Annotated in this window: 44 protein-coding genes and 1 pseudogene (2 of these 45 only partly in view); 23 read left to right on the top strand and 22 right to left on the bottom strand. The window is 62.6% G+C overall.

The annotated features are described in order from the left end of the window. The 3 genes from LMTR21_RS15530 to LMTR21_RS15520 all read left to right on the top strand — a co-directional run. Positions 1-1,051, top strand: the 3' portion of a protein-coding gene (locus LMTR21_RS15530; RefSeq protein ID WP_065750329.1) for a branched-chain amino acid ABC transporter substrate-binding protein. The gene continues 68 nt to the left of window position 1, outside the view; 1,051 of the gene's 1,119 nt are visible here — the last part of the coding sequence; its start codon lies beyond the left edge, outside the window; its stop codon occupies positions 1,049-1,051. 248 nt (positions 1,052-1,299) lie between these two features. After that, positions 1,300-7,590, top strand: coding sequence for a HAMP domain-containing protein (locus tag LMTR21_RS15525; RefSeq protein WP_065750328.1), 6,291 nt, complete (start codon positions 1,300-1,302; stop codon positions 7,588-7,590). 16 nt (positions 7,591-7,606) lie between these two features. After that, entirely contained in the window at positions 7,607-9,088 is a 1,482-nt protein-coding gene (locus LMTR21_RS15520) for an HWE histidine kinase domain-containing protein (protein WP_065750408.1), read from the top strand. Between the two features lie 47 nt (positions 9,089-9,135). Here the strand turns inward: LMTR21_RS15520 and LMTR21_RS15515 are convergent, their stop codons facing one another. After that, complete coding sequence (locus LMTR21_RS15515; RefSeq protein WP_065750327.1) at positions 9,136-9,534, bottom strand: response regulator; 399 nt, start codon at positions 9,532-9,534, stop codon at positions 9,136-9,138. A gap of 328 nt (positions 9,535-9,862) precedes the next feature. Here LMTR21_RS15515 and LMTR21_RS15510 point away from each other — a divergent pair, with 328 nt between their 5' ends. Both LMTR21_RS15510 and LMTR21_RS15505 read left to right on the top strand, forming a co-directional pair. Next, positions 9,863-12,601 carry a PAS domain S-box protein gene (locus tag LMTR21_RS15510; protein WP_084030374.1) on the top strand — a complete coding sequence of 913 codons (2,739 nt, stop codon included), beginning with the start codon at positions 9,863-9,865 and terminating at the stop codon, positions 12,599-12,601. A gap of 69 nt (positions 12,602-12,670) precedes the next feature. Then, the gene (locus LMTR21_RS15505; RefSeq protein WP_065750325.1) at positions 12,671-13,666 is read left to right on the top strand and encodes a P1 family peptidase; all 996 of its coding nucleotides are present in this window, start codon (positions 12,671-12,673) and stop codon (positions 13,664-13,666) included. Between the two features lie 149 nt (positions 13,667-13,815). Here LMTR21_RS15505 and LMTR21_RS15500 read toward each other — a convergent pair whose 3' ends face one another. The 4 genes from LMTR21_RS15500 to LMTR21_RS15485 all read right to left on the bottom strand — a co-directional run bounded on the left by LMTR21_RS15500 (position 13,816) and on the right by LMTR21_RS15485 (position 19,963). Then, a complete protein-coding gene (locus LMTR21_RS15500; RefSeq protein ID WP_065750324.1) occupies positions 13,816-14,559 on the bottom strand; it encodes an EF-hand domain-containing protein in 744 nt (247 codons plus the stop codon). Positions 14,560-14,828: 269 nt separating this feature from the next. Further along, positions 14,829-18,239, bottom strand: a complete 3,411-nt coding sequence (locus LMTR21_RS15495; protein WP_084030365.1) for an adenylate/guanylate cyclase domain-containing protein — start codon at positions 18,237-18,239, stop codon at positions 14,829-14,831. A 274-nt stretch (positions 18,240-18,513) separates the two neighbouring features. Next, positions 18,514-19,413 (bottom strand): hypothetical protein, encoded by a 900-nt coding sequence (locus LMTR21_RS15490; protein ID WP_141688049.1) that lies wholly within the window; start codon positions 19,411-19,413, stop codon positions 18,514-18,516. A 118-nt stretch (positions 19,414-19,531) separates the two neighbouring features. Next, positions 19,532-19,963, bottom strand: a complete 432-nt coding sequence (locus tag LMTR21_RS15485; RefSeq protein WP_141688048.1) for a hypothetical protein — start codon at positions 19,961-19,963, stop codon at positions 19,532-19,534. 511 nt (positions 19,964-20,474) lie between these two features. Here LMTR21_RS15485 and rpe point away from each other — a divergent pair. Both rpe and LMTR21_RS15475 read left to right on the top strand, forming a co-directional pair. After that, a complete protein-coding gene (gene rpe, locus LMTR21_RS15480; protein WP_065750321.1) occupies positions 20,475-21,176 on the top strand; it encodes a ribulose-phosphate 3-epimerase in 702 nt (233 codons plus the stop codon). Between the two features lie 354 nt (positions 21,177-21,530). Beyond that, positions 21,531-21,884, top strand: a complete 354-nt coding sequence (locus LMTR21_RS15475; protein WP_065750406.1) for a hypothetical protein — start codon at positions 21,531-21,533, stop codon at positions 21,882-21,884. Positions 21,885-21,904: 20 nt separating this feature from the next. On the opposite strand, the gene LMTR21_RS15470 is transcribed toward LMTR21_RS15475, so the two are convergent. The 6 genes from LMTR21_RS15470 to LMTR21_RS15445 all read right to left on the bottom strand — a co-directional run bounded on the left by LMTR21_RS15470 (position 21,905) and on the right by LMTR21_RS15445 (position 27,179). Then, the gene (locus LMTR21_RS15470; RefSeq protein ID WP_065750319.1) at positions 21,905-23,326 is read right to left on the bottom strand and encodes a bifunctional serine/threonine-protein kinase/universal stress protein; all 1,422 of its coding nucleotides are present in this window, start codon (positions 23,324-23,326) and stop codon (positions 21,905-21,907) included. 3 nt (positions 23,327-23,329) lie between these two features. Then, the gene (locus LMTR21_RS15465; RefSeq protein WP_065750405.1) at positions 23,330-24,070 is read right to left on the bottom strand and encodes a metallophosphoesterase family protein; all 741 of its coding nucleotides are present in this window, start codon (positions 24,068-24,070) and stop codon (positions 23,330-23,332) included. A 150-nt stretch (positions 24,071-24,220) separates the two neighbouring features. Continuing rightward, positions 24,221-24,817 carry a TetR/AcrR family transcriptional regulator gene (locus LMTR21_RS15460; protein ID WP_065750318.1) on the bottom strand — a complete coding sequence of 199 codons (597 nt, stop codon included), beginning with the start codon at positions 24,815-24,817 and terminating at the stop codon, positions 24,221-24,223. A gap of 344 nt (positions 24,818-25,161) precedes the next feature. Next, complete coding sequence (locus tag LMTR21_RS15455) at positions 25,162-25,770, bottom strand: hypothetical protein (protein ID WP_065750317.1); 609 nt, start codon at positions 25,768-25,770, stop codon at positions 25,162-25,164. After that, complete coding sequence (locus tag LMTR21_RS15450) at positions 25,763-26,434, bottom strand: DUF2135 domain-containing protein (protein WP_065750316.1); 672 nt, start codon at positions 26,432-26,434, stop codon at positions 25,763-25,765. Before LMTR21_RS15450 ends, LMTR21_RS15455 begins: the two co-directional genes overlap by 8 nt. Continuing rightward, positions 26,424-27,179: a MotA/TolQ/ExbB proton channel family protein gene (locus LMTR21_RS15445; protein WP_065750404.1), complete on the bottom strand. Its 756-nt coding sequence runs from the start codon at positions 27,177-27,179 to the stop codon at positions 26,424-26,426. Before LMTR21_RS15445 ends, LMTR21_RS15450 begins: the two co-directional genes overlap by 11 nt. Before the next feature lie 214 nt (positions 27,180-27,393). Here LMTR21_RS15445 and LMTR21_RS15440 point away from each other — a divergent pair, with 214 nt between their 5' ends. The 5 genes from LMTR21_RS15440 to LMTR21_RS15415 all read left to right on the top strand — a co-directional run bounded on the left by LMTR21_RS15440 (position 27,394) and on the right by LMTR21_RS15415 (position 37,200). Beyond that, on the top strand, positions 27,394-28,770 hold the full coding sequence (locus LMTR21_RS15440) for a histidine kinase (protein ID WP_065750315.1): 1,377 nt from the start codon (positions 27,394-27,396) through the stop codon (positions 28,768-28,770). Next, positions 28,770-29,423 carry a response regulator gene (locus LMTR21_RS15435; RefSeq protein WP_065750314.1) on the top strand — a complete coding sequence of 218 codons (654 nt, stop codon included), beginning with the start codon at positions 28,770-28,772 and terminating at the stop codon, positions 29,421-29,423. The genes LMTR21_RS15440 and LMTR21_RS15435 overlap by 1 nt, the downstream gene beginning before the upstream one ends. Before the next feature lie 157 nt (positions 29,424-29,580). Next, positions 29,581-30,888 carry an adenylosuccinate lyase gene (gene purB, locus LMTR21_RS15430; RefSeq protein WP_065750403.1) on the top strand — a complete coding sequence of 436 codons (1,308 nt, stop codon included), beginning with the start codon at positions 29,581-29,583 and terminating at the stop codon, positions 30,886-30,888. Positions 30,889-31,170: 282 nt separating this feature from the next. After that, positions 31,171-31,959 carry a glutamate racemase gene (murI, locus tag LMTR21_RS15425; RefSeq protein WP_065750313.1) on the top strand — a complete coding sequence of 263 codons (789 nt, stop codon included), beginning with the start codon at positions 31,171-31,173 and terminating at the stop codon, positions 31,957-31,959. A gap of 1,503 nt (positions 31,960-33,462) precedes the next feature. Continuing rightward, positions 33,463-37,200: a LuxR C-terminal-related transcriptional regulator gene (locus tag LMTR21_RS15415; RefSeq protein WP_148635970.1), complete on the top strand. Its 3,738-nt coding sequence runs from the start codon at positions 33,463-33,465 to the stop codon at positions 37,198-37,200. A 161-nt stretch (positions 37,201-37,361) separates the two neighbouring features. Here the strand turns inward: LMTR21_RS15415 and LMTR21_RS15410 are convergent, their stop codons facing one another. Then, the gene (locus LMTR21_RS15410) at positions 37,362-37,829 is read right to left on the bottom strand and encodes a GlcG/HbpS family heme-binding protein (RefSeq protein WP_065750311.1); all 468 of its coding nucleotides are present in this window, start codon (positions 37,827-37,829) and stop codon (positions 37,362-37,364) included. Between the two features lie 458 nt (positions 37,830-38,287). Between LMTR21_RS15410 and LMTR21_RS15405 the strand changes: the two genes are divergently transcribed. The 4 genes from LMTR21_RS15405 (at position 38,288) to LMTR21_RS15385 (ending at position 42,430) form a co-directional block, all read left to right on the top strand. Beyond that, positions 38,288-39,067, top strand: a complete 780-nt coding sequence (locus tag LMTR21_RS15405) for an HpcH/HpaI aldolase family protein (RefSeq protein ID WP_246175554.1) — start codon at positions 38,288-38,290, stop codon at positions 39,065-39,067. Between the two features lie 191 nt (positions 39,068-39,258). Continuing rightward, a complete protein-coding gene (locus tag LMTR21_RS15400) occupies positions 39,259-40,038 on the top strand; it encodes an acyltransferase (protein WP_065750310.1) in 780 nt (259 codons plus the stop codon). A 287-nt stretch (positions 40,039-40,325) separates the two neighbouring features. Next, complete coding sequence (gene rpsD / locus LMTR21_RS15395) at positions 40,326-40,943, top strand: 30S ribosomal protein S4 (RefSeq protein ID WP_065750309.1); 618 nt, start codon at positions 40,326-40,328, stop codon at positions 40,941-40,943. 419 nt (positions 40,944-41,362) lie between these two features. Beyond that, positions 41,363-42,430: a threonine aldolase family protein gene (locus LMTR21_RS15385; protein WP_065750308.1), complete on the top strand. Its 1,068-nt coding sequence runs from the start codon at positions 41,363-41,365 to the stop codon at positions 42,428-42,430. Between the two features lie 17 nt (positions 42,431-42,447). On the opposite strand, the gene LMTR21_RS15380 is transcribed toward LMTR21_RS15385, so the two are convergent. Continuing rightward, a complete protein-coding gene (locus LMTR21_RS15380) occupies positions 42,448-44,004 on the bottom strand; it encodes a glycoside hydrolase family 17 protein (RefSeq protein WP_246175542.1) in 1,557 nt (518 codons plus the stop codon). Positions 44,005-44,302: 298 nt separating this feature from the next. Between LMTR21_RS15380 and LMTR21_RS15375 the strand changes: the two genes are divergently transcribed. Continuing rightward, a complete protein-coding gene (locus LMTR21_RS15375) occupies positions 44,303-45,721 on the top strand; it encodes a GH1 family beta-glucosidase (protein WP_430642550.1) in 1,419 nt (472 codons plus the stop codon). A 128-nt stretch (positions 45,722-45,849) separates the two neighbouring features. Here LMTR21_RS15375 and LMTR21_RS15370 read toward each other — a convergent pair whose 3' ends face one another. Then, positions 45,850-47,355 (bottom strand): GH1 family beta-glucosidase, encoded by a 1,506-nt coding sequence (locus LMTR21_RS15370; RefSeq protein WP_065750306.1) that lies wholly within the window; start codon positions 47,353-47,355, stop codon positions 45,850-45,852. A gap of 242 nt (positions 47,356-47,597) precedes the next feature. Here LMTR21_RS15370 and LMTR21_RS15365 point away from each other — a divergent pair. Continuing rightward, positions 47,598-47,750, top strand: a pseudogene (locus LMTR21_RS15365) (IS5/IS1182 family transposase); the annotation flags it as partial. A 12-nt stretch (positions 47,751-47,762) separates the two neighbouring features. On the opposite strand, the gene LMTR21_RS15360 reads toward LMTR21_RS15365, so the two are convergent. Genes LMTR21_RS15360 through grxD form a run of 4 tightly spaced genes read right to left on the bottom strand, consistent with a single transcriptional unit; the run spans position 47,763 to position 51,263 of the window. Beyond that, positions 47,763-49,067 carry a serine hydrolase domain-containing protein gene (locus tag LMTR21_RS15360; RefSeq protein WP_065750305.1) on the bottom strand — a complete coding sequence of 435 codons (1,305 nt, stop codon included), beginning with the start codon at positions 49,065-49,067 and terminating at the stop codon, positions 47,763-47,765. After that, positions 49,048-50,328, bottom strand: coding sequence for a serine hydrolase domain-containing protein (locus LMTR21_RS15355; protein WP_065750304.1), 1,281 nt, complete (start codon positions 50,326-50,328; stop codon positions 49,048-49,050). The genes LMTR21_RS15360 and LMTR21_RS15355 overlap by 20 nt, the downstream gene beginning before the upstream one ends. A gap of 47 nt (positions 50,329-50,375) precedes the next feature. Beyond that, positions 50,376-50,924 carry an O-acetyl-ADP-ribose deacetylase gene (locus LMTR21_RS15350; RefSeq protein ID WP_065750303.1) on the bottom strand — a complete coding sequence of 183 codons (549 nt, stop codon included), beginning with the start codon at positions 50,922-50,924 and terminating at the stop codon, positions 50,376-50,378. Then, on the bottom strand, positions 50,925-51,263 hold the full coding sequence (gene grxD, locus LMTR21_RS15345) for a Grx4 family monothiol glutaredoxin (protein WP_057838874.1): 339 nt from the start codon (positions 51,261-51,263) through the stop codon (positions 50,925-50,927). It abuts the gene before it with no gap. A 300-nt stretch (positions 51,264-51,563) separates the two neighbouring features. Between grxD and egtB the strand changes: the two genes are divergently transcribed. Both egtB and egtD read left to right on the top strand, forming a co-directional pair. Next, a complete protein-coding gene (egtB, locus tag LMTR21_RS15340) occupies positions 51,564-52,814 on the top strand; it encodes an ergothioneine biosynthesis protein EgtB (RefSeq protein WP_065750302.1) in 1,251 nt (416 codons plus the stop codon). Between the two features lie 48 nt (positions 52,815-52,862). After that, positions 52,863-53,834 carry an L-histidine N(alpha)-methyltransferase gene (egtD, locus tag LMTR21_RS15335; RefSeq protein ID WP_065750301.1) on the top strand — a complete coding sequence of 324 codons (972 nt, stop codon included), beginning with the start codon at positions 52,863-52,865 and terminating at the stop codon, positions 53,832-53,834. Positions 53,835-53,856: 22 nt separating this feature from the next. Here egtD and LMTR21_RS15330 read toward each other — a convergent pair whose 3' ends face one another. Further along, entirely contained in the window at positions 53,857-54,156 is a 300-nt protein-coding gene (locus LMTR21_RS15330) for a hypothetical protein (RefSeq protein WP_065750300.1), read from the bottom strand. A gap of 278 nt (positions 54,157-54,434) precedes the next feature. Here LMTR21_RS15330 and LMTR21_RS15325 point away from each other — a divergent pair, with 278 nt between their 5' ends. Continuing rightward, positions 54,435-54,656, top strand: a complete 222-nt coding sequence (locus LMTR21_RS15325) for a hypothetical protein (protein ID WP_065750299.1) — start codon at positions 54,435-54,437, stop codon at positions 54,654-54,656. Between the two features lie 31 nt (positions 54,657-54,687). On the opposite strand, the gene LMTR21_RS15320 is transcribed toward LMTR21_RS15325, so the two are convergent. After that, complete coding sequence (locus tag LMTR21_RS15320) at positions 54,688-55,866, bottom strand: low temperature requirement protein A (RefSeq protein WP_065750298.1); 1,179 nt, start codon at positions 55,864-55,866, stop codon at positions 54,688-54,690. Positions 55,867-55,893: 27 nt separating this feature from the next. Beyond that, positions 55,894-56,148 (bottom strand): BolA family protein, encoded by a 255-nt coding sequence (locus LMTR21_RS15315; RefSeq protein WP_065750297.1) that lies wholly within the window; start codon positions 56,146-56,148, stop codon positions 55,894-55,896. A 185-nt stretch (positions 56,149-56,333) separates the two neighbouring features. Between LMTR21_RS15315 and LMTR21_RS15310 the strand changes: the two genes are divergently transcribed. Then, positions 56,334-56,693, top strand: coding sequence for a DUF427 domain-containing protein (locus LMTR21_RS15310; RefSeq protein ID WP_065750296.1), 360 nt, complete (start codon positions 56,334-56,336; stop codon positions 56,691-56,693). A 63-nt stretch (positions 56,694-56,756) separates the two neighbouring features. Here LMTR21_RS15310 and LMTR21_RS15305 read toward each other — a convergent pair whose 3' ends face one another. Beyond that, positions 56,757-56,930 (bottom strand): DUF1328 domain-containing protein, encoded by a 174-nt coding sequence (locus LMTR21_RS15305; protein ID WP_065750295.1) that lies wholly within the window; start codon positions 56,928-56,930, stop codon positions 56,757-56,759. A gap of 192 nt (positions 56,931-57,122) precedes the next feature. On the opposite strand from LMTR21_RS15305, the gene LMTR21_RS15300 reads away from it, so the two are divergent. Then, positions 57,123-57,671 carry the beginning of an acyltransferase family protein gene (locus LMTR21_RS15300; RefSeq protein ID WP_065750294.1) on the top strand. The gene runs 636 nt beyond the window's last position, so 549 of the gene's 1,185 nt are visible here — the first part of the coding sequence; its start codon is at positions 57,123-57,125; the stop codon falls past the right edge of the window.

The raw sequence follows: 57,671 nt of genomic DNA, 5'->3' as shown, positions 1-57,671 counted from the left end.
GCAGGACATCTCCATCGCAGTGGCGGGCCCGATGACGGGCGGCGAATCGGCGTTCGGCCGGCAGATGAAGAACGGCGCCGAACAGGCGGTGGCCGACATCAACGCCGCCGGCGGCGTGCTCGGCAAGAAGCTGGCGCTGCAAGTCGGCGACGATGCCTGCGATCCCAAGCAAGCGCGTTCGGTGGCGGAAAAGTTTGCCAGCGCCAAGATCCCGTTCGTCGCCGGACACTTCTGCTCGTCGTCGTCGATCCCGGCGTCGGAAGCCTATGCCGACGGCAACGTGCTGCAGATTACGCCGGCCTCGACCAACCCGCTGTTCACCGAGCGCAAGCTCTGGAACGTGGCGCGCGTCTGCGGCCGCGACGACCAGCAGGGCCTGGTTGCCGCCGACTACATCGTCAAGAACTACAAGGGCAAGAACGTCGCCATCCTCAACGACAAGACCACTTACGGCAAAGGCCTCGCCGACGAAACCAAGAAGGCGCTCAACAAGGCCGGCGTCACCGAGAAGATGTTCGAGTCCTACAACAAGGGCGACAAGGATTTTAACTCGATCGTGTCGCGCCTGAAGCGCGACAACGTCGATCTGGTCTTCGTCGGCGGCTATCATCAGGAGGCAGGCTTGATCCTGCGCCAGATGCGCGACCAGGGGCTGAAGACGGTGTTGATGGCCGGCGACGCCCTGAACGACAAGGAATTCGCCTCGATCACGGGTCCGGCCGCCGAAGGCACGCTGTTCACCTTCGGTCCCGATCCGCGCAACAAGGCGACCGCGAAGGCGATCGTCGAGAAGTTCAAGGCCAAGAACATCGATCCCGAAGGCTACACCCTCTACACCTACGCCACGATGCAGGTCTGGTCGCAGGCGGCGGCGAAGGCGAAGACCACCGATCCGAAGAAGGTCATGGAGACCATCAAGGCCGGTGAATGGGATACCGTGCTCGGCAAGCTCGGCTTCGATGCCAAGGGCGACATCAAGGTGATCGACTACGTCGTCTACAAGTGGGACGCCAAGGGCAACTACACCGAGATCAATCCGAAGGGCTCCTGATCCCCTTCTCCGATTTGAGTTCAAACGCCCCGGCTTGCCGGGGCGTTTTTATTTCGGGTTCCAGATAATTTTCCGATCGTGGGAACTATTGGGTTCCCGCCGCATTGAGCCGCGTTGGGCGGAGTTCCATGTCATTGATTTCACGACCTTAACCCTTGTTCCAACTTGATCTGCCGCCGGGGCAGCGGTTCTATTTGTGAAGTTGCGTCTCAGCCAATGAGAGTCGCGCGAACTGCCGAGGAAACACTATGAGTGACCTTTCCCCTGGAGCATCACCCTCGGCTCGCCAGGTCGCCAAATCCAAACCACCTGCCGCCAACGGCGCATCCGATCCGCTTCAGGATCTGCTGCACGCTTTGCAGGCGATGCGCGCCGGCGATTTCTCGGTGCGGATGACCGGCGACCACATCGGCATCGAGGGCAAGATCGCCGACACCTTCAACGAGATCGTCGCCGCCAACCAGCGGATGGCGCAGCAGCTGGAGCGCGTCGGCCAGGTGGTGGGCCGCGAAGGCAAGACGCGCCAGCGCGTCAAGTTCGACCTCGCGAGCGGTTCGTGGGCGGACATGGAAGGCTCCGTCAACACCCTGATCGACGACCTGCTGTGGCCGACCCGCGAAGTGACGCGCGCGGTGGCGGCCGTGGCTCAAGGCGACCTATTGCAGACCGTGCAACTCGATGTCGAGGGCCGCCCACTTGGCGGCGAATTCCTGCAGTCGGCCACCATCGTCAACACGATGATCAAGCAGCTCGGCGTGTTCACCTCGGAAGTGACGCGCGTGGCGCGCGAGGTCGGCACCGAGGGCAAGCTCGGCGGCCAGGCCCAGGTGCCGGAAGTGACCGGCGTCTGGAAGGACCTGACCGAGAGCGTCAACTCGATGGCCAACAACTTGACCGGCCAGGTCCGCAACATCGCCGAGGTCACTATCGCGGTGGCCAATGGCGACCTGTCGAAGAAGATCACGGTCGACGTGCGCGGCGAGATCCTGCAGCTCAAGGAAGCCATCAACACGATGGTGGACCAGCTTCGCTCCTTTGCCTCCGAAGTGACGCGCGTGGCGCGCGAGGTCGGCACCGACGGCAAGCTCGGCGGCCAGGCCATCGTGCCCGGCGTCGCCGGCACCTGGAAGGACCTGACCGACTCCGTCAACGCGATGTGCGGCAACCTCACCGCCCAGGTCCGCAATATCGCCAACGTCACCACCGCGGTCGCCCGCGGCGACCTTTCGCGCAAGATCACGGTCGACGTCCGCGGCGAAATCCTGGAGCTGAAGGATACCATCAACACGATGGTCGACCAGCTCAACTCGTTCGCCTCGGAAGTGACGCGCGTCGCCCGCGAGGTCGGCACCGAAGGCAAGCTCGGCGGCCAGGCGCAGGTGCCGGGCGTTGCCGGCACCTGGAAGGACCTCACCGACAACGTCAACTTCATGGCCTCCAACCTGACGGCGCAGGTCCGCAACATCGCCGACGTCGCCACCGCCATCGCCGGCGGCGACCTCTCCAAGAAGATCACAGTGAACGTTTCGGGCGAGATCCTTCAGTTGAAGGAAACGCTGAACACGATGGTCGACCAGCTCAACGCCTTTGCCGGCGAAGTCACGCGCGTCGCGCGCGAAGTCGGCACCGAGGGACGGCTCGGCGGCCAGGCCAACGTGCTCGGCGTCGCCGGCACTTGGAAGGACCTCACCGAAAGCGTCAACTCGATGGCGAGCAATTTGACGGCGCAGGTCCGCAACATCGCCGAAGTGACGACCGCGGTCGCCAACGGCGACCTGTCGAAGAAGATCACCGTGGACGTGCGCGGCGAAATTCTGGAGCTGAAGGACACCATCAACACGATGGTGGACCAGCTCAACGCGTTTGCCGGCGAAGTGACGCGTGTCGCGCGCGAAGTCGGCACCGAAGGCAAGCTCGGCGGCCAGGCCAACGTGCGCGGCGTCGCCGGCACCTGGAAGGACCTCACCGACAACGTCAATTCGATGGCCGGCAACCTCACCGCCCAGGTCCGCAACATCGCCGACGTCGCAACCGCGGTGGCCAAGGGCGACCTGTCGAAGAAGATCACGGTGAACGTATCAGGCGAAATCCTTCAGCTGAAGGAAACGCTGAACACGATGGTCGACCAGCTCAACGCCTTTGCCGGCGAAGTGACGCGCGTGGCGCGCGAGGTCGGCACCGACGGCAAGCTCGGCGGTCAGGCCGAAGTGCCCGGCGTTGCCGGTACCTGGAAGGATCTCACCGACAGCGTGAACTCGATGGCCGGCAATCTGACGGCGCAGGTCCGTAACATCGCGGAAGTGGCGACCGCGATTGCTGGCGGCGACCTCTCCCGAAAAATCACGGTCGACGTGCGCGGCGAGATCCTGCAGCTCAAGGAAACGCTGAACACGATGGTCGACCAGCTCAACCGCTTCGCGGGCGAAGTCACGCGCGTCGCGCGCGAGGTCGGCACCGAAGGGCGATTGGGTGGTCAGGCCAATGTGCCCGGCGTCGCCGGCACCTGGAAAGACCTCACCGACAACGTCAACTCGATGGCCGGCAACCTGACCGGCCAGGTCCGCAACATCGCCGAAGTGACCACGGCCGTGGCGAAGGGCGACCTGTCGAAGAAGATCACCGTCGACGTCAAGGGCGAGATCCTCGAGCTGAAGAACACCGTCAACACGATGGTGGACCAGCTCAACGCCTTCGCCTCCGAAGTCACGCGCGTGGCGCGCGAAGTCGGCACCGAAGGCAAGCTCGGCGGCCAGGCGCAGGTGCCAGAAGTCGCCGGCACCTGGAAAGACCTCACCGACAACGTCAACTTCATGGCCTCGAACCTGACCGCGCAGGTCCGCAACATCGCCGAGGTCGCAACCGCAATCGCCGGCGGCGACCTGTCGAAGAAGATCACGGTCGACGTGCGCGGCGAGATCCTGCTGCTGAAAGATACCCTCAACACGATGGTCGAGCAGCTACGCTCCTTTGCCGCCGAAGTGACGCGCGTGGCGCGCGAGGTCGGCACCGAGGGACGGCTCGGCGGCCAGGCCGTAGTCCCCGGCGTCGGCGGCACCTGGAAGGACCTCACCGATAACGTCAACCTCTTGGCGGCCAACCTGACCACGCAGGTCCGCAACATCGCCGAAGTCACGACCGCCGTGGCGCGCGGCGACCTGTCGCGCAAGATCACGGTGGACGTGAAGGGCGAAATTCTGGAGCTGAAGAACACCATCAACACGATGGTCGACCAGCTCAACGCCTTCGCCGGCGAAGTGACGCGCGTGGCGCGCGAGGTCGGCACCGAGGGCAAGCTCGGCGGTCAGGCGCAGGTCCCCGGCGTCGCCGGCACCTGGAAGGACCTCACCGACACCGTCAATTTCATGGCGGCCAACCTGACCGAACAGGTCCGCGGCATCGTCAAGGTGGTGACCGCGGTCGCCAACGGCGATCTGAAGCAGAACCTGACGGTGAAATCGAAGGGTGAAGTCGCAGCGCTTGCCGACACCATCAACAACATGACCGAGACGCTGGCGATCTTCGCCGATCAGGTGACCAGCGTGGCGCGCGAAGTCGGCGTCGAGGGGCGCCTCGGCGGCCAGGCCAACGTGCCAGGTGCTGCCGGTACCTGGAAGGACCTCACCGGCAACGTCAATCTGCTGGCCGCCAACCTGACCTCGCAGGTGCGCTCGATCGCGGAAGTGGCGACCGCCGTGACCAAGGGCGACCTCACCCGCTCGATCCAGGTCGATGCCCGCGGCGAAGTCGCCGAACTCAAGGACAACATCAACACCATGATCGGCAACCTGCGTCTCACCACGCAGGTCAACACCGAGCAGGACTGGCTGAAGACCAACCTCGCCCGCTTCACCAACATGCTGCAGGGGCAGCGCGAACTCTCCACCGTCGGCCGGCTGCTGCTGACCGAACTGGCGCCGCTGGTGAATGCGCATATGGGCGTGATCTATCAGGTCGAGAGCGCCGACTATCCGCAATTGCACCTGCTCTCCTCTTACGCCGGCGACAGCGCCATTCCCCATCCAATCGTCGTGCAGTTCGGCGAAGGCCTGATCGGCCAGTGCGCCCTGGACAAGCGACAGCGGCTGATCACCGACATCCCCCACGATACGGCGCCGGTCAATTCGGCGCTACTGCGCGTGATCCCCCGCAACATCGTCGTACTTCCGGTGTTGTTCGAGAACCAGGTGAAAGCCGTGATCGAGCTTTCCTCGATTTCCTCGTTCACGACGTCGCAGATGACCTTCCTCGAACAGCTCACCGACTCCATCGGCATCGTGCTCAACTCCATCGAGGCCACGATGCAGACCGAGGGCCTGTTGAAGCAATCCCAGCAGCTCGCCGGCGAATTGCAGACGCAGCAGAAGGAATTGCAGCAGACCAACGACCAGCTCGAGCAGAAGGCGCAGCAGCTCGCCGAACGCAACGTCGAGGTGGAACGAAAGAACCAGGAAATCGAACAGGCGCGGCGCGCGCTCGAGGAAAAGGCGACCGAACTCGCGCTGACGTCGAAGTACAAGTCCGAATTCCTCGCCAACATGTCGCACGAGCTGCGTACGCCGCTCAACAGCATCCTGATCCTCGGCCAGCAGCTCACCGAAAACCCCGATGGCAATCTGTCGGCGAAGCAGGTCGAGTTCGCCCGCACCATCCACGGCGCCGGCACCGACCTGCTCAACCTGATCAGCGATATCCTCGACCTGTCGAAGATCGAATCCGGCACGGTGACGGTCGATGCGGAGGAGATCCTGACCTCCAATCTGCTCGAGACCGTCGGACGGCCGTTCAGGCACGAGGCTGAAAATCGCCGCCTGTCGTTCAATATCTCGGTCGACGAGAATTTGAGCCGCAGCATGGTGACCGACTCCAAGCGCCTGCAGCAGGTTCTGAAAAATCTGCTGTCGAACGCGTTCAAGTTCACCGCCGAGGGCGGCGTGGAGCTGAAGGTATCGGCCGCCGTCGGCGGCTGGAGCGCCGAGCATCCGATCCTCAATCACGCGCCCGCGGTCGTCGCCTTCGAGGTGACCGACACCGGCATCGGCATTCCCCTGGAGAAGCAGAAACTGATCTTCGAGGCGTTCCAGCAGGCGGACGCCGGCACCAGCCGCAAATACGGCGGCACCGGCCTCGGCCTTGCGATCAGCCGCGAGCTCGCTAGCCTGCTCGGTGGCGAAATCCACCTGCGCAGCGCGCCCGGCAAGGGCAGCACCTTCGTGCTGTATCTGCCGCTGAAATATTCCGGCCCCACGATCGCGCCGCGCACCCCTGCCCCCTCGTCATTCACGCCCGCGCCGGCGCTGCAGGTCGCTTCGACGCAGGAGCGGGCCATCGAGCAATTGCCGGATGACCGCCTCAACCTCGAGCCGGGAGATACCATACTGTTGATCGTCGAGGACGATCCGCATTATGCGCGGGTGCTGATCGATCTCGCCCGCGACAAGAACTTCAAGGTGCTGGTCGCCAGTCGCGGCGCCGAGGCGCTCGAACTCGCCAAGCAGTTCCAGCCGGCCGCGGTCTCGCTCGACGTATTCCTGCCTGACATGCTGGGCTGGACCGTGCTGAGCCAGCTCAAGCACAATCCGCTGACGCGGCACATTCCGGTGCAGATCATCACGCTCGACGAAGACCGCCAGCATGCGCTGGCGCGCGGCGCGTTTTCCTTCGTCAACAAGCCGACGACGACGGAAGGCGTCAGCGCGGCGCTGTCGCAGATCAAGGAATATGCGAAGCCGCGCCGCAAACGCCTTCTGATCGTGGAGGATAACGCCGCCGAGCAGATGAGCATCACCGAACTGCTCGGGCACGACGACATCGAGATCCTCACCGCCGACACGGGCGCCGATGCGTTGTCGACGTTGCGGAACCAGCCCTGCGACTGCGTCGTGCTGGATCTGCGATTGCCCGACATGAGCGGCTTCGAGGTGCTCGACCGTCTCCGCAACGACGAAACGCTGTCGAACGTGCCGGTCGTGGTGTTCACGGGGCGGGAACTTTCGGCCGAGGAAGATGCGGAACTTCACACCATGGCGCGAAGCATCGTGGTGAAAGGCGTCGAGTCGCCGGAACGCCTGCTCGACGAAACGTCGCTGTTTTTGCACCGTGTGATCACGGAATTGCCCGTCGAAAAGCAGAGGATGCTGGAGAAGCTCAACAGTTCCGATGAGGACCTGATTGGCAAGACCGCGCTGCTGGTCGACGACGACGCCCGCAACATCTTTGCCCTTTCCAGCGTGCTGGAACGTCGCGGTATGAAGGTGTTAACCGCAACCACCGGCCATGAGGCGATTGCTCTGGCCGAATCGAACCCCAACATCGCGATCGTGTTGATGGATATCATGATGCCGCAAATGGACGGATATCAGACCATTGGCGTCATCAGGCAAAACCCGTCCTTCGGACGCCTGCCGATCATCGCACTGACCGCCAAGGCCATGAAAGGCGACCGCGAGAAATGCCTCGAAGCCGGTGCTTCGGACTATCTCGCCAAACCCGTCAATACCGAGCAGTTGCTGCTCGCAATACGAATGTGGCTGCACCGTTGACCGGCGTAAGCAGATGATGGATCAAGAGAAGGTAAACATTCTTCTGGTTGACGATCAGCCGGCGAAGCTGCTCGCCTATGAAGTCATCCTGAAGGAACTGGGCGAGAACCTGGTCAAGGCGTCGTCCGGTCGCGAAGCGCTCGAGTTCCTGCTGAAGAATGACGTTGCCATCATCCTGGTGGACGTCTGCATGCCGGAACTCGACGGCTTCGAGCTTGCCGCCATGATCCGCGAGCATCCGCGCTTCCAGAAGACGGCGATGATCTTCATCTCCGCGATCCAGGTCAGCGATTTCGACCGGCTGCGCGGCTATGAGATGGGCGCGGTCGATTATGTTCCGGTGCCGGTCGTGCCGGAGGTGTTGCGCGCCAAGATCAAGGTATTCGCGGAGCTCTATCGCAAGACGCGCCAGCTCGAGCGGCTCAACGTCGAGCTCGAAGACCGCGTTCGCGCCCGCACCGCCGAACTGGAGGAATCGCACGCCAGGTTGCTGGAAAGCGAGCAGCGCCGGAGCCTTGCGATCGCCGCCGGCAAGATGGGCTCGTGGGATTGGGACTGGGTCAATGGCGACTTCATGTGGGACGAAGGCCAGTATCAGATCCTCGGCGTCGATCCCGGCACGTTCGAACTGACGCCGGCCAATATCCAGGCGCTGTTTCATCCCGACGACATCAGTGAATTGCACGAGGCCTGGGCGAGTTTCGCCCGCGGCGCGAAATCCTATGAAGCGGAATTCCGCATCATCCGGCCGAATGGCGAGATGCGCTGGTGCGCGGGAACGGCGGCGGCAAGCACCGACAAGGGCGGTCGCGTCATCCGCGTTTCTGGCGTCACCGTCGACATCACCGAGCGCAAGCAGGCCGAAGAGCGGCAGAACCTCCTGGCGCGGGAAGTCGATCACCGCGCCAAGAACGCGTTGGCGCTGGCGCAATCCATCGTCCGGCTGACGCGCGGCGAGAATGTGAAGACCTACGTCCGTTCGGTGGAGGGGCGGATCAATGCGCTGGCGCGGGTGCACACCGTGCTCTCGTTGTCGAGCTGGCAAGGCGCCGAAATAAGGAAACTGATCGTGGAGGAGCTGGCCCCCTATTCCACCGGCGAGCAGATCGAATTGTCCGGTCCGGAGGTCCAGTTCGAGCCGGCGACGGCGCAGACCGTCGCGCTGGCGCTGCACGAACTCGTCACCAATTCCGCCAAGTACGGCGCGCTGTCCGCGTTGTCGGGCCGGCTGTCGGTAATCTGGGAGGAGGACCAGGCAGGCGTTCTCAGGATCACATGGTCCGAGACCGGTGGACCGCCGGTCGAAAAGCCGGTGTCACGCGGGTTCGGAACCAGAAGCGTGATCGCCAGCATCGAGTCGCAGCTCGGCGGCCGGGCCGAATTCGATTGGCGCCCCGAAGGGCTGCTGTGCCACCTGTCGGTGCCCTTGTCGCACCGGCAGTTTGCCACCGGCCCGGTTGCCGCCGACGGCGACGGTCTGCGGCGCGCCGAGCGATAAGCGGCGGACCAGCGGCCATGCAGAAGCTGTCGTCATACGCCGGACAGCTAGTGCGCGGCCCCCGCAACGGCACCGCCCCGTTGGCGCCCCAATCCCATCGACGCTTCGATCGCGCGCATCAGATCCGGCTGACGAAACGGCTTCTGCAGACAGACGACGTCGGAGAGTTCAGGCGTTCCGGACAGAAAATCCAGCGCGGTCATTCCCGAAATCGCAATCACGGGCTGGCCCGGCACGTGGGCGCGCAGCGCGACGATCAGATCGGAGCCGTTGACGCCCTGCAGGAAGATATCGACGATCGCAAGATCGAAGTGCGATTGCGCGAACAGCTTCAACGCAGATGCGGCGCTGTCTGCCTCGACGATCTCGAAACGATGGATGCGCAGCACGATGCAAATCATCGCACGAACGTCGGCCTGATCGTCAACAACAAGTACGCGGGGCATCGAGGCCTCCCGGTCGGTCGTGCGAGCAGCTTATGATGAAAATTCGTGGATTTGGCGGTTCCGCAGGCATTATTGAGCCGGTCGGTAAAGAGGTGGTTACCCTTAATCGGCCTCCCCGTCCCTCAGATAGTACCTTGGGTTGATTCCCGCCGAGGCGCCGCTAGCGTAGCTTTGAGTAGGCGATTCCTGCGTATTGGCCGGATGGTCGGCCGCATCGGATAGACTGTTTATGCGTATTTGAAACCTTTGTGACGGTTGCGTTCGCGTTCGCTGCCACTTTTTGCGGAGATGATGTTTGGGTGACGAGCGCAACATCTTTCTTTCCACGATGCCGGCGACCCGCGGCGACCGCAGGATGGCGCTCGTCGTGGTCTGCGTCTCGGCGGTGCTGTTCGCCATCGCGGTGCCGTTTGCCGGGGTGCCGCTTCCGCCGATGCCGGCATTCGTGGCGAGCTACCAGTCCGCGCTGGCCATCAACGACCTGATCACCACCGTCCTGTTGTTTTCGCAATTCGCGATTACCCGCTCGCGGGCGTTGCTGCTGCTCGCGAGCGGGTATTTGTTCACGGCGATGGCGGCCATCGTCCATGCCCTCACCTTTCCCGGCCTGTTCGCGCCAGGCGGGCTGCTCGGTGCGGGAGCGCAGACCACCGTCTGGCTCTACATGGTATGGCACGGCGTATTTCCGCTGCTGGTGCTTGGATATGCGCTGCTGAAGGCGACGGACAACGACAGGATGCGAGGCTCGGCCGGCACGGCCGTCGTGACCAGCATCGTTGCGGTCGGTGCCATGATGGCCGCGTTCACCTGGATCGTCACCGCCCAGCACGACCGTCTGCCGATCCTTCTCGGCGGCGGTCATTACACGCCGGTCATGCTTGGGGTGGTCTCCACCGTATGGTGCCTGAGCCTGGCGGCATTGGCGGTGCTGTGGCTGCGCCGGCCGCATTTCGTCCTCGACGTCTGGCTGATGGTCGTGATGAGCGCCTGGTTGTTCGATGTCGCCCTGTCGGCGATCCTGAACGTGGCGCGCTTCGATGTCGGCTTCTATCTCGGCCGCATCTACGGCCTGTGCGCCGCGAGCTTCGTGCTCACGGTGTTGCTGATCGATAATGTCGGCCTGCAGGGCAAGCTGGCGCGCCTGCTTGGAACATCGCGCCGGGAAATCGACTCGGAAAGGAATCTTCGGACTGAGCGCGAGCGCCTGTTCAGCGCCGTCGTGGAATCGTCCAACGACGCCATCATCACCAAGCTGCTCGACGGAACCATTTCCGGCTGGAACGGCGCCGCAGAGCGCCTGTTCGGCTTCACGGCGACGGAAGCGGTCGGCAAGAGCATCGATCTCATCGTGCCGCCGGACAGGCGCGCGGAGATCGGCGATATGCTGGAGCGGGTCGGCCGCGGCGAGCGGATCGAGCAGTATGAAACCTCGCGCGTCTGCAAGGACGGACGAGCCGTCGACGTTTCGCTCAGCATCTCGCCGATCAGGTCGGCTTCCGGCCAGATCATCGGCGCGTCCAAGATTGCGCGCGACATTACGGAAAGCCGGCGAACCGAGCAGGCGCTCAGCCAGGAGATGGAAGAACGGCGACGCATATTTGAATCGTCGAACGACCTCATCCTGGTGAGCGACTCCGTGGGGAATTTGATCCAGGTCAGCCCGAGCGTCATCGACATCCTCGGATATCAGCCGTCTGAAATGGTCGGACACAACGCCATCAACTTCATCCACCCCGACGATCTCGAACACACCCGCAAGGAGATGCGGGCGGGCCGGCGAGGAAGAAGCAAGCGCAATTTCGAGACGCGCTATGTCAGCAAGGACGGCAAATCCGTCACGCTGAACTGGACCGGGACGTGGTCGGAACCGGTCCGCCGCCATTTCTTCATCGGCCGCGACCTGACCGAAAAGCAGGCGGCGGAAGCCCAATTGCGGCACGCGCAGAAGATGGATGCGGTCGGCCAGCTCACGGGTGGCGTCGCCCACGACTTCAACAACATCCTGACCGTGATCACCGGCACCATCGGCATTCTGGAGGAAGCCGTCGCCGGTCAGCCGCAGCTCGCCGCCGTTGCCAAGCTGATCGACGAAGCCGCCGACCGCGGGGCCAATCTGACCAAGCACCTCCTCGCCTTTGCCCGCAAGCAGCCGCTGCAGCCGCGCGAGATCGACGTCAACGCGCTGGTGCTGGAGGCGGCGAAGCTCTTGCACCCCACGCTCGGGGAACACATCGAAATCACGCCATTGCTGGCCGAGGATGCATGGACCGCGCTGGCCGATCCGAACCAGCTCACCACGGCCGTCCTCAACCTGGCCATCAACGCGCGCGACGCCATGCCCAATGGCGGCAAGCTCGCGTTCGAGACCAGCAATGTCTTCCTCGACGAAAACTACGCGGACTTGCACAACGAGGTTGCACCCGGCCACTACGTGATGATCGCCGTCAGCGATACCGGTTCGGGCATCCCGCCCGCCCTGCTCGAACGGGTATTCGAACCGTTCTTCACGACCAAGGAAGTCGGCAGGGGCACCGGCCTCGGGCTCAGCATGGTGTTCGGCTTCGTCAAGCAATCGGGCGGACACGTCAAGATCTACAGCGAGGAAGGCCACGGCACCTCCGTCAAGATCTACCTGCCACGGGCAACGGGCCTGGATCAGACCGCGGACGAGGCGCAAGTCGCGGCCGACGTCGAGGGCGGCAGCGAAACGGTGCTCGTGGTCGAGGACGATGCGCTGGTGCGGCGCTATGTGATCACCCAGATCGAGAGCCTGGGCTACACCACGCTGGCGGCGGCCAACGCGTCCGACGCCTTGCGCATCATCGACGACGGGCCCGCCATTGACCTGCTCTTCACCGACGTGATCATGCCCGGCACCATGAACGGCCGCCAGCTCGTCGACGAGGCGCTGAAACGGCGGCCGGACCTCAAGACGCTGTACACGTCGGGCTATACCGAGAATGCCATCGTTCATCACGGCCGGCTGGATTCCGGCGTGCTGCTGCTGGCAAAGCCCTATCGCAAATCCGAACTCGCCCGGATGATCCGGCTGGCGCTTGCCAGTTGAGCAAGCCCTGCGGCTGATATATCCGTGGATGGCACGCCCCACGCGGGCGCAGCCCCAGGGACCCGCGCTTTGAAAAATCTCCTCACCGATGTTTCCGGCGTCCGCGTCGGCCACGCCCATGACGCAAGCGTCGCCTCCGGCGTCACCGCGATCCTGTTCGATTCTCCCGCTGTCGCCTCGATCGATGTACGCGGCGGCGGCCCCGGTACCCGTGAGGACGCCCTGCTGAAGCCTGAAAGCACCCTCGAGGCAATCGATGGCATCGCGCTTTCCGGCGGCTCGGCGCTTGGACTGGATGCCGCCGGCGGCGTGCAGGCGTGGCTTGCAGAACAGGGACGCGGCTTTCGGGTGCGCGACGCGCTGATCCCGATCGTCCCGGGCGCGATCTGCTTCGACCTGCTCAACGGCGGCAACAAGGCATGGGGACGCTTCCCGCCCTATCGCGATCTCGCCTACGCGGCGGCGAACACGGCGGGCGCCGATTTCTCGCTGGGCAGCGTCGGCGCCGGCCTCGGCGCGACCACGGCCAATTTCAAGGGCGGACTTGGTTCGGCTTCCGCACAGACCGAAGGGGGCGTCACCGTTGGCGCGCTCGCGGTGGTCAATGCGGTGGGCAGCGTCACGATCGGCGACGGCCCGTGGTTCTGGGCGGCGCCGTTCGAACAGGATAACGAGTTTGGCGGACGCGGACTGCCGCCCGCGTTCACGCCGGATATGCTGCGGGCGCGCCTGAAGGGCGGACCGGCGGTAACGCCTGCGGAGAACACCACGCTGGTGGTCGTGGTCACAGACGCCGTGCTGACAAAACCGCAGGCCAAACGGCTGGCGATGATCGCGCACACCGGCATGGCGCGCGCCATCTATCCCGTCCATGCAACGACTGATGGTGACGTGGTGTTTGCCGCGGCGACCGGCAAGAAGCCGGTCGATCCGCTGTTCGGCCTCACCGAGCTCGGCATGGTGGCCGCCAACACGGTCGCGCGCGCGATTGCGCGCGGCGTCCATGCTGCGACCGCGCTACCCTTTCTGGGTGCGCTTCCGGCGTGGAGCGATCGCTTCGGTTAGAGCATGTCTCCGGGCAAACGCTTCGCGCTTGTCCCGAGGAAAAGTGGATACCGGTTTTCCCTCGCGACAAACGCGGAACGCGTTTGCGCGGGAGACCATGCTCACTATGTAAAGGTCGCAGTCCGAAGGGATCTCGCCGGGTCTCGAAATCAGGCGCTCATCGAGAGCGATGCGGTGGCGCCGGACGAAATCGCCTGGGCCTGGCGTTGGATCATCTGCTCAATGAAATTGTAGGACGATGTCGCGGCGCTGGATGAACTGCCTGATACAGGCGACGTGATCGTCACCTTCGAACCATCGGCATAGGTCAGCGACGTCGTCACCGAACCGTCGCTGTTGGTAACGGTCGTGGTGGTGGCGCCCTGCAAAGCCTGCGAGAAGGGATCGGAGCCTGATCCGTTGCTACCGCTGGCATCATCAGGTTTGCGGTGACCCTTGCCGGGCCGCAGCGCCGAGGCCAGCTCCTTCAAACTGACCGAGCCGTCGCCGTCCTTGTCGAGCTTGCCGAACACACTGTCGGCTTGGGCGGCATTGTTGCCGCCGGCGGCGAGTGCCTCGAACTCCGATTTGCTGATCTTGCCGTCGCTGTCGCTGTCGACCTTGGCGAACCAATCCTTCAAAGACTTCGAGCGCATCGACAGCGACGATACATCCGAGCTGGACTGGCTTTGCGCGTCAAGCAGCGCGCTCATGGTTTCCGGCGATATCGACGAAGCGCCGCTGCCGCCCGAGCCTACTCCCGGACCGATCGAAGCCGACGCGTTCGAGGTCATCGAAGCAAACGTGCCTGCGGAGTTCTGGCTGGCGCCGCTGGTCTGCGCAGACGATTTCGACGACGCTAGCGCCTTGAGGGCATCGATGGCCGATGACGCGGCGCCCAGAGCAAAGAACATGGCGGAACTCCAACAGGCCGCAGGGACAGCGGCTGAACGTGCTCCCCTCTCCTCAGCAAGCGTCGTGCCAGTGCGAAAAGCCCAATAAAACCGGGCATTCCCGCATTCGTACGCTCCATTCAACCCGGCAATAGATGCCTGTCGCGGCAGATTTTGCCTCGGAAGACAGCTCGAACTGGCAACCAGACATCACTCCGGCCGAAATGTAGTGAGCCTTGTGAGGTTCGCTGGGCCGGGTAGGCAAACAACCCGGCCCAGCGTCAATACGGTTATCCGGTTAGGGCGGCGCGCGCACGCTTGAGGTCAGCCGTTCCTGCTCCTTCATCAAACGAGCGGCAGATCGGTTCTAGAAGCGCGCGCGCCTCATCAAGCCTTCCTTGCGTCCGCCAGAGTTCTGCAAGGCTGGTGGCGGCGCGCAATTCCAGGGACCTCGCGCTTTGACCGCGCGCCACTTCCATAGACTTCATAAGATGGGACTCGGCTTCGCTTACCTCGGAGGGGTTGAGTGCCAAAAGAATTTGCGCTCTCTGCCGATGCAATTCCGCTTCCCATGACCTGCCTGTCACGTCATCAATATTGGCCAAGACCCCATCGACAATCGCTAGCGCGCGCTCATTTTCGCCGGCCCTGGCGTGCATGTCCGCCAGCCAGCTATCCATCATTGGAAGCATGAAGCCAAGGCCGTTGAGCCGCGCTTCCTCGATTCCCCGTGCTATTTCGGCTCGGGCCTCTCCAACTCGACCTAATTCACCGATTGCCCGGCCTCGCGATATTCTCGACAAGATCACATACAGCGAAAACCGCTGCTCTTGCGACATTTCGAAGCTTTTTTCGGCGCTTTCGAAGGCGCGAGTGGCATCGCCACGGAGAAGGTGCACAACGGAGGTCATGTAATGGGCAAACGCCAGCGTGTAGGGGTGACCAAGATCTTGTGCCAACGCGAGCGCTTCCGAAACACGCAAGAGCGCTCGATCGGGATAGCCCAGGAACCACAGGCACCACGACTGGAGCAGCAGCGAAGCCACTTGGGGCTCCACCATGTAAAGGCCGGATAGCGGCTGTTTTCCTTTGCCACCTGAAAGCTTGATTGTCTCCTCGAAATGGCTCGCTGACGACTGGAAGTCCCCGATAGTCAATAGCGTGCTGCCCATCACCCTATGAGCCACCATCAGCAGCACGGGGTCGGACAACGCTTCTGACCGCGACAGAAACTCTTCGGCCATTGGCAGCGCCTCATCATGCCGTGCGCACATCCAGGAGTGCCCCCACAACCCAAACAGGGCCTGGAAATATTCCGGGATGTTGCCAAGTTGCAGGCATAGAGCGCGCGCCCGGGAAAACGCTTCGCAGGTTTCCGCGGAGGCATACCCTCGAACGGCGATAAGCGGTATTCCCAATGCCAGTTGAATGTCGATCTCCTGCTTGGTCCGTTCGGGCGCTTCGGGCAACGCGCTCAGGAGCTGAAGTGCCTTTCGAAAATTAGCAATCGCTTCGACGTTGGCGGAATGCGCGAGCGCGTATTGCCCGGATTTGAACCAGCAACGGATAGCCAGTTGGTGATTGCCTGCTTCTTGATGGTGATAGGCCAGGACTTCGGGTTGATTGTCTGCAAGTTCGGGAAAGTCTTGCTCCAAAATCGCCGCGATGTCCGAGTGGATCTGCTGCCGTTTGCTCCTAAGCAAAGACGCGTACATCGCATCGCGCAACAACACATGCTTGAAGGCGTAACGCACGAAAGGCGAAATGTCGACTTGATATATGATATCAGCCCGCTCGAGCAACGAGAGGGCTGACAGCATATCCTCTTCGTCAGCTTGTGAGACTGCCGACAGGAGGTCATAGGAGAATTCGCGTCCGATCACAGCCGCTATCTGTGCAAGTTTGCGACCCGGCGCGACGCGATCGAGCCGCTCCATCAATGCGTCACTCAGCGTCTCTGGAACCTTCAGCAAAGCTGGTTTTGCCGTGCGCTCGAAAGCACCTCGCGTTCGCAAAGGTACGCTCAACGTACTGTTTGTCAGTTCCTCTATGTATAGCGGGACGCCATCGGCCTTCTCGATAATCTGATCGAGCAGCGATTCGGGCATGTTCCCGCCCCTCAGGAGACCTTGGATCATTGCCTTGACTTCGGTGTGCGACAATCGAGTGAGCGAGTGCACCGTGGTGTTGGGATGAGAAATCCATGCGGGCCGGAACTCCGGTCGGCACGACACAATAAGCAGCACGCGCGCGTGGTCGATCCGACTGATAATCAATTGAAGAAATTCCTGCGTCGTGTGATCCACCCAATGCATATCCTCGAAGATGCACACGGTGGGACGCTGGGCGGAAAACGCCAAGAGCATGTCGACAAGCGTACCGATCGTCCTGTTCTTTATTTGCTGCGGCGTAAGACCGGAAAATTCCAGGTGATCTTCCAAAGGGATTGATAGCAGGTTTGCAATCAGCAGGACCGGCTCTATTGAATTTTCAGTTGAGAGCGGAAGGTAAGCCTTAAGCTTGGCGAGCTTTTCCGAGTCGCTCTCGCGAGCGGTTAGTTGCGCCGCTTGCCGGATCTGCTCCTTTACCGGAAAAAGCGCGCTCTGAGCGTGATAGGGCGAGCACTGATGGTGCAGCAGGACGTGTGGCTCCAGCTGAATTTGCGATGTCAATTCGTGGAGAAGTCTTGATTTTCCGACGCCGGGAATACCCGAAAGGAAAATGACTTGGCCGTCACCCTCTTTGACTTTCTGCCACCTGTCGAGCAGCAAGCTCAGCTCGCTTGAGCGTCCAACGAGCGGAGTAAGCGAGCCCGCATGCGCAGCCTCGAACCGGCTGGCGGTATCTTTGACCGAGAGCACGCGGTATACATGAATAGGTTCAGTTACGCCTTTGAGCTCCTTGAGCCCCAGGTCCTGAAAATCAAAAGCTGCCGATACGAGGCGCCTGGTCGATTCCGAGATGAGAGCCGTGTTGACAGCAGCAAGAGCCTGTAGTCGCGCGGCAATGTTCGGGGTCTCTCCTACCGCGTCCATCGACCACGAACCGCTGGCGCCCATTTCGCCGACAACCACCGGGCCCGAGGAAATACCTACCCGGCAAGCCAGGGTAACAGGCACTGAAAGCTTCGGTACTCCGGAAACGATCTCCAGGGCGGCGTGAATGGCACGCGCGGCGTCATCCTCGTGTGATTTGAAAATTGCCATCACGCCATCGCCGATATAGCGGGGGACCTCGCCTCCGTAGCGCGAAATTGCCGTGCTGCACTCCGCCCGATACGCTTCAATGGCTTTCTGGAGATCCTCAGGATCCAACTGCTCCGACAGCTGCGTGGATCCCACCAGATCGACAAACAAGACTGTTATCTGACGGAATTCAACTTCGCCTTGTTGCAAACGTGATGGCGCCGTTGCAACGCCTGAAACCGCGGTCGTTGCGGCGGTGTGTCGGCGCGCACCGGTCAAGTCTTCAATGGCCCTGAGCAGCTTCTTGCGATGACCTAACGAGGAAATTCCAAGTTTTTGGAGGTCATCTTCCGTCAGTTCTGCAAGAACGGAGTAATCGATGTTGTTTTCTTCGAAAGTCTGGGCGTACTGACCCAGACCATGGCTACTGAGCCACTCGGCTAACTCGGCGGTTGACTTCGTCATTGCAGAGGCCCCGACGCCCGCGATGTGACTGCCGCTGTTGCTTTCGATCAATGCACCTTCTGGTGCGCACTTAGCACATTAGCACTTCTTTTGCATGGCGACATCAAAATGGGCCAAGGGCTTGCCTCGGAAACATCGTCAGTGCGTCAAGCCTGGGGATAGCGGGATGCTCGACGCCGGCAGCGCCGCACGGGTCGCAGAAGGGTGCGAGAAGCTGAAGCTTGGCGCACCGATGCCAACCGCGCTCACCGGGCAGCCCATCATGGGAGCCACGCAGGCATCGTCGTTTGAAACCGCAACCGCAATGGCCGTCACGCCATTCAGCTCATGCCGCGGGCCGAGCCCCGCGCTTTTCATCGTGCGACGGATATGAACCGAGACAGTACGGGAGCGCCTCTCCGAGCGCCTGTTCAATTTCCTCGAGCAGTTCCGCATCGGATTTGAGGAGTTCGTGATTATATCCCTTCGCCAGAATCAATGCCGATTGGTACGTCTCCCGAACGACCTTGATACGGTCATCTGCGGGAAGCGAGGCGACGAACTTGATCGTTTCTTCGACGTGGCTGGCCTCGCTTCCGAGGGCGCTGTGACTTCTAAGGAATCGGGTTGCATCGACGCCATCCGGACACATCGCCTGCACCTTCTTGACATCGGCCTCCTGCTTGAGCGCGGCAATACGCTCCAGGCAGTAAGAATAGCCGATGCATCCGATGGGATAATCCTCAACACAGAGATCGTCGAAGCGCTTGCAGAGCGGCTTGATGCCCTCCGGGATGAAGTTGGCGACGAGCCGCTCGGCGGGCACTCCCAGCGCACGCAGGTCCTTCAGCGCGAGCCGGTCGTGACCGGTCTCCTCACGGGCCCGCTCTTCAAGGTAGGCAGCGACCTCGGGTCTCCCCAGGTCGTTGAAGCGCCTGGCGGCACGCTGGAGATTTCGAGGTGTGTCGACAGACGTGTGATAGGCGCCGACCAGCGCGACGATGTAGGCCACGAGCGTCGGCTCCGGGTGCGCGAGACGATTTTCAATTCCGGCAAATCCGAGATTGATTGCACCGTCCAGCAGGCTGACCGTGCTGCCCATCGCGCCGATGCCCGTCATAGGCGTCGCGAATGGATCTGCGTCCCCTTTGCCGCTCGAGGTATGAAACCAGACCTCTCCCGACTCGCGAGCAATGATCGAAATATCGCCCGTGACTTTGACCCACTCTGCTATCTGCCGTGCCATTCGAAGCCTCCCACTTCCAGTGCTCGCCAATGATGATCGGCGGACGCGACTGATGTGTATTGAGCTTAGGGCATGGCAGCGGACACGCCGCCTTGCCCGAACCCTGGTCGTAACAGCGTTAGATTCCGTTGGGCGTGCAGGCCATCAGCAAACGGGCCGTATCGAGAAGAGAGCTGCGCGAGGCGAAGGGCGTCCCGATGCGCGTTTGATCCGGAAGCACAAAGACGACTTCATTGGCATCTTGCATTACATAGTTGTCGCGATCGTGCTCTAGTTCCGAGATAACGACGGCCCGCTTCAGATTGAAGCCTCGTGCATTGACCGATGATGTGGCGATCTGAACGGCAATGTCCGTCGGCTTGGGAGAATCGCCAGGGTTCAGCGGCGTCTCTCGTTCCAATAGTTTGCTTCGAAAGTCTTCATTAGACCACGCCTCGACAATCATTTCTGCGAGGCCATCATTGGGACTAAAGGAAAAGCTGGGTATCGTTACAGTGTCTGGTGTTACTACGCTGGGATTAGGATTTGGGACTAGCTTTTTAATGGCCATGGTCGCCTTCCTCGCTAAGCAGGTTCAGCAACTTAATCAGAGTAAGTATTTTGCGGAGGGCCAGCAGCTTGCCGTCCGCCTAGCTCAACTACCTTAGTTGTAGATTTTTGTTGTGGCAAGTTGGAATAGTCTATCGGCCTAAAGGACAATACATGCACTGTGCCGACGGAAAGACCTGCGGCCGGCTCCCGGCGCGGCGATCATGGTTTTGTGCCTCGGCGCCCGGTTGGACGGTACGTGGTCGCAATCTGTACAGTTGACTGCTGTCCATCTCCTCGCTCTCGAGCATGTCTTCATGCCAGGTCGAAGCCAGTGTTCAGTCCAACGATTTCACGGCATGACGGATAGCCTTGCCTTTCAAGCTCGAAGCCGAACCGATCCAACAGATCCGTTACGGCCTATCATGCTTGCATTTCGTGGCGAGCGCCGCGATTGCCAGCATTGCCCTCGGCCGCCCTGCATGTTACCCGGAGCCACTCCGCCCACTCGCAAGCGTTTCGGGAAAGCGCACATGTCTCAGCAATTTGCGTCACGTCCCCTCGTCATCGCGCCGTCGATCCTGGCCGCGGATTTCGCCAAGCTTGGCGAGGAGGTTCGCGCCGTCGACGCGGCGGGCGCCGACTGGATCCATCTCGACGTGATGGACGGGCATTTCGTGCCGAACATTTCCTACGGCCCCGACGTCATCAAGGCGATGCGCCCGCACACCAAGAAGATCTTCGACGCCCATCTGATGATCTCGCCCTGCGACCCCTATCTCGAGGCGTTCGCAAAGGCCGGCTGCGATCACATCACCGTCCATGCCGAGGCCGGCCCGCATCTGCATCGTTCGCTGCAGGCGATCCGCGCGCTCGGCAAGAAGGCCGGCGTCTCGCTCAACCCCGGCACGCCGGTGAGCGCGATCGAATATGTCATCGACCTGATCGATCTGGTGCTTGTCATGTCGGTCAATCCCGGCTTCGGCGGCCAGGCCTTCATCAAGTCCGCGCTCGGCAAGGTCAGCGATATCAGGGCGATGACGGCGGGACGTCAGATCGACATCGAGGTCGATGGCGGCGTGGGACCCGATGTCGCCGGCCAGCTCGCCGCCGCCGGCGCCAACGCGCTGGTCGCGGGCTCCGCGGTATTCAAGGGCGGCACCGTGGACAGCTACAAGGCCAACATTTCCGCGATCCGTCATGCGGCGGCGCTGGCGCGCGGCGAAGCGGCCTGACGCGGATCGCCCGTCCCTCACGCGCCGAACCATTCCTTATGCCGTCGCGACATTCGAGCTAGCCGACATCGGCCGCGGCGCCGGCCATATCAACTTCGCGTCGGGGCGATCGACCCGCTCTCCCGAGACCGATTACACCGGCCGCTACGGGTTCCGCTCCGTGCGAAACCCTTCAGGTGTCGGCGAAATTCTGGAGCGCGCACGGCGTCGAACCCCGTAAGCTCGCCGGCAGGAAAGCCACAACGGCGTGCTGCAAGCCATGGAACCCTAAAGTCCATGCTGCGGCCACAAAGCGTCACGCATCTCGCCATAAAGGCAGATCAGCATCCCGCCTTTCACGGATGGGACAAAAATATGATCAAGGCCTTCACCACTGCCGCATTGCTCCTGGTCCTCGCGCCCTCGGCCGCGCTCGCGCAGCGTGCCGGTGATGCTGCGCTGGGCGCGGTCGCCGGCGCCGTCGTGCTTGGACCGGTCGGGGCCGTGGCCGGCGCCTTCGTCGGCTACACCGCCGGGCCTTCGATCTCGCGCTCATGGGGACTGGAAGGCTCGCGCTCGTCGCGGCATCGGCGGCAGTCGTCACGCGACAGCGTGCGCGGCGCGAGGGCGGAAGCCGTCGGCCCCGCCGAACGAAGCGGCCGCGCCACCAGCTATCCCGCGCCGAACCCGCCGCGCTCAAAGGCGCCGCCTGTCCAGACACTCGAGTGAATACGCGCCGCGATCCGGCGCTACCCCTCGCCTTCCGCGACCACCGCCGACCGCGGCGGACGCACCACCGTCACGCTGCAAGCGGCTTCGGCGGCGACCTTGCCGGCGACGCTGCCGAGCAAGGTGCGCAGCATGGAGTTCTGTCGCGCGCCCATCACGATGTGATCGACATGGTTGACCCTGGTGAATTCCAGGATCGCGGCGGCGGGATCGATGGCCTCCAGCACGTGCACCGTAAGCCGGCCCTCGTCGAGCTCCAGCGGCTGCGCCCAATGCCGGAGCGCTACCATGCGGTCGATATGCTTGTTGTTGCCCTGCTCGTCGAGCGTGCGATCGATGGTGATGCGGCCGAGCTTGAGCACGTTGAGACAGGCGAGCCGCGCCGACGGCAATGTCGAGAGTAGCTGTGCGGCGGTCCGGCGCAGGCAATCGTTGAGCATCGGCGACCCCTCCTCGGTGTCGAGCGCAACGACCACAATCGGCCCCAAAGCGAGTTGGGCCGCCACATCGGATTTCGATTTCGGCACGGCTACGCCCTGATTGAAGCGGCGGCGCCATACCGTGCTGAGCGGATCGCGCTTTAGCCGCTCCGAGCGCGCCGTCAGCTTGACCTGGTCGGGATGGGCCAGTTCGAACGCCAGTTGGGAAGCTGTCGGATGGCGCCAGACCGGCTCGATCTCCAGGCACCGCAGCACGATTTCCTGCAGCCAGGGCGGATAGTCCGGCCGCAATTGGCGCGGCGGATAGGGATCGCGCCACAGCCGCCGGCGCATGCCGCGGAGCGTTTCGCTCTCGCCGAACGGCCGCTCGCCGGTGGTGAAGAAGTAGAGCAGCACGCCGAGCGAAAACAGATCGCTGCGCGGATCGTCGCGAACACCGAGCAGGCGCTCCGGCGCCATATAAGGCGCGGTGCCGTAAGGCAGACGAAACTCTTCCTGCAGCAAATCCGGCAACTGGTTGTGATGCGACAGGCCGAAATCGATCAGCACGCATTCGCCGGAGGGACGGAACATGATGCTGCTTGGCTTGATGTCGTGGTGGATGACGTTCTGCCGGTGCAGGTCCGCCAGCGCGGTGGCGATCTGTCCCCCGATCACCCTCGCCTCTTCATAGGGGATCGGCAGCCTGTCGATCCGGCTCAGAAGCGTCTGGCCGGGAATGCGCTCCATGACGACATAGGCCTGACGGCTGAAATCGCCGCTGCCGAAGCAGCCCGGCACGTGCGGCCCAGCCAGCCGCGGCAGGATCATCTGTTCCATTTCGAAAGAGACGATGGCGGCTGGATCCTCGCCCTCGGACGCCCGCGGCACTTTCATCAGTATCGGCACGGTGATGCCGGGATGGGTCACCGTCCACAGCGTCGCCATGCCGCCCTGGTGGACGCGCTCGCCGATCGTGAAGCCGTCAAGCTCTGCGCCAGGCGCGATTGCAGGCTTCGCCATCCCTTACTTCCCCATGAGCAAACGATCGGCCAGCCAATGCGGCAGACCGTTGGCGCGAATCCGATCCGCCGCCGCCTCCACATCATACGGCACGCGGCAATAGGTGATCTCGCGCGAGGTCGTGTCGAGCATCGCGAACGAGGCCGCCGGGTCGCCGTCGCGCGGCTGCCCGACGGAGCCGACAACGGCGAGCCAGCGCCGGCCGCCGAGCAACTGCACCGGCACGTCCGTGGTCGGGATGAAGCTCGTCATCTTCGCCGCCGGCGACATCGAATAGAGCGCCGGCCGGTGGATATGTCCGCAGAAGGTGACATGGGCGTCGGTGGCCTCGATGCTGCGCGCGGCATCCGGCGTGTCGCGTACATAGCGCCATTGCGACGGGTGCGAGGCTTCGGAGTGCACGTAGAGGCGATCGTCTTCGCGCACGCGGAGCGGCAATTCCGCCAGAAAGCGCCGTTGCGCGACGCTCAGCCTGCCGCGTGTCCACTCGATCGCGGCCGTGGCTGCGGCATTCATGTTCTCGGACGGGGTGCCGACGGCGTGATCATGGTTGCCGATGACGGCAAGCGCGCCGTCATCGACAAGGCCCATCACGGTATCGACCGACCATTCCGGGTCGGCGCCATAGCCGACGACATCGCCCAGGCAGACGATCCGTTCCGCGCCGCGGGCGCGCGCGGCATTAAGACACGCGCTGAACGCCTGCCGGTTAGCATGGATATCGGCAAAGATAGCCAGCCGCACATTTTCCTCCGCATCCATCATCGCGCACGCACCAGCGCCTGCCTTGATGGATATCAAACAACAGGCGGCTTGCGGGTTGCAATCAGGCGGAAGGCGCGAGGGTCACGGGACATCGCCGCTCGCAGCGGCGATCAATAGTGCGGGAAAAGGTCAACGCTTGCGCGGCGCTTCCAGACCCTTGAGCAACAGCCCAAGCAGCGCGTCGATCCGCGCCGGGGCACCGGGTTCGTTCCATTCCTCAGCATGCGCGGGATGGTGGAAGCGGCTGGTGGCGTCGAAAATGGCGCGCGCCGTCGCCTTGACGTCGGCGACCTCAAACGTGCCCTGCTTCACGCCGTCGGAGAGGATCAGCGCGATCTGATCGACCAGGCAGTCCTTGTGGCAGGACACGGCCTTGCAGGCCTCGCGCGCCAGCGTCAGGTAGGTCGCAAACATTTCGGGGTCGTCGCCGAGCCGCTCGTGCTTGATCGCGAACATCGTTCGCAGCCATTTATCGAGCCGCGCCGGCGCCGGGCCGGACGCTTGCGCGACCTTCAAGAGCGGCGCGCTGAGACGGTCAAGCCAGCGCTTGGCCACCGCCTCGCGCAACGAGGCCTTGCTGGGGAAATGGCGGTAGACGCTGCCGTGGCTGACATCGAGGGCGCGGGCAACATCCACCACCGTTGCCTTGGCTAGTCCGTAGCGGCGCAGAACGTCCTCGGTAACCTCCAGGATCCGCTCGGGGGTCAGAGCCACGACTTCGTTCATGCGCGCACCTGCGAAACGATCGGACGAGTGGTCATTCTAGTCCCCCTGTAATGCCCCGGACGAGCTTAATGTTTCGCCGGTTCCAGCCGCTCGGCCTGGGCGGCCAGGTGACGGGCTACGCTCTGGTCGAGCCAGCGCTGGATTTGGGTAGCCAGATGAATGATGTGGGCAGTCATAACGGTAGTCCTTTGCAAGTCCCCGGCTCAGTGCCAACGAGCCGGGTGACGCCCAATACCGGCGTCGGCAATGGATATAGCATGTCTCGCTGACAGATTTCAATATCTGTCAGTCAATAATCCGTGATTGATCGACCTTTCCAGAGCCTGTTCGCCCGCACCCGGGACCTACTGCTGGTCCTTGGGCGGCATCCGCGGCGGGAGCAGCGGCGTAAACGACACCCCGTCGCCGTCGCGGGGCACTGCGGCCAATCCCTCGCCTGTGGAGGAGTCGCCTCCCGAAGTATCGATGATCGCGGTGGGCATGATGTATTCCCGGGCGGCCTGGAGAAGGTTGCCTCCGCCATCGCCAAAATCGGCGGCGCGGCCGCCCTGCGGACGCCCGGCGGCGATCTCGCTGGCCGCCTTGTCGGTCTTTTGCGCAAGCCTGTCGCTATAGGGAAGCCGATGGGCCCGCGGAACGCCGCTCGGCCGATTGCCGTCGTCGAGCGCCTCGACCCAGAGGTAGATCGAGCCCGGATCACCCTCCAGCGAGTGCGGCTCCACGATCCGGGCCTGCAGCAGCTTGAAGCTTGCGGGCAGCGCGTCGACGCTGGCCCAGCCCAACAATCCGCGAACGCCGATGAAGCTCGCAATGTAGAACGCGCTGGTCACGACCACCGCGACCGCCTTGGCCGACCAGGGCAAGCGGGCATAGACCAGCACAATCAGCAGCAGCGCGCCGATCAGCGCGTAGGCGATGGAGAGCGTGAGCACGACCGATTGCAAATTATTCACGGCGCATCCTGACACCGGTTTTCGGATCGAGGTCCGCACCATTGGCGCGGACATTGCGGAACGTCTCCATTAGCGACTTCTGCCGCTGCTGGACGTCGACCACCTTGCCCTCGGCATCGAGCCAGAAGCGCAGCGCGGTCTTTTCCTCGCCGGTGTGGTCCACCGTCAGCCTGTCGTCGAAGATCACCTGTGCGGTCGGATTGAGTTTCTGGACCTTCACCTTCACCGCGACGGGCTGGCCGGTGGTGGCCTGAAAGTGCGAGATGTTGACCGTATACTCGCCGGGGACGACGCCGCGCACGGTGACGATCTCCTCTCGGATCGGCGAGTGAATCTTCTTGCCGTTGACGACGATGAAATCGTTGGCGCCGCCGCGATCGTCGCGGTCGAGCGTGAGGAAGCCGGCCTCGCGGCGGCGGTACCAGGCGATGTTGCCGGCGGGGTCCTGCACGAACAGGTCGAGATCATCAGGGTGATTGTCGGGCCAGTCCATGGTGATGATGAACTCGGCTTTGGAATCGATCTTGCCGTCCTTGGCGTCCGGCGAGACCGCCAGTAGCGCCAGGAAGAACAGGAACGCGATCACCTGCAGCGCCTTGAACAGCATCACGCCGAGCGGATCGAACGGCTCCTCGCGCGGATAGAGACCGAAATCATCCATCATGGCGGCGTTCCAGCGTGGGCGTGACGTGCGTCTCGGTCAGCATGACGGCGTCGGAAAACACCCGCTGGGTCGCGGCATCCAGCATGTAGTATTGAATCTTCACGAGGATGGAGCCGATCAGGCCGGCCAGCGTCGTGTACATCGCCACCGCCATGCCGTCGCTCATCAGGCCCATGGACGATTTCATCGCGGCCTTGTCCGCCGCGTCCAGCGTTGCGATCGGCGCCAGCATGATGATGAAGCCGATGATGGTGCCGAGCAGCCCGAGCTTCATCAGCGTGTCTGATACGAAGGCGCCAAACCCGTTGGAGCCGCGCAGGCGATCGGCGAGCGAGCGCAGCAAGAGCGTCTGGTCGATCCGCCCGGCGGGCTGCGCCTGCGCCTTCATCACCAGGTTGCGGATGTGATCCGGCACCAGGCCGCCCGGAAGCGCACGCACGTCATCAAGGCTCCTTGCCCCGCCGGGAGCCGACAGGATAGCGCGGCAGCGGCGCGTGATCTCGCCCTCGCGCGCGATCGCGCGGCTGCGCCAGAAGCAATGGAAGCAGGTGAGGATGTAGAGAACGGCGATGACGCTCGAAATATAGGTGCGGTCTGAAACGACCATCAGATGGAGCAACCCGTATCGCCATAAGACGACCATGGCGAAAACCGATAGCCCGGTGAAGATCATCCACAACAGCAGGACGCTGCGTTCCGACGTATCCGCCGGCGACAAGGTGTCGGCGCTTGCCGTGGTACTCATGTAGCGCAGCTCCTTGGGCAAACCGCAGGCTTCACCCGACGCCGGGTAGCGAACGGGCCTCTGGCCTTTGTTAGATCAGCCGTCCCGGTTGCGTCCAAAGACATACGCCCAGGGTTGGTTGGGAAAATTTCCCAAGCTGGACCTCAGACCCGGCTTGCAATTGGCACCAATCGGCGGTGCTGTTAGGCTTACCGACACGCCGCGGAGTGATCGTATGCGCCTCGTGCTTCAACTCGTCGCCCGCCTGTTCATCGTCGTCACCCTGTGCCTTGGAGCGGCCACCATCTGGGCGACGATCGACGCCCATCGCAGCGTCGATCGCGCCACGGCTGCTTCCGCCGAACGCGTCTCGGTGGCGCTGGAAGCGCTGTACTGGCGCGAATTGATGCTGCGCAGCAGCAGAATGCGCGAGCAGCTGGTACCGGTGCCGGAATGGCGCACCATTCAAACGATGAGCCTGATTTCGCCGGGCATCTGCGTTCGGATCGAGCCCGCCGGCGCATTCGAGGGGCCGCTCTGCGGCCAGAGCAAGGGGATCGGCCAAACTCCGCCGCTCTGGTTCGCGGCCGCCGTGCACACCCTACTCGGCAGTCACGCGCCGGTCGTCCGGCCGATCAGCACGCGCGCCGCCAATGCAGGCAGCGTCTCGGCCACGCCCGATCCGGCTGCCGCCATCGCGCTGGCCTGGCAGCACGTTCTCGACAACATCAACCTCGCCTTGCTGATGGCGGTGGCCATCGCGCTTCTCGCGTCGCTGGCGATCGCGCATACGCTGGCACCCGCACAGCAGATCGTCACCGCCCTGCAGCGCATGGCCCGCGGCCAATACCGGCCGTCACTGCCGCGCTTCCGGTCGATGGAACTTGCCATGATCGGACAGGCCGTCGGCGATCTCGGTGACCGCCTTGCGCAGTCCATGGAGGAACGCGCCGCGCTGACCCGGCGCCTGCTCGAAATCCGCAGCGACGAAAGGCGCGCGCTCGCCCGCGAACTGCACGACGAGTTCGGGCAGAACCTGACCGCGATCCTCGCTTTCGCCAACACGATCGAGGCGGCCGGCACACAGACGCAGCACCAGAAACAGGGTGAGATTGCCGAGGACGCGCGGATGATCTCGCAGGCCACCCATCGCATCATGGCCAGCCTGCGGGATGCGCTGAACCGCCTGCGCCATCCGCCCGCCGAGGAACTCGGGCTGGAGGCCTGCCTTGTCGATCTCGTCGATAGCTGGCGGTCGCGGACTTCGGCGCAGCCGATGATCCAGCTCGACCTCAAGGGCGATCTCGCCGACGTCCGCGGCACGGTGGCCGCGACCGCCTATCGCGTCGCCCAGGAGTGCCTGACCAACTCGCTGCGGCACAGCTCGGCGCGCGAGATCGTGCTCCGGATCGAGCGGCGCACGGGCGCGGAAAACGCGCTGCTGGTCCATGTCGAGGACGATGGCGGCGGCGATGCGGCCAAAGTGGCGGCGTCCACCGGCTTCGGGTTGACGGGCATTCGCGAACGGATCACCGCGCTGGGCGGCTCGCTGTCGATCGCGGATGCCAATCGCGGGGTGCGCGTGGCCGCCACGATCCCGCTTGCAGCCTGATGACCGCGCCACAGACGCAAGGTATTTCGATCCTGCTCGTCGACGACCATCCCGTGGTCCGGCAGGGCTATCGGCGCGTCCTCGAACATCAGGACGATTTCCATGTGGTGGCCGAGGCCGACAACGCGGCCGACGCCTACCGCGCCTTCAAGGCGCACGCGCCCGCGGTCGTGGTGATGGACATCCTGATGCCGGGCGCGAGCGGCCTCGAAGCTGTCAGGAACATCCGCTCGCGCAGTTCCAGCACCCGCATTCTCGTCTTCAGCATGCATAGCGAGGCAGCGCAGGTGAAGGCGGCCTTCAATGCCGGGGCGAACGGCTATGTGACCAAAGGCTCCGCCCCTGCCGAGTTGATCCGGGCGATCCGCGCGATACTCCGCGGCGAGCAGGCGATGAGCGACGACATCGCCCGCGTGCTGGCGCTGGAAAGCCTCTCCCCTTCGGGATCGGCGCTCGACCAGCTCGGCGAGCGGGAAATCGAGATTTTGCGACAACTGGCAGCCGGTGCGACCACGGAGCAGATCGCCGCAAATCTCAACCTCAGCATGAAGACCGTGCAGAACTACCACTATTTGATCAAGACCAAGACCGGCATGCGCACGGATGCCCAGCTTGTCAGGCTTGCGGTCGAATGCGGGCTGGCCAGCCTGTAGCAGCGGTAGGCTGTTTTTTGGTCCGACCGGGGCGGTTTTCCCGCTCTCGCAGCCCCGTACGGGTGGCCTCGCCCGGCACGATTTGCTAAAGCGCAGCGTAAAAACAAATCGGCCGGGAGCCGCCATGCGCGCCCCGCCCACCTGCCCGGAGTCGTCGATGATCCCCCGCTATACCCGCCCGGAAATGGCCTCCATCTGGGAGCCCCAGACCCGTTTCAAGATCTGGTTCGAGATCGAGGCGCATGCGGCGGATGCGCAGGCGGAACTTGGCGTCATCCCGAAGGAAGCCGCCAAGACGATCTGGGCCAAGGCCAGGAATGCCACCTTCGACGTGGCGCGGATCGACGAGATCGAGCGCGAGACCAAGCACGACGTCATCGCCTTCCTCACTCACCTGGCCGAAATCGTCGGTCCCGAGGCGCGCTTCGTCCATCAGGGCATGACCTCCTCCGACGTGCTCGACACCTGCCTCAACGTGCAGCTTACCCGCGCCGCCGACATTTTGATCTCTGATCTCGACAAGGTTCTGGCCGCGCTGAAGAAGCGCGCCTTCGAGCACAAGATGACGCCGACCATCGGCCGCTCCCACGGCATTCACGCCGAGCCGGTGACGTTCGGGCTCAAGCTCGCTTATGCCTATGCGGAATTCTCCCGCGCCCGCGTGCGGCTGGTTGCCGCCCGCAAGGAAGTCGCCACCTGTGCGATCTCGGGCGCCGTCGGCACCTTTGCCCAGATCGACCCGCGCGTCGAAGAGCACGTTGCGAAAGCGATGGGGCTGGTGCCCGAGCCGGTCTCCACGCAAGTGATCCCGCGCGACCGCCATGCGATGTATTTTGCAACGCTCGGCGTGATCGCCTCCTCCGTCGAGCGGCTGGCGATCGAAATCCGCCATCTGCAGCGCACCGAGGTGCTGGAGGCGGAAGAGTTCTTCTCCGAGGGCCAGAAGGGCTCGTCGGCAATGCCGCACAAGCGCAACCCGGTGCTGTCGGAAAACCTCACCGGCCTGTCGCGCATGGTGCGCGCCTATGCGATGCCGGCGATGGAAAACGTCGCCCTCTGGCACGAGCGCGACATCTCGCACTCTTCCGCCGAACGCATGATCGGGCCGGATGCGACCGTGACGCTCGATTTTGCGCTGATGCGCCTCGCCGGGCTGATCGAGAACCTGTTGATCTATCCCGCCAACATGCAGAAGAACCTCGACCGCCTCGGTGGCCTCGTGCACTCGCAGCGGCTCCTGATGGCGCTGACGCAAAAGGGCGCCAGCCGCGAGGACGCCTACAAATACGTCCAGCGCAACGCCATGCCGGTCTGGCGCGGCGAAGGCGACTTCCAGACGCTGCTGAAGAAAGACCCCGACGTGAAGAAGCACCTGAGCGATGCCGAAATCGAGGAACAGTTCGACCTCGGCTATCACTTCAAGCACGTCGACACGATCTTCAAGCGCGTGTTCGGCGAGAGCTGACGGGAAGCGTCGGCGAGGCCGTCATCGTCGTCGCCGACGAACGTTAAGCCGCATTCCCAATTGGGTGAAGTTCCAAACAATGCAGCCGCTTGGCAGGGCTACTCTCACACACTGGTCGAACCTTGCCTGGGGCGCCGGCTGGCCGCCCCGGCAGTTTTCCGGCCTTGCCAAGCCGATCTAAATGGCTCCAAATCGTCGTATTCGCCGTCGACAACCTGCACGCCCCTCGCCGGCACCCTCGAAGCAACCTAACGGTAACTGTAAAACGGCTAAGGTCGCAGCGTGTCACCCCCGCCCAAAATCCTCGTCTTCGACTCCGGCCTTGGCGGCCTCTCGGTGCTGCGCGAGATCGTGCGCGTCCGGCCCGAGGCACACTATGTCTATGTCGCTGACGACGCGTTCTTTCCCTACGGCCATCACAGCGAGGAAGAAATCATCGCCCGCGTGGTGCCGCTGGTCGGCGAACTGATCGCGCGCCACGCCCCCGTGCTGGTGGTGATCGCCTGCAACACCGCGTCCACGCTGGTCATGTCGCATCTGCGCAACGCCTATGGCGTGCCCTTTGTCGGCACCGTGCCTGCGATCAAGCCGGCCTGCGCCAGTTCGAAGACCAGGCGCGTGTCGGTGCTCGGCACCAAGGGCACCGTCAAGCGCGAATACACCAGGCGCCTGATCGACGATTTCGCGCAGGGCTGCGAAGTGACGCTGGTGGGATCGGCAGAGCTAGCCTCGCTCGCCGAATCCGCGCTCAGCGGCAATGACGTGCGCGACGAGGATATCGCCGCCGAACTCGCCCCCTGCTTTGTCGGAGATGGCGGTGTCCGCACCGACACCATCGTGCTGGCCTGCACCCACTATCCGCTGTTGCTCGACCGCCTGACACGGCTCGCGCCGTGGCCGGTCGAGTGGATCGATCCGGCCCCCGCCATCGCCCGGCGCGTATCCGAACTGCTCGGATCATCGGGCCGGCAAAGCGATGACGCCGGGGCCGAGATGATCTTCACCTCCCAGCGCCAACACAGGCTGAGCCAGGCACTGATGCCGTTCTTCGGCGGGCGCGTGCCGGCGTAAAGTCGCCTGCGGCGTGTATTCAAAAAGCCGGCCGAAAGTAGCCCAGCGGCCGCCACAACGGATGACCGCCCCGCTGGACCGTGCCGCTCGGTCAATCTATGGCGGATGCCATATTCAGACTGGCTGTGACCCTTGGCAGAATTTCGTGCATGCCATTCGAGCACACGACCACACTTGGGCAAATGCGGCAGTCCGGCGCTCGCCGACTGCATGTGTTCTGCGGCGACGACAAGTGCTCGCATTCGGTTGTGATAGACGCTGACTGCTGGCCCGGGAGCCTGCGGCTGTCCGATCTGGAGGCCCTATTCGTCTGCTCGGTTTGCGGCCATCGCGGCGCCGACGTACGGCGGGATTATCAGGGAGCAGAACCTCGGCTCGCCAGCATCGACCGGTGAGAACATCTGCCGAGACCTGGGGTTTTCGTAGAACTACGCGAACAATTTAGGAACGAACTCTCGCGCCGGCGTACCACGGCCGCCTCCGGTCCGTCTTCCCAGACCCCCGCCCGGAGGCAGGCCTGCCGTCCCCGGTGTTGAAGCACCACCAGGAGGCCGCGGCTTGGTTGGCCAGTGTGAGCGGGCTTCGCGATGAAGCTGCAGCCCATCGCCGTCGAGTCCAGGCTTTGTCTTTCGATGTTTTGTTCGAAGTGTGGGGCTTGGATTGCTTACGTCGCTTGCGGCATCCTAAAGCGTGATGACGTTTCTTCGAATCGTCATCCCGCTTTGAGCATGATCTCTTCGGAAAACCGCTACGCACTTTTCCGGATCATGCTCCAGTTCCGTTGCTGGAACTAACGCAACACGCTTACAGTAATCGGTCATGAAGATCTCTGGTACCTGCACCAGAGGAAAGCTAAGCGAGCAGGTCGGTAGCTGCCGGACCAACTTTATGAGCGTGGTTGGAAACTTGTCCTGCTGCTGTCGATGTCGACTGAGAGTTGTCCGGGGCGGCGCCGTAAAGAAGAGGCCGAAACAGGGACGGCCTTACTGCTCCTCTCATCGGCGCAGCTGCGCCAGTAACTCTGCCTCGAAATCCCGAAGATGAATTGCCGTTGGTTCACTAACGTACTCTTTGGCAAGCCGTCTACAGCGCGCCAACTTTTCATGGATTGCCAATTGCTCCCGCTCGCGATCCATAAACGTAAAATACGGCAAAGCGAGAAATGTTCAACACCAGTGCACTATGACCAAGCTTGCCGGATGCAACTGCGACATGCATAATCAGCCATCTTCATGTCTAGTTCAATCAAGTTAGAACTCGGGATTGGGATACAAAGTTCATTCTGAACGCGCGATATTTGAGAGTTCTCCGTGGATTGGACGCATCTCACAGCGCACCAAGACGCAAATTGATGGCAGCCTTCTCGCCTTCCCGTTGGGGAATGAGTTATCCGGTTCGGAGATTGCGGCGAGTAGCCCGGGCTGCCGGCGCCAGACAATTTAGACTTGGCGTTGGGATAGCAAGAGGACTACGGCACCGCGCTGGGCCGGCGAGGTCAAGCCAATGTTAGATGTGTCCGCGGACGAAGGAACATTCAGGCGCTGCATCCGGCTGGTGATCGCAGATCGACAACCGATCGTTCTGCAGGGGTTGAAGTCGGTATTCGCAGCACAGCACGACTTCAAGATTGTTGCGTCGTGCAGCCGCGGAACAAGCTGCCTCGATGCCATCAGGAATTTGGCCCCCGACTTCGCGCTCATTGCTAACACGTTGCCTGACCTGACGGCATCCGAGATCCTCGCCATTGCGAAAGCGGAGGATCTTCCCACTCGGCTGGTGTTCTTTGCCGAACCCGAAGGAGACGACGAGTTCACCGCGGCAATCGCGGCCGGCGCTTGCAGTGCAATTTCGAATTACGCAACCCCCGACACCATTCTGCGTTCCCTGAGGCTGATGACGGAGCGCCCCAGTTCGCGACCGAAACCGTCCCCAGACCTCGCGCCAAACGGGAAGGAAATAGACGGCGCCAAAATCGAAAAAATGCTGAGGGTGCTCACGCACCGCGAGAGCGAAATCATACGGCTAGTGGCCGAAGGCTTGTCGAACAAGGAGATTGCACGCAAGCTGAACCTTTCCCCAGGCACAGTCAAAGTACACCTCTACAACATATTTCATAAGCTTGAGATCAGTAACAGGACTGTGCTCGCCACGATCGCGTTGTTGCAACGATCCACCGGCTTGGGCACGCTCTCAATCGCCGCCTTGGCATTCGCAATTTCGAGCGACCTCAAGGCCTCGGACGCGAACAACAGCTTCGTGGATGACGAAAGCACTGCCTACAAGGATCTTGAGGACTCTATCATTGAGCTCTGGAGGAAAGCGATCCTCCGGCATGTCATCGTTGCAGATCCCGGCGAGACGGTCGCGCTCACCCAGAGAGACTCCCCAATCAAGGCGAACCAGGTCACGCACCCGGCGGCGAGAATGGAAGAGCTGCACGCGGCTGAGCAGGCCGCCCTCTCCAATATCGGGAGAAGCTACGGCCCGATCGGATCCGGTACGCCCTATCTTTCCATTTCGCCGCTGCTGCAAGCCATTAACCAGACCGGCAGCCCCACGGCGCAGCAGCAGCTCCCGCCGCTGGAGTTTGCCTCGAATCCGATAAAGGGTCGTGGAGGCTATGGCGCCTTCAGCATGACAGCTGCCGGCGTGGGGATCTACACGCTCGACAACTCCCATGCCGCCGTGCAGGTGCTCGACCCCGGCCAACCGCTGATCGACACATCCACGGTCGCCACCATGGATGGCACCACACAAGTGGCGACGATCACCATTCGTGGTGCCGGCCATGTAGATCCCAACGACGTCGACAACCTGGCTTCGGGGCCAGTTGGCCACGACTCCGGTCTGCCGCTCGCGTCTGGACACGACAGCGTCACAGGAGAAGGTAACGCGGGCCAGATAGTCCATGGCACCGCGGGTGACGACACCCTCAACGGCACCGGATTGGTGGATGTTGTCTACGGAGGCTCAGGGAACGATACGATCAAGGGTACCGGTGGAGACGACACGATCTACGGAGGATCCGGCAGCGACTCCATCAACGGCAGCAACGGCAACGATACCATCGTCGACGGACATGACGGCGACCAGCTGACGGGCAGCAAGGATGATGACATCTTTGTCTATCTTTCAGCGATCGATTCCAACTCTACCCGGTTCGACACCATCATCGATTTCACATCGGGGGACGACAAGATCAACCTGGCGGCCTTCGGCGCGCTGGCGTTCCTGCACTTGACGTCATCAAGCAAGTCCGTGCCGCCGCATACCCTCGCCTGGATCTACAATCCGGCGAGCAATGAAACGATCGTCTATGTGAATCCGACGGATCGCAGCCTCGATATCGGCGACCCGGCCCTGCTGGAAATCCATTTGCAGGGTGTTGTGTCCGTTGCCGAGTTGGATTTCGTCTACGAGCACGAAGCTGCGGTTGGCGCGGCGGTTTTGGAAGGGATCGATCCTGCGCTGCTGGTGGCGACTGCGAGCGATGGGACCGTTCTCACGGCGGACACCGCACTGGCTACGATTGACGCGGCCGCGAGCGAGAACGCGCCGGTAACGGGTGGTGTCTGGACCATTCCTGCCGACGACGGCTTGAGGTTCCATTTCGGGCAAGACCGGATCGGCTCCAACATTTCGAGCAGGCTCATCAATTTCGGGGACCATCCAACGCATGCAACCGAGGAGAGCGCCGATGGTGCGGTTACTGTGCCGGTGCACGTATCATCAATCGAGCTTACTCATAGTCACGCGACGGTCCTGACCGAGGAGAATTTCACCTTCAAGACGGAGCCGGCCTACACGTACACGGGGGTTATGGAAACCGGGAATGGCAAGGCGCCCGCAATCGCCGGGTTTGAAATTCTCGAGCTCGGGATACAAAGCGCCGCCCCGGTCGCAGTCGCAGACCCGGTCGAACCTGACGTCGTACCGGGTAATAGCGGCGGCCATGGCAACGCGTCGCACCCTTCACACTCGGCCTCTGCAAAGGCATTGGTGGCCGACGAATTAGACGAGCCGGCCGTCACACCGGGCAACGGCGGCGGCCACAACAAGTCGCACGCTTCACACGCGGCATCCGCAAGCACCATGGAAGCGGCCGAGCCGGTCGAACCTGACGTCGCACCGGGCAATGGCGGCGGCCATGGCAACGCGTCGCACCCTTCACACTCGGCCTCTGCAAAGGCATTGGCGGCCGACGAATTAGACGAGCCGGCCGTCACACCGGGCAACGGCGGCGGCCACAACAAGTCGCACGCTTCACACGCGGCATCCGCAAGCACCATGGAAGCGGCCGCGCCCGTCGAACCTGACGTCGTACCGGGTAATAGTGGCGGCCATGGCAACGCGTCGCACCCTTCACACTCGGCCTCTGCAAAGGCAGCGGCGGCCGACGAATTAGACGAGCCGGCCGTCACACCGGGCAACGGCGGCGGCCACAACAAGTCGCACGCTTCACACGCGGCATCCGCAAGCACCATGGAAGCGGCCGAGCCGGTCGAACCTGACGTCGCACCGGGCAATGGCGGCGGCCATGGCAACGCGTCGCACCCTTCACACTCGGCCTCTGCAAAGGCATTGGCGGCCGACGAATTAGCCGAACCGGCCGTCACACCGGGTAACGGCGTCGGCCACAACAAGTCGCACGCTTCACACGCGGCATCCGCAAGCACCATGGAGGCGGCCGAGCCCGTCGAACCTGCCGTCACACCAGGCAATGGCGGCGGCCATGGCAACGCGTCGCACCCTTCGCACTCGGCCTCTGCAAAGGCAGCGGCGGCCGGCGAACCAACCGAACCGGGCGTCACACCGGGCGACGGCGGCGGCCACAACAAGTCGCACGCTTCACACGCGGCATCCGCAAGCACCATGGAAGCGGCCGAGCCGGTCGAACCTGGCGTCGCACCGGGCAATAGTGGCGGCCATGGCAACTCGCCTTCACACTCGGCCTCTGCGAACGCATCAACGGCCACCCCCCAGCCGGCAGAACCCGCGTACGGGGTCGGCGGCGCTGGCTACGAACAGGCATTCCACTTCAAAGATCAGCCTCCCCCTTCCACCCCCACGTCCGTTGAGCTGGAAGAGCTTAACGATACGCCCGTTCGCCTCGTTCACGGCGCCGAGCTGGCGGCAATCCTTGAGATGAACTCAGCTACCATGGAGGAACACGCGACCAGCCACGACAATAACGGTCAGCACCATTCCATGGCACATTTGCCCCACGAACTGCTCACGTGAAAAGTGTTGGCAGCGGAGTCCCCAACGATCGCAGCGAGCTGCCCCAGGGGGCTTGGCTCCCCACTGGGCTGAGGGCCCTGCTCAAAATCGTGATGCGCGGACGAAGGCGCGGCACGGCTGCAGCAGAGCCGTGTCGACGCCTGTACGCAGGATGCAATTTCCTATGTAGTCCCGAGGCCGGCCTTGGCGCATTGCTCGTCCTGGTCGCCGGTGACGCCGCTCACGCCCACGCCGCCAGTGACTTTGCCGTCGACCATGATCGGCAATCCACCGGGCGAGGCGAAGATGCCGGGAAGTGTGGCCGTGGCCGGCCCGCCCTTATTGATCGCCTCCATGAAGACGCGCGTCGGGCGCCGATAGGTGGCCGCAGCCTTCGCCTTGCCGACGGCGATGTCCATGCTGGCCGTCTGCGTGTTGTCCATGCGTTCGAAGTACACGAGGAATCCGTGATTATCGACCACGGCGACGGCAACGTTCCATCCGTTCTTCTGGCATTCGGCGACGACGCCGGCTACGATCTTCTTCGCGCCCGCGGCATTGACCGCTGTGCCGTAATCAGGGCGCTTGTCTTGAGCAGATGCGCCGACGGTAAGGGCGGCAAGTGCGGCAGCGACCAGTAGTGTCCTCATCTTTGTCTCCTCCCCTGGGTTTATTGTGCAAGGGAGTATACCGGGACGGGACGTCCCTGTCCGGTCGATGATGTCGCAAAGCCGCCTGGTTATCAGGGCTATCGCATCTGCGGTCATTGTAGTGGTTCGGTGTGTCCACGAACTCGTCATGCCCGGGCTTGTCCAGGCTTGTCCCGGGCATCCACGTCTTGGTCTCCCCGCGCGAAAAGACGTGGATGGCCGGGACAGGCCCGGCCATGACGATGCGGAAACTTGAGCGATTCGAGGTCTGCGCCGTCATATGCGATACCCCTGCCCTGTTCAGGGCCAGCCAAGCACTCGACATGCGTGTATGCTCAGCCCAATTGCCCGCCAGCCATCCGTCCGATCTCCGAAGACCGCTTCGAACTGCCTGACTTATCCAACGATGCCGCGCGCCGAATTTTTCAATGAATCATTTGATGAAGGAGTTTGCTGCCTTGACCCCCGCGACGCCAGCGCCGCTGAACCGTCTCCGCCAATTGTGGCGCGAGGGACGCCCGACCTTCGGCGCCATTGCAACCATCCCCTCGATCCAGAGCGTGCAGATCATGGGCCGTTCCGGCATCGACTGGATCATCATCGATCTCGAACACGGCCCGATCGATCTCGGCTCGGCGCATGCGATGATTACGGCCACTTCGGGCACGCCCTGCGTGCCGATGGTGCGGATCGCCGCCAACGAGCCCTGGCTTGCCAAGGCGCCGATGGACCTCGGCGCGCTCGGCATCAACTTTCCAATGATCTGCAGCCGCGAAGACGCCGAAAAGGCCGTGCGCAGCGTGCGCTACCCGCCTAGGGGCGACCGGCTATGGGGCCCGTTCCATGCGCCGTTCCGCTGGGGCGTGTCGATGGCCGATTACATGGCGACCGCCGATGATGACATCATCTGCATGATCACCATCGAGCATGTCGAGGCGGTCGAGCGCATCGACGAGATCATGGCGACACCGGGCATCGACCTCGCGGTGATCGGCCCCGGCGACCTCGCCACCTCCATCAACAAGCGCGGCCTGCCCGATGATCCCGAGGTGGTGGAACTGATGAAGCGGGCCGAAGAAGGCATCCTCAGGAGCGGCGTGCCGATCGGCGGCGTGGCGCGTACCGCCGAGCAGGCCAACCAAATGATCGACCGCGGCTATGTCGCGCTGGCGCTCGGCTTTGACTGGTCGCTGTTCCAGCGCGGCATCGCCGCGAGCTTTGAGGGAATCAAGCGATAGGTGGCAAGATGGCGCCAACCCCTTCAAACTCCTTGGAGTTTACCTCGCCCTGCGGGCTGTCCCGCGGGCTGACCACCCGGCGCGCGAACTCACTGGCGTCAAAACGCCTTGTTCGTGCTAGATGAGGGCCGGCAGGCTATAAGAGGCCCTTCTGCTATTTGATTTGTCTATGCGGAAACCCCGGCGGAGCGATGCGCGGAACGGTTCGAAAAATCACACTACCGCGCCGTCTGGTCGCCGACCTCATGCACGCCTCGATCGGCGTGCCCTTTGTTTCGCTGACGCGCCCGCTTCATGTCCGTACCCTGCACGAAGCCCGCGCGCATGCCACCCACCGGGCGGGCTGGGCCGCGATCTTCGTCAAGGCGTTCGCGCTGGTGGCCAAGGAAGAGCCGATCCTGCGCACCCTCTACGTCAAGTGGCCGATACCTGCCTTCTATGAGCTGCCGCGCAGCGTCGCGATGGTAGCGATCGCCCGGGTCGAGGACGGCCAGGATTGCGTCCTGCCGCAAAAGGTCGCTGCGCCCGACGAAATGCCGCTTGCCGAGGTCGAGGCGCTGATCCGGCACGCCAAGAAGGCCCCGATCGACGAGGTGCCGGCGTTCCGGAAGATCCTGCGCACCACCCGGCTGCCGCTGCCCCTGCGCCGCCTGTTCTGGGCGATCGGGCTGAATTTCGGCCGCCAGCGGGCCAATTATTTCGGCAGTTTTGGCGTGACCTCGGTGGCCGCCTATGGCGCCGGCCAGCTCCACGCCATCAGCCCGGGGCCCTTCGTGCTGAGCTATGGGGTGGAAAAGCCCGATCAGACCATCGATGTCGTGCTGCGCTGGGATCATCGGGTTACCGACGCCGCCCCGATGGCCAGGGCTCTGAACCGGCTGGAACAGGTGCTGAACGGTGAAATAGCCGCCGAATTTCGGGCCAGCCGGCTGCAAACCGAGCCCAAACCGGTCCGAGCGGTCGCAACCTGACCGCCCGTAGGGCGGTCATTCCGGGGCGATACGCACTATAGAACCCGGAATCTCGAGATTCCGGGTCTGGTGCTAACGCACCATCCCGGAATGACATCCATTTCGTTGACAGAACCGCAGTTTCTCCCTAATACCCCGCTTGCTCGCGGGCCGGTTTCGGCCCGCGATGCGTTTCGCGACCCGTGGTCTTCCCCGAGCTTTCGAGGCGGACCTGTCGGCCCCGGTTAATCCCGGTGCACAGGAGGGCGCGTTTCCTCAACACTCAAACTCTTAAACCAGAGGACGCGATGACAAAGCGCAGTGAGGCGAAATACAAGATCGATCGCCGTATGGGCCAGAACATCTGGGGCCGCCCCAAGAGCCCCGTGAACCGCCGCGAGTATGGCCCCGGCCAGCACGGCCAGCGCCGCAAGGGCAAGCTGTCCGACTTCGGCGTCCAGCTCCGCGCCAAGCAGAAGCTGAAGGGCTACTACGCCAACATCAGCGAGCGTCAGTTCCACGGCATCTATGTCGAGGCCGGCCGGATGAAGGGCGACACCGGTGAGAACCTGATCGGCCTCCTGGAGCGCCGTCTCGACACCGTGGTCTATCGCGCCAAGTTCGTGGCCACGATGTTTGCCGCGCGCCAGTTCATCAACCACGGCCACATCAAGGTGAACGGCCGCCGCGTCAACATTTCGAGCTACAAGCTCAAGCCCGGCGACGTCGTCGAGATCAAGGAATCCTCCAAGCAGCTCACCCCGGTTCTGGAAGCGAGCCAGCTCGGCGAGCGCGACGTGCCCGACTTCATCGAAGCCGATCACTCCAAGATGACCGCGAAGTTCACCCGCATCCCCGCGCTGTCGGACGTGCCGTTCGCGGTGCAGATGGAGCCGCATCTGATCGTCGAATTCTATTCGCGCTGATCGGTTCTTGAGTTCCGAGATAAACGAAGGCCCCGGTTTTGCCGGGGCCTTTTTGTTTGGATCGAGTTCCTGTTACAATTACCGCATGTCGCAAACGAACGACGAACCGACCCGCGTTATGCTCTCGGCCACACCAACCGAAGCCGAGCTTGTTGGTTGGGCTGAGCTTTCCCGGGACGAGCAAGTCCGCTGCTATCAAGCGACGTTCAAGCACCCCGATTGCAACTCCTTCACCACGGATACGCCCGACGACATTCTAGCCGCCGCCCGGCGGCGAGTTGCCGCTCGTCGCCACACACTGAACGCCCTTCAATCGGGTGTATAATCCACACTGTTCGACCCCAAAATCGCTGCCTTGACGACCACCGTCGAAGTGGGCTTTTGCAGGCCACAACAATACGAGCGAGAAAGAACTCCCCATGCACTACACCCCTCCCCCGCGCGATCCCAAGGCCGATCCCATCCGCATCAACCTCTTGTCGGACACGCAGACGCGGCCGACGCCTGCGATGCGCGAGGCGATGGCGCGGGCTGAAGTCGGCGACGAGCAGATCGGCGATGACCCGACCGTGAACCTGTTGTGCGAGCGCGTGGCTGACCTGCTCGGCAAGGAAGCCGCCGTGTTCATGCCCTCGGGCACCATGTGCAACGTTGCGGCGACGCTGGCCCATTGCCGGCCGGGCGACGAAATTCTCGCCCAGGCCACCGCGCATATCATCGCCCGCGAAGGCGGCGCGCATGCCGCGCTCGGCGGTTTTCAGATCACGCAGCTGCCGGGTGATGACGGGCAGTTCACGCCGGCAACATTCCGCGCCGCCCTGCACCCGCGCTCGCGCTATCAGCCACCACAGACCCTCGTCAGCGTCGAGCAGACGGCCAATATCGGCGGCGGCACCATCTGGAAGAAGGCTGCGCTCGATGAAGTAGTAGCGATCGCCAAGGCGAACGGGCTCATCACCCACATGGACGGCGCGCGGCTTTTGAACGCCTGCGTCGCCACCAAAATATCGGCGCGCGACATGGCCGCGGGCTGGGATTCGGCCTGGATCGATTTTTCCAAAGGGTTAGGCGCTCCGATCGGCGGCGTGATCGCTGGTACCCGCGCCTTTATCGACGACGTCTGGCGCTGGAAGCAGCGCCTCGGCGGATCGATGCGGCAGGCCGGCATTTGCGCGGCTGCCTGCGTCTACGCGCTCGACCATCACGTCGACCGCCTCGCCGACGATCACGCCAATGCTCGGGCGCTGGCGCGGGGCCTGTCGCAGATCAACGGCATCGAGGTGCAGGAGCCCGAGACCAATCTGGTGTTCTTCAAGCCTGACGGCGCCGGCATCGCCGGCGACAAGATGGTCGAGGCCTTGCGCAAGCGCGGCGTGCTGCTCGCGATGATGGACGGCCGCATCCGCGCCTGCACCCATCTCGACGTCAGCGCCGCGATGATCGAGGAAACGGTCGGCATCGTACGCGAGATCGTACGCGGAGCGTGAGCCGCGTCTGCCGGAGCTCAGGCTGTGGCCGGCGTGCGCGCCCGCCACAGCGCGCTGGCGAGCAGTAGATACACCGCGCCGGTCCACATCGCCTGCCAGTTCTCGAACCCTTCGTTGAAGACGACATAGACCGCCGCCAGCGCGAACAGTCCGGCGAATACGGCTTCCGAGAGCGGCCGCTCGCCGGATTTCGGCCCATTGAGAAACGCCAATGTCCAGAACGGCACGACCGCCATGGTCAGGGCGGCAAACGGGAAATCGCGCCAGCGTGCGTCGAAGATCAGGCTGAGCGCGGTCACCGCGGCCAACAGCGTCGTTACGATCAGCGTGACGCCCAGCATGTTGCTCATGAAGAACGGCGTGAGGCCCTTCGGCGGCCCCAGCACTTCAAGAAACGCCGGAAGCGCCCGCCCCGACATCAGCGCGTAGGTGGATAACAGCGGCGCTGCCACGGCCGCCATCAGCATGAAGCCCTGGAGCAGCCAGCCGCCGATGCCGTAGCTCTCGAGCAGCATCTTGTCGATGCTGATGCCGAGCAAGATCCCGCCAGCGGTCGCGGATACGGCGACCGCGGCCCACGAGATGGATGGCGCCGGCAACGGCCGGCGCTTCGGCAGGAACAAGGCTACCGCGAACACGCCCACGCAGAGCAGCAGCCCGCCTGCCATCTGCAGCTTCCAGAACGGATAGTTGCTGATGGCCACCCCTGCCGGATATTTCAGCTTGCGCTCGGTCCCGTCGAACAGTCCCCAATAGCCGCCGACCGTTCCTTCCCAGCGGCGCTTCCACGGCTCGTCATAGGCCTCGAAAAAATTGACGCGAAAATTGTTCTGTCGCGCCCGCTCGAGAATCTGGGAAATGAAACGCGCCTGGTTGACGCGGGAAGCCAGCGCGCCGTCGCGCATCCGGCCATAGCTGGGCCAGCCGGTTTCACCGATCAGGATCTCCTTGCCGGGAAAGGCTGCGACGACCTGCTTGCGGATATCATCGACATGCGCGGCCGCCTCCTCGGCGCGGGGCGGAACGTCCTCCCAATAGGGCAGGAAATGGGCGGTGACGAAATCGACGTCAGCGCCGACTTCGCGGTAGCGCAGCCAGAATTCCCAGACATCGGCATACGTCACCGGAACATTTACGCGCGGCTTGACCGACTGGATGGTTTGGCGAAGGTCGCCGACCGTCATATCGCCACGCAGCAGCACTTCGCTGCCGACGATGAGCGCCGCGACCGTGCCGGGATGATCCTTCGCCAGCGAGATCGCAATGTCGCAAAGTTGCGCGTTCTTGGCGCGATCGCGCCCGAGCCAGACGCCGAGCAGCACTTTCAGTCCGACCTTGGATGCAAGTTCGGGCACCTTGTCGAGCCCGTTGTCGATCGAATAGGTGCGGATGCATTTGGAGACCTTGGCGAGTTCGACCAGGTCCTCCGCGATCTGCTCCGGCTTGACGATGAGCGTCGGATCGTGCGGCGTCTGCTCGTTGCGGAACGGCGCGTAGGAAACGCACTCCAGCTTCGCCGCGTCATCGATCGGCGCGCGCGTCAGCGCCACCGGCGTGGCCAGCCACCACCACACCGCGGCAACGATGCCCAGCGACAGAAATAAAAGCGCCAGCGGCGTGCGAAAGCCGATTGGTCCTGCTCCCCTGACAGACGAATAGATGGGACTGTTTAACCGCGTGCGGCAGGCCTGTCGACCCGCTGATCCCGCCGGGTGTACAATTGCGCGCGAGTACGGAAACGGTGATAGTCAGCTCTTCAAAAGTGAGCCTTGTTTGCTCAAAATTGATCCCGCTTTGATGAGTGAAATGATGCCGTTCACCCGATTTTCCCGACGCCAATTTGGCCAAATTGCAGCCTGGTCGGCGCTTGGAATGCCGATGCTGTCGGCAGGGTCCGGCCTGGCTCAATCCGGTCAAGCGGCCGAAACGCAGAATCAACGGCCCTCTTCCGGCTTTCCGAACGGTTTTCTCTGGGGTACGGCGACCTCGGCCTATCAGATCGAGGGCGCCGTGAACGAGGACGGCCGTGGCCCGTCGATCTGGGACCGTTTTTCCCACACGCCCGGCACCATCTCCGATCGCAGCAATGGCGACACCGCGACCGACCACTATCGCCTCTTCAAGGAAGACATCCAATTGATGAAGGCGCTGGGCACCAAGGCCTACCGCTTCTCGATCGCATGGCCGCGCGTCTTCCCGGAAGGAACCGGGGCGCCAAACCCAAAGGGCCTCGATTTCTACAACCGCCTTGTCGACGAACTGTTGGCGAACGGCATCGCGCCGTTTGCGACACTGTATCACTGGGACCTGCCGCAGGCGCTGCAGGACCGCTTCGGCGGCTGGACCTCGCGCGATACACCAAAGGCATTTGCGGATTACGCAGCCCATGTCACGGGGCGTCTAAGCGATCGCGTGAAGCACTTCTTCACCATCAACGAATGCTCCAGGCTCGTCCATCTCGGACATGAGTGGGGTGCAGATGCGCCGGGGCTCAAACTATCCCCATCTGACGTGAAGCAGGTCCGGCACCACGTCGCGCTGGGACACGGTCTCGCGGTTCAAGCGATCCGGGCCAATGGACAGGCCGGAATCAAGGTCGGTCCGGCGGAGAATGCCGTGAGCTGCATCCCTGCCGTCGAAACGCCGGCGAACATCCGCGCCGCCGAAATGGCGACACGCGAGCTCAATGCCGGCTATCTGACCGTGATGCTCGAGGGAAAATACACAGATGCATATCTCACGCAGACCGGCAAAGAGGGCCCGAAATACACAGCCGAAGATCTGCGCATCATCGCCTCGCCGATCGATTTTGTCGGGCTCAATGTCTACATGCCCGATCATTACGTCGTTGCCGCCGACAACGAACGCGGCTTCACCCTGGCGCCATTTCCCAAATCGTTCCCGCACATGAAGGCGACGTGGCTCAGGCCTGGTCCCGAGACGATGTACTGGGTGCCGCGTCATGTAGCCAAGCTGTGGAACGTGAAGTCGATCTACATCACCGAGAACGGAACGTCCGGGAGCGACGAGCCCGCCGCGGACGGCACCATCTATGACGTCGATCGCATCATGTACCTGCGCAACTATCTGACGCAGTTGCAGCGCGCGACATCAGAAGGCGTGCCCGTGCACGGATATTTCCTGTGGAGCCTGATGGACAATTTCGAATGGGCGGATGGATATGAACAGCGCTTCGGCCTCTACCACGTCGACTTCGCTACACAGCGCCGCACACCCAAGCTCAGTGCGTCGTTCTATCGCGAGACGATCGCACGCAACGCGGTGGTTTAGGGTGCGTACTCATAAAAGTCGGTTGCTGCGGGTCGGCCACCTGATGTCTGCTTCTCCCCCAACAGCGGCGTGGGAGCGGACATCGCGGCACTTCGCCTTCGGGCCAAGAAGCGACATGCGCTGCTCCATCAAGCCACCGCATTGCGCCGCGCCGTTTCCCGAAAGAATGAGGCACTGAGCTTCGGCGTGCGCTGCAGCGTCTTGAAATCCACGTGCACCAATCCGAAACGGTTACCGAAGCCGGCGTTCCACTCGAAATTATCCATGGTACTCCATTGGAAGTAGCCCTTCACCGGCACGCCGTCGGCTGTTGCCCTCTGCAGTTGCGTCAAGCAACTGCGCAGGAACATGACGCGGTCGGTGTCATAGACCTTACCATCGTCGGCGATCACGTCTTCGGTCGCGCAACCGTTTTCCGTGATGTGGATTTCCTGCGTGTTCCAGATCGATTGGAGAAACTTCGGAGCCCAGTACAACGCCTCGGGGCCTATTGTGTGCCAGCGCGAGTGCATCTTCGGGTGCGACCTTGAGAGAGGAATTTCGCGCCAGCCGGGTGCTTTGTCCGATGCCATCACGTAGAGCATCGGCCGGTAGACATTGATGCCGACGAAGTCGAGCGGCGAGCCGATGATCTTTAAGTCCTCATCGGTGAATTTCGGCGCATCCTTGCCCGCCTGCTTGAGGTACGAGTCGGTATACTTGCCTTCCAGCATGACCGTGAGGAAGGCCGCGTTCGACTCACGTGTCGCGAGCTGTGCGGCCTTGATGTTCTCGGCACTTTCGATCAGCGGTACGGCAATGTTGATATTTTCCGCGGGGCCGCACCTCGTTCCGGCCTTGGCTTTGGCGCGAATGGCCTGCACCGATAAACCGTGCGCAAGAACGGCATGATGCCGGACCTGATTGAGCTCGCCCGGTGAGAGCTTCAGACCGGGCGCTATCTGAAGCATTACCTTCGCGCCGCCCACGTCCACTTCCAGGCCCTGATGCCCGATGTCCGTGAACGACAGGAATTCGTTGAGGGTGAAGAAGTGGCCGACGCGGTCGCTCAGCCTCTCGGCCGTGTAGCCTGCATAGTCGGCGAACGCCTGGGCGGTATCGCGGTTCTGCCAGCCGCGCTTGTCCTGGAGCGCCTGTGGCAGGTCCCAGTGGTAAAGCGTAGGAAACGGCTCGATGCCCGCAGCTTTCAACTCGTCCACAAGCCTGTTGTAAAAGTCGAGGCCCTTGGCATTCGGCGCGCCCGTGCCTTGTGGGAAGATGCGTGGCCAGGAGATCGAGAACCGATAGGCATTCGCGCCGATGCCCTGCATCAGCGCGACGTCCTCCTTGTAACGGTGGTAGTGATCGTTCGCGATGTCGCCGCTCGAACCGTCTCTGATGTTGCCTGGGGTATGCGCATATCGGTCCCAGATGGACTCGCCCTTGCCGTCCTCGTTCCAAGCGCCCTCGATCTGATATGCCGAAGTGGCCGTGCCCCAGAAAAATCCGGTTGGGAATCCTCTGGCAGAGGGATTTGCTGTTGCTGTGCCTGTAGCGTGCCCAGTTTGTGCGACAGCTTGTGTTCCGCACGACGAGGCAAGTGTTGCCGCGGCCGCCGCTTTCCCAATATCGCGTCGGGTGAGATGAGTGCTCATGCGCTATCCTCCTTGGTCGCAATACAAATTCAATACTCAGGCAAGAATGCCCTCTGTTCAAGTTGGACGGGCCAACCCGGGGGTCATTCAATGTCTGATTTGGGTCACGAACGACAAAACTCAAAGTGAGCATAACGCGTCCGCTTTCGGGCGCGACCTAAGCACTCCTTGGCCGGGCATGTTGAGCCCACCTGGCGACGATGATTCAAGGCCCCTAAATCGAGGGGCCGAATCATGCGCTACGAGCTCGGAACTTGGTCGAGCGCTTCTTCAACAAGATCAAGCACTGCCGCCGGGTTGCGACGCGCTATGACAAGCTCGCCGCCAACTACCTTGCCTTCGTTCAACTCGCATCGATCAGGCTATGGCTGCGCGCTAATGAGTTCGCGTCCTAGTCCGGCGAAGAGTCAATCCTTGCGCAGGCCCTTGCCTAGCGCTTCAAACATCATCGTCTTCAACGTCAGTTGAATACGTCCGCCTTGCGTCGGGGCCTGCACCATGAAAACAACGAGCAAGTCGTCCTTGGGATCGACGAAATAGAAGCTGCCGCCCGCCGCATCCCAGCGGTATTCACCGAGCGGCCACGTCGTACCCGGCGGCGGCGAGGTGCGCACGGCAAAGCCAAGGCCGAAGCCAGAGGTCGGGCCCGGGAAATAGAAGGGATCGTGAATGATCCCGGTCTCCGGTCCGATCTGATCGGACGTCATCAATGCGACCGTCTCGGCTTTGAGGTACCGTTTGCCGTCCAGCTCGCCGCCATTCAGCAGCATTTGCAGGAAGCGCGCGTAGTCGCCGGCCGTCGAGACCAGGCCCGCACCGCCGGATTCCCAGCGCCGCGGCAGTGCCGGATCCCTGATTCCGGCCACCCGAAAACGATCGACCGGATATGCCTGGGCGATGCGCGCCCACTTCGATGTATCTGCGACGTAGTACGTTGTCTCGGACATGCCGAGCGGATCGAACAGCCGCTGCTTCTCGAATTGAAACAGCGTCTGCCCCGAGGCCACTTCGACAACGCGGCCGAGCACGTCGGTTGAATGGCTGTAGTTCCAACGCGTTGCGGGTTGATCGGCGAGCGGCAGTGTCGCGATCCGGTCGGCAAATTCGGCATTGTCGAAGTCACCGGCGTACAGTTTGGGATCGGCATAGAGTTTCTGCACCGCGGTTTCGCCGAAGAAGCCGTAAGTGATCCCCGACGTGTGCCGCAGCAGGTCCCTGATCGTGATCGGCCGTTTCAACGGCTCAAGCTTGAGCGGATACTTTCCTGCTTCATCGGAAACATCGACGCCGACTTTCGCGTCCGCAAAGGACGGAATGTATTTCGACACGGGATCGTCGAGAGCCAGCTTGCCGTCGTCGACCAGCATCATCGCGGCGACCGAGGTGACGGCTTTCGACATCGAATAGATCTGGAAAATGGTATCCGGCGTCATCGGCGTGCCGGTCCCCGGGTCCCGCACACCGAAACATTCGAGATCAACCAGCTTGCCATGCTGCTGGATCAGCATGACTGCGCCGGGAATCTTGCCGGCCGTGATCTCGCTGCGAACGTAGTCGCCAAACTGGTCAAGCGCTGCGCGCGAGAAAGTTGGCGCGTCAGGAGCCTTCGGCTCGCCCCGCAACGCATGCGGCGAGCCGCCGAGAGAAAGCACCGCGAGCGCCGCCGCGACAAGGCAGCGCCGAATGGCGCCGTCAGTTCTCCAATGCTTCATAGACCAACTGCTTCAGCGTCCGCTGGACGCGCTGACGTTCCGTCGGCGTCTGCTCCAGCACCACGAAGAACATGTCCTGCTTGCGGTCGACCACCATATAGCAGCCAGACGCACCGTCCCATTTCAATTCACCCAGCGATCCCGGCGGCGGCGGCTTGGCATTGCCGGGATCGGTGCGCACGGCAAGTCCAAGGCCCATGCCGAAACCGTCACCGGGGAAATAGTAATGGTCCCGCGCGACGCCAGAGTCCTTGCCGGCGTGGTCCGACGTCATGAGTTCGAACGTCTGCGGGGTGAGATAGGTCTTGCCCTCGAACGTGCCGCCATTGGTCAGCATCTGCGCAAATTTCGAAAAATCCGACATGGTCGAAACCATGCCGCCGCTGGCGGATTCCCATTTCTGGCGAACCTCGGTCCTGTATAGACGGCCGACCCGGAAATCACTGTCGTTCGGCAACGGTTGGGCGAGCCGCTGCAGCCGCTCCGGCTGGGTGACGAAGAAGTTGGTGTCGGCCATGCCGAGCGGATCGAGCAGCTTTTCCCGCTCGATCTCGAGCAGTGATTTTCCGGACACGATCTCCATGATCCGCGCCAGGATGTCGGTGGAATGGCCGTATTGCCAGAGCGCTCCCGGCTGGTTGTGCAGCGGCAGCTTGGCGATCCGCTCGGCGAACTCGGCCAGGTCGAACTCGCCTGCATAGAGGTTGGCCTCCTTGTAGGCCTTGCGCACCAGGCTGTCGCCATAGAAGCCGTAGGTGATACCGGAGGTATGACGCATCAGGTCGAGGACAGTAATCGGCCGCGTCAGCGGCACCAGTTCGAGCGTCCTGGTGCCATCCTCGGCCTTTTTCTCCACGCCGACTTTCATGTTTGCGAAGGAGGGAATGTATTTCGAGACGGGATCGTCGAGCTTGATCTTGCCATCCTGGATCAACTGCATCGCCACGACAGACGTGATGGCCTTGGTCAGCGAAGACAGGCGGAAGATGGTCTTGTCCGTGATCGGCGCCTTGGACACCACGTCCTGCACGCCGAAGGTCTCGTGATAAACCGGCTTGCCGCGCTGCTGGATCAGGACGTTGGCGCCGGCGATCTTGCCGGTCGCGACCTCGTTCTTGAAGAACTCGGTGATCTTCGCAAGCTTGTCCTTGTTGAAATGCGCGCCGGCGGGAATATCGAACGTGCCTTCGGCATGGACCGGCGCTGCCGCCAGCAACAACGCACCGGTGGCCAGCGCGCGCAGGATTTGGCGTGAATTCATTGGACCCCTCTCCCCGGAATTCACGGGGGAGTGTAGCGGAGGCACGATCAGGGACAAGGGCTGCCGAAGGCCGCCAATGCCTCTTCATGCAGCCGACCGCTCTCAGGAGAGAAGCAGCAGAAGATGACTTTTGTCACGTGGGGCGCCGCAGCCAGCGCATCGACAACGGTCGCGACCGCAATACCGGCAGCACGGTCGGCAGGAAAGCGATAGATGCCGGTAGAAATCGCCGGAAAGGCAACGGATGCGAGGCTGTGCTTCTGGCACAGTTCCATCGAGCGGCGATAGCAGGAGGCAAGCAGATCGTCCTCGCCGAGTGTGCCGCCGTTCCACACCGGCCCAACCGTGTGGATCACGTGTTTGGCTGCGAGCCGATAGCCCTTGGTGATCTTGGCATTGCCGGTCTTGCAGCCGTGGAGCATGCGGCATTCGGCAACGAGTTCCGGCCCCGCGGCGCGATGAATAGCACCATCGACGCCGCCCCCACCAAGCAGCGACGAATTCGCTGCGTTGACGATGGCGTCAACGCGCAAAGAGGTGATGTCGGCAACGATGACTTCGAGCCGCGCCTGGCCTACCTGGCGCGCCTGACGCACTCAGGCGGAGGCTGCCGCGTTGAGGGTGACGCCCTTGTCGGCAAACAGCTGCTGCAATTCACCGGCCTGGAACATCTCGCGGATGATATCGCAACCGCCGATGAACTCACCCTTGACGTAGAGCTGCGGAATGGTCGGCCAGTTCGAATATTCCTTGATGCCGTTGCGAAGCTCGGCGGATTCGAGGACGTTCAGGCCCTTGTAGCCGACACCGACGTGGTCGAGGATCTGAACCACCTGGCCGGAGAAACCGCACTGCGGAAACTGCGGCGTGCCCTTCATAAACAGCACGACGTCGTTCGACTTCACTTCGTTGGCGATGAATTGCTCGATGCTCATATTCGCTTCCTTTTAAGGCGCACAGCCCCTTGCGGCTTCGCCCGTTGGGCCGACCATGTAACCCGGTTACTGGCCCTATATGTAGCCCAAACCGTTGTTCATCCAAAGTAAAATGCCGAAGAGCTGGCATGCGGGAGCCGGATTGGAGCGGTTCGACGCGGCCACCACCCATGGTTTGAAGGCATTAATATCATAGCCGCGGAAGGCTTTTTTCCCGGAGGGGAACCCCTATGTAGGACGGACTGCCCAAGGGGAACCAGTTTGCCAGCCTAACGTTCTCCCCGCTCACCGGAGAAACCTGTGACGAAACCAGTATCCGCAGCGTCGTTTGCCAGCCCCACCCCGTCACTTTTCTCCGATTCAGGCACCCTCGCCCAGAATTTGGTGGAAGCCTATCTGGCCGTCCGCGGCGAGACCGAGCGCCGGGCCGCGCCCTTGAGCCCCGAGGACCAGCTCATTCAGTCGATGCCGGATGCCAGCCCGGCGAAGTGGCATCGCGCCCATACCACCTGGTTTTTCGAGCAATTCCTGCTCGGCGAGCACTGCGAGGGTTACCAGCCCTTTCACCCCGACTACGCATTTCTGTTCAATTCCTACTATGTCAGCGCCGGCCCGCGGCACGCCCGTCACCAGCGCGGCCATTTGACCCGCCCGAGCGCGGACGAGGTCACCGCCTATCGCCGCCATGTCGACGCTGCCGTGATCAAATTCTTCCAGACGGCCGGCGAGGAGCGCCTCGCCGGCCTCGTCCCGCTGGTCGAAGTCGGCCTCAACCACGAGCAGCAGCATCAGGAATTGATGCTGACCGATATCCTGCACGCCTTTGCCCAGAACCCGATCCCGCCGGCCTATGATCCGGCATGGCGCTTCCCGGCGCAGCACCGTTCGGCGGAGGAATGGGTCACCCTCAACGAGGGCATCCACACCGTCGGGCATGCCGACGACAGCTTCCATTTCGACAATGAAAAACCCGCCCACCGCGCCCTCGTCGGCCCGGTCCGGCTCGCCCGCAACCTCGTGACCAATGCCGAATGGCTGGCCTTCATGCAGGACGGCGGCTACGGCACCGCCACGCTGTGGCTGATGGACGGCTTTGCCGCCGCGACCAACGAGGGCTGGCAGGCGCCCGGCCACTGGCGCCAGACTGGCGGCGAATGGCGGATCATGACCCTCGGCGGATTGCAGCCGATCGACCCGGCCGCCCCGGTCAGCCATGTCAGCTATTACGAGGCGGACGCGTTCGCCCGCTGGGCCGGCAGGCACCTGCCGACCGAAATGGAATGGGAAGTCGCCGCCCGCGCCGGCCAGCTCAACGATGCCTTCGGCATCGTCTGGCAGTGGACCCGCAGCGCCTATGCCCCCTACCCCGGCTACCGCGCCATAGAGGGCGCGCTCGGCGAATACAACGGCAAGTTCATGGTCAACCAGTTGGTGCTGCGCGGCTCCTCGCTTGCAACTCCCGCCGGCCACAGCCGTATCACCTACCGCAACTTCTTCTACCCGCATCATCGCTGGCAATTCACGGGGCTGCGCCTCGCCGACTACGCCTGATGTTTTCGATCATCATTGCGCGCCGGAAAGCGCGTTCAGGAGAGTATCATGAATGTGCACGCCGCCGCTTTGGCTCAGACGTATCAGTTCGATGAGCAGACCTCCGCCTTTGCCAGCGACGTGATCGGCGACCTCTCGCGGTTTCCAAAACGCCTGTCGCCGAAATATTTCTACGACGCCGCGGGCTCCGAGCTGTTCGAGCAGATCACGGTGCTGCCGGAATATTACCCGACCCGGACCGAACTCGGCATCCTGCGTGGCCACGGCGACGAGATCGCCGCCATCATTCCGAAAGGCGCAGCCCTGGTGGAGTTCGGCGCCGGCGCCACCACCAAGGTCCGGCTGCTGCTGGAGCGCTGCGATTTTTCCGCCTACGTCCCGGTCGATATTTCCGGCGACTTCCTGAACGCGCAGGCCGGAGCCTTGCGCAAGGATTTTCCCGATCTCGGCGTGTATCCGGTGGCTGCCGATTTCACCACGCCGTTTACCCTGCCGCCCGAGATCGAAGGGATGCCGAAGGTCGGTTTCTTTCCGGGATCGACGCTCGGCAATTTCGATCCGGATGAGGCGCGCGCCTTCCTGCGCAGCGCCCGCGACATTCTGGGCGACGGCGCGCAGATGATTATCGGCGTCGACCTCGAAAAGAACGAGCGCGTGCTCTACGACGCCTATAACGACGCCGCCGGCGTCACCGCGAAATTCAATCTCAACGTCCTGGTCCGCATCAACCGCGAGCTCGGCGGCAATTTCGACGTATCCGCCTTCATGCACCGTTCGGTCTATAACCGCGAGCGGCATCGCATCGAGATGCACTTGATTTCCAAGAAGGCGCAGAGCGTGCGCATCCTGGGACGGAATTTTTCATTCCGTCCCGGCGAGAGCATCCACACCGAATCGAGCTATAAATACAGCCTCGACCGCTTCACCACCCTGGCGCGCGAGTCGGGCTGGTCGGTACGGGAATCCTGGACCGACCGGGACAGGATGTTTTCGGTTCATGCGCTGGCCGCCTCAGACTGAGGTCGGTCTAGGGCGTTGCCGTTCACGTCTTGCAGAACGATCGCTTGCGCTCCGGCCGGAACCTGCGTGTCGGAGTGATCCGGGGTGCAACGGATATCCAGTCATCGTGCAATCGATCTGCCCCCAAAAGCCACGCATGAATGATGCGCCACTTGTCCTGTCCGCGCGACTGGAAATCCAGTAGCGGTGATGTTGCGTCCTGCAATTCGTGAAAGAACTTCAACGAGTCTTTACCAGTCGGCCCGTCCGGCTCGATCGCCTGCGTCAGTATCCAGCGGTCCCACTCTTGAATGATCTGTACTCTTGCTTCGCTCTGTTTCATAGGCGCGTATTCCCACCACGGTACCCCCGTGGGCACTGAGTGATCGCGCTGGTCAAGGTTAGATGGAAAGGTGCATACGCCGCCGCGCGTCCCCACACCTTTGCCGAACGCACTATAACCAAACTTCTTAACAAGTGTTCATCTTTATCGACCCGCCCGCAAAAGGGTCCATCTCCGCTCTCGTTTCCCCTTCGAAAGGTCCAATTTTTGACGCGGACTCAGCCGTATCTTTCAGGCAGCATGGCTCGGGGGTGAGTCCGTGTCAGGGGATGTCAGTCATGGCCAATGCATATCCAGCGTCCAGCAGCCACAGTGCCGGATCGGTTCACAATGATACGGACTGGGACGACGAAGCAGACGCCGAGCGGGTGGCGCTGATCGAGGAAAATGCACGGCTTCGGGCGCTCGTCGTCCAGCTCTCAACGCTCGTGCTCAAGAACGTCGTCGATCAGCATAACTCGCCGCAACTGATCCCGGTCAGGCGGCCAAGGCTTGATTGAATTCAAGGCTCACTAGGCTGGATTGAAGGCGCTATTCTGCCTGGCGGGATCGCAGCGACATCGTTTCCCACATTGCGACGACGATCAGGATTGCGGTGGTCAGGATGGATAGGATCAGCGGCGAAAGGTCGCTGGCAAACCATGCGAGCACGCAAAGCGCGATGATGCCGGCGCCGTGCGAGAGCTGAACAAAGCGACGAAAGCTGTGCTTGAACAGGACGGTCCCGAACAGAAACAGCAAGGGACCGCCGATCGCGCTCGTCACCGTCTTGAGATCGGAATGACCGCCAGGGTGCTTCAGCACCAGTTCGTCCGCCACCGCCGTAACGATAATGCCCGCCACGATCGGCATGTGCAGATAGGTATAGGCGAGCCGCGCCAGCCTGCCCGGCTCGCGCGATCTTGAAATCTCCTCGGAGCCGGCCTCGGCCCCGATATGGAAATAGATCCACCACATCGCGATGCTGCCGACGAGGGCCGAGACGAATGCCAGGACGTTTTCGCTCGTCCAGGTGAGTTCAGCGAAAGTCGCGCCGGTGACAACAATGGATTCGCCGAGCGCGATGATGATGAACAGCGCGCAACGCTCGGCCATGTGGCCGCCTTCGATCATCCAGTCCGCGACCGATGACGCGCCATAGCGCGGGATCCAGAACCGCACCGCCGGCGAAATATATTCGATGACGAGCGCAACGGCCCATAGCGCCAGCCGCGACTGACCTTCGGCCAGCCCGCCGGCGATCCAGAAGATGGCTGACGTCGAGAGCCAGGCGGCGATCCGGATGGCATTCATCCTGACGCGCGGGCGCGAGACCGGCGTCGACAGCCACAGAAATATCGTCTTGCCGACCTGCATCGTCGCGTAGGCGATGGCGAACCACAGGCCGCGCTCGTCAAACGCCTTCGGGATCGACGTCGACAGCACCAGCCCGCCCAGCATCATCGCAAACAGCAGGAGCCGGACCGGCGTCTTCTCGGGATTGAGCCAGTTGGTAATCCAGGAGGTAAAAACCCAGACCCACCACACCGCCAGGAAAAGCACCGTGACCTGCAGCGCACCGAGAACGGTGAAATGCGCGAGCAGCGTGTGCGAGATCTGGGTGACGGCAAAGACGAAGACGAGATCGAAGAACAGTTCCGCATAGGTGACGCGGCTGTGCTGGTGCGGCACGATCACGCGAAACATCGCGCCGTGCGGATCGTTCGTCATGGGTGCCCCCGCTTGGCTGGTCGGGGACTAGCCCTCCGGCACTCCGGGTCCGCCAGGTACCCCGGTCTGCAGCGCCAGCGCGTGCAGCACGCCGCCCATCTGGCCCTTGAGCGACTGATACACGATCTGATGCTGCTGCACGCGCGACTTGCCGCGGAAGGATTCCGAGATCACGGTCGCGGCGTAGTGGTCGCCATCGCCTGCGAGATCGCGGATCGTCACCTCGGCATCGGGGATAGCTGCCTTGATCATCGATTCGATATCGTGGGCGTCCATCGGCATCCAGCATGTCTCCGTCAGGTGTTTCGAATCACGGCCCGGCTCGCGCGACCGTGACGGCCAAACCTAGCGCGTACGCTCTTCTAGGTCACGCCTGGCGCCACTATATTCCGGGCCGAAGCGTTTGACACCGCGAGATCCGGTCGCGCCCGATCATTTCGCGCTGACCTAAAAAGAGGCTCAAAATCATGAAATTGCCCGGTCCCGACCATCCGATCACGATAACGGCAAACCCCAAGCGCATCCGGGTCTCGGCGGGCGGCGTGGTGATCGCCGACACCACCCATGCGCTGACGCTCAGGGAAGCCAGTTATCCGGCAGTGCAATATGTGCCGCGCGAGGACGCCAATATGGCTCTACTCGCCCGCACCGAGCGAACCACGCACTGTCCCTACAAGGGGGATGCGAACTATTTCAGCATCAATGCCAACGGCAAGAGCATCGAAAATTCGATCTGGACCTATGAGACGCCCTTCCCGGCCATGGCCGAAATCGCGGGCCATCTGGCGTTCTACCCCGACAAGGTGACGATCGAGGAAGTGGCGTAAGGCAGAGACGGCGTCATTCCGCGCATGCGAAAGCATCGAAACCGGAATGACCGGCATGCGTAGCTACGCCCTGAATATCGTAAGCCCGAGGATCAGGAGCACCAGGAAGATCGCGACGAAGACATAGAACAGGAAGCGGGCGATATCGGCGGAAGCCGCCGATATGCCGGTGAAGCCGAGCAGACCGGCGACGATCGACACCAGTAAGAAGATCAGCGCCCATTTGAGGATTGTCATTGCCTGCTCCGGGACCTTAGGCCAATAGCGGCGGCCGACGAATTCACGGACGCTAACGGCGAGTTACGCGGCTGGTTCCCGCGCGAACTCAGCCGCCGGGCGACGGGATTTTGCCGCGCCCTATCGGCCTTGCTGAATCGGGTTCCCGGGAGCAAGATTTGACGCAAACAACCTGCACGGGGGCGCGTGCCCATGACGACGATTTCCAGTTCGGTAAGCGCCGACGTTGGCGCCGTGCCCAAGGCCAAATCGCGCAACCTTTCGCTTGATCGTGCCCGGACCTTCCTGACGCTGGTGGTGCTGCTCCACCACGCCGTGATTCCCTATACCTATTTCGGCCATACCGACCCGAAGTACTTCTTCGGCTTCGACATGATCGTGCTCGCTACTGACAGTTTCTTCATGGCGATGTTCTTCTTCCTGTCGGGACTGTTCGCCTGGTCGGGCATCGCCCGGAAGGGACCGCTGAACTATTTGCAGGATCGCCTGCTTCGGCTTGCCCTACCCTTCGTAATCTGCGCCTTCACGGTCATTCCGCTCGCTTATTACGCCATCTCGCTGCGGCATCATCCCGAGATCGGCTTTTCGGAATATTATTGGAATATGATCACGAAGGGCCCGTGGCCGAGCGGGCCTATCTGGTTCCTCTGGGTCTTGTTCGCCTTCGACCTGGTGGCCTGCCTGCTGTACCGGCTGTGGCCCCATCTGCTCGATCCGATCAATCGCCTCTCGCTGCACGGC

The organism is Bradyrhizobium paxllaeri (assembly GCF_001693515.2).
Taxonomy (GTDB): Bacteria; Pseudomonadota; Alphaproteobacteria; order Rhizobiales; family Xanthobacteraceae; genus Bradyrhizobium; species Bradyrhizobium paxllaeri.
This window is presented reverse-complemented; position numbering and strand designations above follow the sequence as displayed.

Excerpts from the sequence above, each read along its gene's own strand:
- LMTR21_RS15375 (WP_430642550.1), top strand. The coding sequence starts at position 44,303 with ATGCCGATGCTGTCGGCAGGGTCCGGCCTGGCTCAATCCGGTCAAGCG.
- LMTR21_RS15525 (WP_065750328.1), top strand. The coding sequence starts at position 1,300 with ATGAGTGACCTTTCCCCTGGAGCATCACCCTCGGCTCGCCAGGTCGCC.
- LMTR21_RS15355 (WP_065750304.1), bottom strand. The coding sequence starts at position 50,328 with ATGAATTCACGCCAAATCCTGCGCGCGCTGGCCACCGGTGCGTTGTTG.
- LMTR21_RS15410 (WP_065750311.1), bottom strand. The coding sequence starts at position 37,829 with ATGAGGACACTACTGGTCGCTGCCGCACTTGCCGCCCTTACCGTCGGC.
- LMTR21_RS15305 (WP_065750295.1), bottom strand. The coding sequence starts at position 56,930 with ATGACAATCCTCAAATGGGCGCTGATCTTCTTACTGGTGTCGATCGTC.
- LMTR21_RS15315 (WP_065750297.1), bottom strand. The coding sequence starts at position 56,148 with ATGCCGATGGACGCCCACGATATCGAATCGATGATCAAGGCAGCTATC.
- LMTR21_RS15325 (WP_065750299.1), top strand. The coding sequence starts at position 54,435 with ATGGCCAATGCATATCCAGCGTCCAGCAGCCACAGTGCCGGATCGGTT.
- LMTR21_RS15460 (WP_065750318.1), bottom strand. The coding sequence starts at position 24,817 with ATGAACGAAGTCGTGGCTCTGACCCCCGAGCGGATCCTGGAGGTTACC.
- egtD (WP_065750301.1), top strand. The coding sequence starts at position 52,863 with ATGAATGTGCACGCCGCCGCTTTGGCTCAGACGTATCAGTTCGATGAG.
- LMTR21_RS15515 (WP_065750327.1), bottom strand. The coding sequence starts at position 9,534 with ATGCCCCGCGTACTTGTTGTTGACGATCAGGCCGACGTTCGTGCGATG.
- LMTR21_RS15330 (WP_065750300.1), bottom strand. The coding sequence starts at position 54,156 with ATGAAACAGAGCGAAGCAAGAGTACAGATCATTCAAGAGTGGGACCGC.
- purB (WP_065750403.1), top strand. The coding sequence starts at position 29,581 with ATGATCCCCCGCTATACCCGCCCGGAAATGGCCTCCATCTGGGAGCCC.
- LMTR21_RS15370 (WP_065750306.1), bottom strand. The coding sequence starts at position 47,355 with ATGAGCACTCATCTCACCCGACGCGATATTGGGAAAGCGGCGGCCGCG.
- LMTR21_RS15440 (WP_065750315.1), top strand. The coding sequence starts at position 27,394 with ATGCGCCTCGTGCTTCAACTCGTCGCCCGCCTGTTCATCGTCGTCACC.
- rpe (WP_065750321.1), top strand. The coding sequence starts at position 20,475 with ATGTCTCAGCAATTTGCGTCACGTCCCCTCGTCATCGCGCCGTCGATC.
- LMTR21_RS15445 (WP_065750404.1), bottom strand. The coding sequence starts at position 27,179 with ATGAGTACCACGGCAAGCGCCGACACCTTGTCGCCGGCGGATACGTCG.
- LMTR21_RS15385 (WP_065750308.1), top strand. The coding sequence starts at position 41,363 with ATGCACTACACCCCTCCCCCGCGCGATCCCAAGGCCGATCCCATCCGC.
- LMTR21_RS15510 (WP_084030374.1), top strand. The coding sequence starts at position 9,863 with ATGCCGGCGACCCGCGGCGACCGCAGGATGGCGCTCGTCGTGGTCTGC.
- LMTR21_RS15450 (WP_065750316.1), bottom strand. The coding sequence starts at position 26,434 with ATGATGGATGATTTCGGTCTCTATCCGCGCGAGGAGCCGTTCGATCCG.
- rpsD (WP_065750309.1), top strand. The coding sequence starts at position 40,326 with ATGACAAAGCGCAGTGAGGCGAAATACAAGATCGATCGCCGTATGGGC.
- LMTR21_RS15490 (WP_141688049.1), bottom strand. The coding sequence starts at position 19,413 with ATGGCACGGCAGATAGCAGAGTGGGTCAAAGTCACGGGCGATATTTCG.
- LMTR21_RS15400 (WP_065750310.1), top strand. The coding sequence starts at position 39,259 with ATGCGCGGAACGGTTCGAAAAATCACACTACCGCGCCGTCTGGTCGCC.
- LMTR21_RS15435 (WP_065750314.1), top strand. The coding sequence starts at position 28,770 with ATGACCGCGCCACAGACGCAAGGTATTTCGATCCTGCTCGTCGACGAC.
- LMTR21_RS15360 (WP_065750305.1), bottom strand. The coding sequence starts at position 49,067 with ATGAAGCATTGGAGAACTGACGGCGCCATTCGGCGCTGCCTTGTCGCG.
- LMTR21_RS15485 (WP_141688048.1), bottom strand. The coding sequence starts at position 19,963 with ATGGCCATTAAAAAGCTAGTCCCAAATCCTAATCCCAGCGTAGTAACA.
- LMTR21_RS15470 (WP_065750319.1), bottom strand. The coding sequence starts at position 23,326 with ATGGCGAAGCCTGCAATCGCGCCTGGCGCAGAGCTTGACGGCTTCACG.
- LMTR21_RS15415 (WP_148635970.1), top strand. The coding sequence starts at position 33,463 with ATGTTAGATGTGTCCGCGGACGAAGGAACATTCAGGCGCTGCATCCGG.
- LMTR21_RS15520 (WP_065750408.1), top strand. The coding sequence starts at position 7,607 with ATGGATCAAGAGAAGGTAAACATTCTTCTGGTTGACGATCAGCCGGCG.
- LMTR21_RS15475 (WP_065750406.1), top strand. The coding sequence starts at position 21,531 with ATGATCAAGGCCTTCACCACTGCCGCATTGCTCCTGGTCCTCGCGCCC.
- LMTR21_RS15310 (WP_065750296.1), top strand. The coding sequence starts at position 56,334 with ATGAAATTGCCCGGTCCCGACCATCCGATCACGATAACGGCAAACCCC.
- grxD (WP_057838874.1), bottom strand. The coding sequence starts at position 51,263 with ATGAGCATCGAGCAATTCATCGCCAACGAAGTGAAGTCGAACGACGTC.
- LMTR21_RS15500 (WP_065750324.1), bottom strand. The coding sequence starts at position 14,559 with ATGTTCTTTGCTCTGGGCGCCGCGTCATCGGCCATCGATGCCCTCAAG.
- LMTR21_RS15320 (WP_065750298.1), bottom strand. The coding sequence starts at position 55,866 with ATGACGAACGATCCGCACGGCGCGATGTTTCGCGTGATCGTGCCGCAC.